39 protein-coding genes (1 of these 39 running past the window's edge) are annotated in these 57,671 nt (G+C 65.7%); 18 read left to right on the top strand and 21 right to left on the bottom strand.

Going from position 1 to position 57,671, the window contains the following annotated elements:
- The first annotated feature begins 584 nt into the window (after nucleotides 1–584).
- From ASD28_RS10285 to ASD28_RS10300, 4 genes are all read left to right on the top strand, one after another.
- Nucleotides 585–2,420 (top strand): S8 family peptidase, encoded by a 1,836-nt coding sequence (locus ASD28_RS10285; protein ID WP_056126855.1) that lies wholly within the window; start codon nucleotides 585–587, stop codon nucleotides 2,418–2,420.
- 138 nt (nucleotides 2,421–2,558) lie between these two features.
- Nucleotides 2,559–4,175 (top strand): S8 family peptidase, encoded by a 1,617-nt coding sequence (locus ASD28_RS10290; RefSeq protein WP_056126856.1) that lies wholly within the window; start codon nucleotides 2,559–2,561, stop codon nucleotides 4,173–4,175.
- Between the two features lie 117 nt (nucleotides 4,176–4,292).
- A complete protein-coding gene (gene dinB, locus ASD28_RS10295; protein WP_056126857.1) occupies nucleotides 4,293–5,369 on the top strand; it encodes a DNA polymerase IV in 1,077 nt (358 codons plus the stop codon).
- Nucleotides 5,370–5,458: 89 nt separating this feature from the next.
- Nucleotides 5,459–6,355, top strand: coding sequence for a recombination-associated protein RdgC (locus tag ASD28_RS10300; protein ID WP_056126858.1), 897 nt, complete (start codon nucleotides 5,459–5,461; stop codon nucleotides 6,353–6,355).
- 37 nt (nucleotides 6,356–6,392) lie between these two features.
- Here the strand turns inward: ASD28_RS10300 and ASD28_RS10305 are convergent, their stop codons facing one another.
- Together ASD28_RS10305 and ASD28_RS10310 are read right to left on the bottom strand one after the other, a co-directional pair.
- On the bottom strand, nucleotides 6,393–8,015 hold the full coding sequence (locus tag ASD28_RS10305) for a catalase (RefSeq protein ID WP_056126859.1): 1,623 nt from the start codon (nucleotides 8,013–8,015) through the stop codon (nucleotides 6,393–6,395).
- Between the two features lie 124 nt (nucleotides 8,016–8,139).
- Entirely contained in the window at nucleotides 8,140–8,625 is a 486-nt protein-coding gene (locus tag ASD28_RS10310; protein WP_056126860.1) for an asparaginase domain-containing protein, read from the bottom strand.
- A gap of 133 nt (nucleotides 8,626–8,758) precedes the next feature.
- Here ASD28_RS10310 and ASD28_RS10315 point away from each other — a divergent pair, with 133 nt between their 5' ends.
- Nucleotides 8,759–9,523, top strand: a complete 765-nt coding sequence (locus ASD28_RS10315; protein WP_056126861.1) for a hypothetical protein — start codon at nucleotides 8,759–8,761, stop codon at nucleotides 9,521–9,523.
- Here ASD28_RS10315 and ASD28_RS10320 read toward each other — a convergent pair.
- Entirely contained in the window at nucleotides 9,520–10,503 is a 984-nt protein-coding gene (locus ASD28_RS10320) for a D-2-hydroxyacid dehydrogenase family protein (RefSeq protein ID WP_056126862.1), read from the bottom strand. The genes ASD28_RS10315 and ASD28_RS10320 overlap by 4 nt on opposite strands.
- 443 nt (nucleotides 10,504–10,946) lie before the next feature.
- Between ASD28_RS10320 and ASD28_RS10325 the strand changes: the two genes are divergently transcribed.
- Complete coding sequence (locus tag ASD28_RS10325; RefSeq protein ID WP_056126863.1) at nucleotides 10,947–12,812, top strand: phosphoenolpyruvate carboxykinase (GTP); 1,866 nt, start codon at nucleotides 10,947–10,949, stop codon at nucleotides 12,810–12,812.
- 434 nt (nucleotides 12,813–13,246) lie between these two features.
- Nucleotides 13,247–14,815, top strand: a complete 1,569-nt coding sequence (locus tag ASD28_RS10330) for a beta-xylosidase (protein ID WP_056126864.1) — start codon at nucleotides 13,247–13,249, stop codon at nucleotides 14,813–14,815.
- A 6-nt stretch (nucleotides 14,816–14,821) separates the two neighbouring features.
- On the opposite strand, the gene ASD28_RS10335 is transcribed toward ASD28_RS10330, so the two are convergent.
- Nucleotides 14,822–16,204, bottom strand: a complete 1,383-nt coding sequence (locus tag ASD28_RS10335) for a YfcC family protein (RefSeq protein ID WP_056126865.1) — start codon at nucleotides 16,202–16,204, stop codon at nucleotides 14,822–14,824.
- 2 nt (nucleotides 16,205–16,206) lie between these two features.
- Nucleotides 16,207–17,325, bottom strand: coding sequence for a succinylglutamate desuccinylase/aspartoacylase family protein (locus ASD28_RS10340; protein WP_056126866.1), 1,119 nt, complete (start codon nucleotides 17,323–17,325; stop codon nucleotides 16,207–16,209).
- Between the two features lie 152 nt (nucleotides 17,326–17,477).
- Between ASD28_RS10340 and ASD28_RS10345 the strand changes: the two genes are divergently transcribed.
- From ASD28_RS10345 to ASD28_RS10355, 3 genes are read left to right on the top strand one after another with little or no spacing between them, the layout of a single operon-like run.
- Complete coding sequence (locus ASD28_RS10345) at nucleotides 17,478–18,407, top strand: MurR/RpiR family transcriptional regulator (RefSeq protein WP_056126867.1); 930 nt, start codon at nucleotides 17,478–17,480, stop codon at nucleotides 18,405–18,407.
- A 33-nt stretch (nucleotides 18,408–18,440) separates the two neighbouring features.
- Nucleotides 18,441–21,185: a TonB-dependent receptor gene (locus tag ASD28_RS10350; protein ID WP_056126868.1), complete on the top strand. Its 2,745-nt coding sequence runs from the start codon at nucleotides 18,441–18,443 to the stop codon at nucleotides 21,183–21,185.
- 1 nt (nucleotide 21,186) lies between these two features.
- A complete protein-coding gene (locus ASD28_RS10355) occupies nucleotides 21,187–22,398 on the top strand; it encodes a cyanophycinase (RefSeq protein WP_056126869.1) in 1,212 nt (403 codons plus the stop codon).
- A gap of 112 nt (nucleotides 22,399–22,510) precedes the next feature.
- Here ASD28_RS10355 and uvrA read toward each other — a convergent pair whose 3' ends face one another.
- Nucleotides 22,511–25,360 (bottom strand): excinuclease ABC subunit UvrA, encoded by a 2,850-nt coding sequence (gene uvrA, locus ASD28_RS10360; protein WP_056126870.1) that lies wholly within the window; start codon nucleotides 25,358–25,360, stop codon nucleotides 22,511–22,513.
- A gap of 480 nt (nucleotides 25,361–25,840) precedes the next feature.
- Between uvrA and ssb the strand changes: the two genes are divergently transcribed.
- The gene (gene ssb, locus ASD28_RS10365; RefSeq protein ID WP_056126871.1) at nucleotides 25,841–26,338 is read left to right on the top strand and encodes a single-stranded DNA-binding protein; all 498 of its coding nucleotides are present in this window, start codon (nucleotides 25,841–25,843) and stop codon (nucleotides 26,336–26,338) included.
- Nucleotides 26,339–26,517: 179 nt separating this feature from the next.
- Here ssb and ASD28_RS10370 read toward each other — a convergent pair whose 3' ends face one another.
- Genes ASD28_RS10370 through ASD28_RS10375 form a run of 3 tightly spaced genes read right to left on the bottom strand, consistent with a single transcriptional unit; the run spans nucleotide 26,518 to nucleotide 28,316 of the window.
- Nucleotides 26,518–26,970: a nucleotidyl transferase AbiEii/AbiGii toxin family protein gene (locus tag ASD28_RS10370; protein ID WP_056126872.1), complete on the bottom strand. Its 453-nt coding sequence runs from the start codon at nucleotides 26,968–26,970 to the stop codon at nucleotides 26,518–26,520.
- The gene (locus ASD28_RS31765; protein ID WP_156403943.1) at nucleotides 26,912–27,292 is read right to left on the bottom strand and encodes a nucleotidyl transferase AbiEii/AbiGii toxin family protein; all 381 of its coding nucleotides are present in this window, start codon (nucleotides 27,290–27,292) and stop codon (nucleotides 26,912–26,914) included. Before ASD28_RS31765 ends, ASD28_RS10370 begins: the two co-directional genes overlap by 59 nt.
- A complete protein-coding gene (locus ASD28_RS10375) occupies nucleotides 27,270–28,316 on the bottom strand; it encodes a type IV toxin-antitoxin system AbiEi family antitoxin (protein WP_056126873.1) in 1,047 nt (348 codons plus the stop codon). Before ASD28_RS10375 ends, ASD28_RS31765 begins: the two co-directional genes overlap by 23 nt.
- Nucleotides 28,317–28,600: 284 nt before the next feature.
- Between ASD28_RS10375 and ASD28_RS10380 the strand changes: the two genes are divergently transcribed.
- Complete coding sequence (locus ASD28_RS10380; protein ID WP_056126874.1) at nucleotides 28,601–29,278, top strand: methyl-accepting chemotaxis protein; 678 nt, start codon at nucleotides 28,601–28,603, stop codon at nucleotides 29,276–29,278.
- A 1-nt stretch (nucleotide 29,279) separates the two neighbouring features.
- On the opposite strand, the gene ASD28_RS10385 is transcribed toward ASD28_RS10380, so the two are convergent.
- The 4 genes from ASD28_RS10385 to ASD28_RS10400 form a co-directional block, all read right to left on the bottom strand.
- The gene (locus tag ASD28_RS10385; RefSeq protein ID WP_056126875.1) at nucleotides 29,280–30,815 is read right to left on the bottom strand and encodes a glycoside hydrolase family 28 protein; all 1,536 of its coding nucleotides are present in this window, start codon (nucleotides 30,813–30,815) and stop codon (nucleotides 29,280–29,282) included.
- Nucleotides 30,816–30,945: 130 nt separating this feature from the next.
- Nucleotides 30,946–32,691: a ClcB-like voltage-gated chloride channel protein gene (locus ASD28_RS10390; RefSeq protein WP_056126876.1), complete on the bottom strand. Its 1,746-nt coding sequence runs from the start codon at nucleotides 32,689–32,691 to the stop codon at nucleotides 30,946–30,948.
- A 23-nt stretch (nucleotides 32,692–32,714) separates the two neighbouring features.
- A complete protein-coding gene (locus ASD28_RS10395; RefSeq protein ID WP_200949001.1) occupies nucleotides 32,715–34,064 on the bottom strand; it encodes an ATP-binding protein in 1,350 nt (449 codons plus the stop codon).
- On the bottom strand, nucleotides 34,048–34,710 hold the full coding sequence (locus tag ASD28_RS10400) for a response regulator transcription factor (RefSeq protein WP_056126878.1): 663 nt from the start codon (nucleotides 34,708–34,710) through the stop codon (nucleotides 34,048–34,050). Before ASD28_RS10400 ends, ASD28_RS10395 begins: the two co-directional genes overlap by 17 nt.
- Nucleotides 34,711–34,824: 114 nt before the next feature.
- Here ASD28_RS10400 and ASD28_RS10405 point away from each other — a divergent pair, with 114 nt between their 5' ends.
- The 4 genes from ASD28_RS10405 (at nucleotide 34,825) to ASD28_RS10420 (ending at nucleotide 43,534) form a co-directional block, all read left to right on the top strand.
- The gene (locus tag ASD28_RS10405) at nucleotides 34,825–36,135 is read left to right on the top strand and encodes a PQQ-binding-like beta-propeller repeat protein (protein WP_056126879.1); all 1,311 of its coding nucleotides are present in this window, start codon (nucleotides 34,825–34,827) and stop codon (nucleotides 36,133–36,135) included.
- Between the two features lie 209 nt (nucleotides 36,136–36,344).
- Complete coding sequence (locus tag ASD28_RS10410; protein ID WP_056126954.1) at nucleotides 36,345–39,806, top strand: glycoside hydrolase family 2; 3,462 nt, start codon at nucleotides 36,345–36,347, stop codon at nucleotides 39,804–39,806.
- A 149-nt stretch (nucleotides 39,807–39,955) separates the two neighbouring features.
- The gene (locus ASD28_RS10415; RefSeq protein ID WP_056126956.1) at nucleotides 39,956–42,613 is read left to right on the top strand and encodes a TonB-dependent receptor; all 2,658 of its coding nucleotides are present in this window, start codon (nucleotides 39,956–39,958) and stop codon (nucleotides 42,611–42,613) included.
- Nucleotides 42,614–42,697: 84 nt separating this feature from the next.
- Complete coding sequence (locus tag ASD28_RS10420; RefSeq protein WP_056126880.1) at nucleotides 42,698–43,534, top strand: esterase family protein; 837 nt, start codon at nucleotides 42,698–42,700, stop codon at nucleotides 43,532–43,534.
- A 79-nt stretch (nucleotides 43,535–43,613) separates the two neighbouring features.
- Here ASD28_RS10420 and ASD28_RS10425 read toward each other — a convergent pair whose 3' ends face one another.
- From ASD28_RS10425 to ASD28_RS10455, 7 genes are all read right to left on the bottom strand, one after another.
- A complete protein-coding gene (locus ASD28_RS10425; RefSeq protein WP_056126881.1) occupies nucleotides 43,614–44,381 on the bottom strand; it encodes a ThuA domain-containing protein in 768 nt (255 codons plus the stop codon).
- Between the two features lie 10 nt (nucleotides 44,382–44,391).
- Nucleotides 44,392–45,285, bottom strand: coding sequence for an alpha/beta hydrolase (locus tag ASD28_RS10430; RefSeq protein ID WP_056126882.1), 894 nt, complete (start codon nucleotides 45,283–45,285; stop codon nucleotides 44,392–44,394).
- Nucleotides 45,275–48,310: a glycosyl hydrolase family 28-related protein gene (locus ASD28_RS10435; RefSeq protein ID WP_056126883.1), complete on the bottom strand. Its 3,036-nt coding sequence runs from the start codon at nucleotides 48,308–48,310 to the stop codon at nucleotides 45,275–45,277. The genes ASD28_RS10430 and ASD28_RS10435 overlap by 11 nt, the downstream gene beginning before the upstream one ends.
- A gap of 6 nt (nucleotides 48,311–48,316) precedes the next feature.
- Nucleotides 48,317–49,639: a gluconate:H+ symporter gene (locus ASD28_RS10440; RefSeq protein ID WP_056126884.1), complete on the bottom strand. Its 1,323-nt coding sequence runs from the start codon at nucleotides 49,637–49,639 to the stop codon at nucleotides 48,317–48,319.
- A 13-nt stretch (nucleotides 49,640–49,652) separates the two neighbouring features.
- Nucleotides 49,653–52,631: a TonB-dependent receptor domain-containing protein gene (locus ASD28_RS10445; protein WP_056126885.1), complete on the bottom strand. Its 2,979-nt coding sequence runs from the start codon at nucleotides 52,629–52,631 to the stop codon at nucleotides 49,653–49,655.
- Between the two features lie 73 nt (nucleotides 52,632–52,704).
- The gene (locus tag ASD28_RS10450) at nucleotides 52,705–53,241 is read right to left on the bottom strand and encodes a gluconokinase (RefSeq protein ID WP_229412262.1); all 537 of its coding nucleotides are present in this window, start codon (nucleotides 53,239–53,241) and stop codon (nucleotides 52,705–52,707) included.
- 242 nt (nucleotides 53,242–53,483) lie between these two features.
- Nucleotides 53,484–54,560, bottom strand: coding sequence for an AI-2E family transporter (locus tag ASD28_RS10455; protein WP_056126886.1), 1,077 nt, complete (start codon nucleotides 54,558–54,560; stop codon nucleotides 53,484–53,486).
- 143 nt (nucleotides 54,561–54,703) lie between these two features.
- On the opposite strand from ASD28_RS10455, the gene ASD28_RS10460 reads away from it, so the two are divergent.
- The gene (locus ASD28_RS10460; protein ID WP_056126887.1) at nucleotides 54,704–55,252 is read left to right on the top strand and encodes a putative glycolipid-binding domain-containing protein; all 549 of its coding nucleotides are present in this window, start codon (nucleotides 54,704–54,706) and stop codon (nucleotides 55,250–55,252) included.
- Here the strand turns inward: ASD28_RS10460 and ASD28_RS10465 are convergent.
- Nucleotides 55,219–56,448: a DUF418 domain-containing protein gene (locus tag ASD28_RS10465; protein ID WP_229412261.1), complete on the bottom strand. Its 1,230-nt coding sequence runs from the start codon at nucleotides 56,446–56,448 to the stop codon at nucleotides 55,219–55,221. The genes ASD28_RS10460 and ASD28_RS10465 overlap by 34 nt on opposite strands.
- Before the next feature lie 299 nt (nucleotides 56,449–56,747).
- Between ASD28_RS10465 and ASD28_RS10470 the strand changes: the two genes are divergently transcribed.
- Nucleotides 56,748–57,671, top strand: partial view of an MFS transporter gene (locus tag ASD28_RS10470; protein WP_229412260.1) — the 5' portion only. It continues 234 nt past the right edge of the window; the window shows 924 of its 1,158 coding nt (coding positions 1–924); the start codon lies at nucleotides 56,748–56,750; its stop codon lies beyond the right edge, outside the window.

Consider the following 57,671-nt stretch of genomic DNA (forward strand, 5'->3'; position numbering starts at 1 on the left):
CTTTTGCGTCCGGTAGCGTCGGGTTTAGTCTTATCCATGGGAACGTATTGTCCTCTATCTGGGATGTCCACTAAACCCGGTACGTCTCAGAGCACATTTCGGATCAATTTTCTTGCGCATCCCGAATCGTTCAAGTCCGCACGCTCCGTCGGCATATCGCTTGGGAGGCAGGCGGCGCCCCGATCGCGAATTGCTTTAAAGCTCGTGCACCAAAAAGGGCTCTGACCCCGAATTTCTTCCTTGGTGACGATTGAGATATCTCAATGTTGAGAGTGTGCATATGTGTGCAACGCCTGACAGTCACGAAACATTGTTAATTCATGGGTGCTTCCAAGGCGATATGTTCTTCTGCTGAGTTCACAGTTTTCCGAAGAATCTAGGTTTTAGCGCTATCAATAGGTGAAAGTGTTGTATAGACATCGAATCTAATTGTGAAATTTCTACACGTTTATTTCTTTCGCGCTAATCTGGCACTCCCGCTTTTCAGACGGGAAATCGACGCTTAAAAAGCGTCGAAACAACTAGATCTCAGGCAATCACGCCTGCGGAAAATCAACTTTTGTGTTTTTCTAAAAGGAATAAACATGAAGTCTCAGCAATCGAAGTATCCGGCAGTGTTGAAACTGTGCGCCGCGGCCGTCCTCGGTCTCGGCGCCGGCGTTGCGGGCGCGGGGGTGCCCGCGGACGTGCCGGCCACACACGCCGCGCAGCGTGTGGCCGTCTCGGACCAGACCGACCGCATCATCGTCAAGTACAAGGACGAGAGCGCACCGGTCGTCTCCAAGGGCGGGCAGGTATCGGTCGCACGTGCAATGCCGCTGTCCGCCTCGCGCAAGGCCGTGGTCGACCGCGCCGGCCAGCAGTTCGGCATGCTGGTGAAGGCGTCGCATTCGATCGCCACCGGCGCCCGCGTCTTCAAGCTGGACCGCAAGGTGTCGCTGGCCGATGCCGCCAAGCTGGCGGCCGAGCTGAAGTCGCGCGATGCTTCGGTCGAGTACGCCGAGCCGGACCGCATGATGCATCCGCTGTTCACGCCGAACGACTCGATGTACAGCCAGCAGTGGGATTTCTTTGAAGCGACCGGCGGCCTGAACGCGCCGGCCGCCTGGGACAAGTCGATCGGGACCGGCATCCGCGTGGCCGTGATCGATACAGGCTACCGTCCGCACGCCGACCTGTCGGGCCAGATCCTGGCCGGCTATGACTTCATTTCCGACACCGCCATCGCGAACGACGGCAACGGCCGCGACAGCGACGCCAGCGACCCGGGCGACTGGACCGCGGCGGGCGAGTGCGGGGCCGGCGAACCGGCGTCGAATTCGAGCTGGCACGGCACCCACGTGGCCGGCACCATCGCCGCGGCGACGAACAACAGCACCGGCGTCGCCGGCGTCGCGTACGGCGCCAAGGTCGTGCCCGTGCGCGTGCTCGGCAAGTGCGGCGGCTACACGTCCGACATCGCCGACGGCATCATCTGGGCATCGGGCGGTACCGTGTCCGGCGTGCCGGCCATCGCGGCGCGCGCCCAGGTGATCAACATGTCGCTGGGCGGCGGCGGCGCGTGCGACACGACGACGCAGAACGCGATCAACAGCGCCCGTTCACGCGGCACCGTGATCGTCGTGGCGGCCGGCAACGAGTCCCAGAACGCGAGCAACAGCAACCCGGCCAACTGCGCGGGCGTGATCACGGTGGCGGCGACGAACCGCTCCGGCGGCCGAGCCTCCTACTCGAACTACGGCACCATCGTCGACGTCGCGGCACCGGGCGGCGACAGCGGCGCGGCCATCCTGTCCACCCTGAACGCCGGCACCAAGTCGCCGGGCGCCGACAGCTACGCGGGCTATATGGGGACGTCGATGGCGACACCGCACGTGGCCGGTGTCGTCGCGCTGATGCTGGCCAAGAACCCGAACCTGACGCCGGACGAGGTCGAGTCGCGCCTGAAGTCGAGCACGCGTCCGTTCCCGGCCAGCTGCTCGGGCTGCGGCACCGGTATCGTGGACGCTTCGGCCGCGGTGGACGCTGCGGCGGGCACGGGCGGCGGTACGGGCACGACGATCTCGGAAACGGAGTCGAACAACACGCTCGGCACGGCCGACAGCGTGACGACGTCCGGCACGACGGTCGATGCCGCGATGGGCAGCTCGACGGACACGGATTATTTCTCCGTCCAGCTGCCGGCCGGTAAAACCCTGAGCGCGACGATGACGCCGAACGCGAGCTCGGACTACGACCTGTACATCTACAACAGCGCGGGCACCTTGCTGGCACGCAGCGAGAACGGCACGGGCACCGCGGATACCGCCACGTCGTCCAACACGGGCACGACCACGTCGGTGCGCTATGTACGCGTCGTTTACTACAGCGGCGGCACCGGTTCGACCAGCGGCAAGTACACGCTCAAGCTCACCTGGTAATGCGTTATGACAGGACTCATAACCGTTAAAATTCAATTACTTAACGAAACTTTCCTGTTGTAAAAACCCCGAAAAACGGCCCGCACAGGGCCGTTTTTCGTTACGCTGCACAGTTCGGTTTACTGAAAAGGATGCAGCATGACGCAGCGCCACACGATCTCTTCTTTGTTGAAAATTTGTGCAGCGGCCCTCGTTGCCGCCGGTTTCGCCGGCCAGGCCGTGGCGCAAACCAATCACTTCGTCGTCCAGACCGACCGCATCATCGTCAAGTACAAGGGCGATAGCGATACGTCGAAGACCGGTGTGGCCGCACGCGGCATCGACCGCGCGCGCCAGGCCCTGATCGACCGCGCCGGCCAGACCTATGGCGCCACGATGCGCGCGCTGCGCGCGACGGCGAACGGCGCGAACGTCCTGCAACTCAACCGCACGATGTCGCTCGACGAGGCGCGCCAGCTGGCCGCCGAACTGAAGTCGCGCGACGCCAACGTCGAGTACGCCGAGCCGGACCGCATCATGGTCCCGCTGGCCACCCCGACCGACCCCAGCTATACCCAGCAGTGGGACCTGTACGAAGCCACCGGCGGCATCAACGCGCCCGCCGCCTGGGACAAGTCGACCGGCGCCGGCATCAACGTGGCCGTGATCGACACGGGCTACCGTCCGCACGCCGACCTGTCGGGCCAGATCCTGCAGGGCTATGACTTCATCTCGACGACCACCATCGCCAACGACGGCAGCGGCCGCGACACCGACGCCAGCGACCCGGGCGACTGGGCCCCGGCCGGCAGCTGCGGCACCGGCATCCCGGCGGCGGACCAGAACTCGAGCTGGCACGGCACGCACGTGGCCGGCACGATCGCCGCGAAGACCAGCAACGGCCTCGGCATCGCGGGCATTGCTTATAACGCGAAGATCGTCCCGGCGCGCGTGCTGGGCCGTTGCGGCGGCTACACGTCCGACATCGCCGACGCCATCGTCTGGGCCTCGGGCGGCACCGTGACCGGCGTACCGGCCAATGCGAACAAGGCGCGCGTGCTGAACCTGTCGCTGGGCGGCACCGGCGCGTGCGACACGACGACGCAGAACGCGATCAACAGCGCCCGTTCGCGCGGCGCCGTGGTGGTGGTCGCGGCAGGCAACTCGAACACGAATGCGATCAATTCGAACCCGGCCAACTGCGCGGGCGTGATCACCGTCGCGGCGACGAACCGTGCGGGCGGCAAGGCCTCGTATTCGAACTACGGCACCAACGTCACCATTGCGGCACCGGGCGGCGACAACGGCGCCGGCATCCTGTCGACCTTGAACGCGGGCACGACCACGCCGGCATCGGACAACTACGCGTACTACATGGGCACGTCGATGGCGACGCCGCACGTGGCTGGCGTCGTCGCGCTGATGCTGTCGGCGAATCCGAACCTGACGCCGGATGACGTGGCCGCCAGGCTGAAGTCGACGGCGCGCGCCTTCCCGGCCGCGTGCTCGGGCTGCGGCGCCGGCATCGTCAACGCGGCCGCCGCCGTGAACGCGGCGCTGGGCTCGACGACCACGACGACGACCCCGACCTGGACGTATTGCGCCGCCGAGAACGGCACCTGCTCGTTCAGCGGCACGCGCGACGTGCGCTACGGCACCGCTACCAGCTATGTGACGAAGACCTTCACCGGTTCCGTGAAATGCTCGAACTCGGTGTTCGGCGACCCGGCACACGGTATCGTCAAGTCCTGCAGCTATTCCAGCGTCACCAGGTAAGTCCTCTCAACCCGCCGCCGCATCCCTGCGGCGGCGGCGTTCCCCCTTGCACTATTCCTAATTCCCAGCGATACTGTATGCAATTACAGTAGTCGCTCGGCGCGGGCGACCGTCACCGTGAACGCCCCCGTCCGCAAGATCATCCACTGCGATTGCGATTGTTTTTACGCATCCGTCGAGATGCGCGACGACCCGTCCCTGCGCGGGCGGCCGCTGGCCGTCGGTGGGCGGGCCGAGCAGCGCGGCGTGGTTGCCACCTGCAACTACGAGGCGCGCCGCTACGGCATCCATTCGGCGATGGCGACGGCGCAGGCCGTCAAGCTCTGCCCGGACCTGATCCTCATTCCACCGAACATGGAAAAGTACCGGGTCGCATCGCGCCAGATCATGGACATCTACCGCGATTACACGGACCTCGTGGAGCCGCTGTCGTTGGACGAAGCCTATCTCGACGTGACGAACTCGCCGCACTGCAAGGGCAGCGCGACCCTGATCGCCCAGGAGATCCGCCGCCGCATCTTCGAGACGGTCGGCATCACGGCGTCGGCCGGCGTGGCGCCGAACAAGTTCGTGGCCAAGATCGCCAGCGACTGGAACAAGCCGGACGGGCTGTTCCTCGTGCGGCCCGATGAGGTCGATGCGTTCGTCGCCGTGCTGCCTGTGAAGAAATTGTTCGGGGTAGGGAAGGTGACGGCCGCGAAGCTGCATCGCCTCGGCGCGCAGACGTGCGGCGACCTGCGCGACTGGAATATGGACAAGCTGCAGCAGCACTTCGGCTCGTTCGGCGCGCGGCTGTACGACTTGTGCCGCGGCATCGACGACCGCGACGTGAATCCGGTGCGCGAGCGCAAGTCGATCAGCACGGAGGAGACGTACACGCCGGACATCCCCGACCTGGACGGCTGCCTGGCGCTGCTGCCCGACCTGTACGAGCATCTGCTCGGCCGGATCAAGCGCAACAATGCCGAAAAATTCATCAATAAATTGTTCGTGAAGATCAAGTTTGCCGACTTCCAGCGTACGACCGTCGAATGCGTGGGCTACGCGCCGAACATGACGACGTTCCGTCACCTGATGGAGACGGGCTGGCTGCGTGCGAGTCGTCCCGTGCGGCTGCTGGGCGTCGGCGTGCGCCTCAGCGATACGGAAACGGTCGAGCAGCTGAGCTTGTTTGACGAACGTGCAACACAATAAAAATCCCTTGTCGACGACGTGAATTTTGCCGCCAGTCAGCGTGTAGAATGTCGTTCCTTTGAAATATCGAGATAACTGGAAGCAACGTTATGTGGTTCAAGAATCTTCAGATCTACCGCCTGCCCGCACCGTGGAATTTCTCCCCTGAACAGATGGAAGAGGCCCTGCAGTCGCAGGCGTTCACGCCCGCCAGCAGCAACGAATTGCTGCGCCAGGGCTGGGATTCGCCACGCGGCAACGGCAAACTCGTTCACGTCGTCAACAAGCAGATGCTGATGATGCTGGGCACGGAAAAGAAATTGCTGCCGAGCTCGGTCATCAACCAGGTCGCCAAGGCCAGGGCCGCCGAGCTGGAAGAGCAGCAGGGCTTCCCGCCGGGCAAGAAGGCGATGAAAGAACTCAAGGAACGCGTGGCCGACGAGCTGCTGCCGCGCGCGTTCTCGATCCGCGGCAACGTGTGGACGTGGATCGACCCGGTCAACGGCTGGCTCGTCGTCGACGCCGCCAGCCCGAGCAAGGCCGACGACGTCATCAAGCTGCTGCTGAAGGCCGTCGACAAGCTGCCGCTGGAATCGCTGCGCGTGCAACAGTCGCCGGTCGCCGTGATGACGGGCTGGCTGCAATCGGACGAGGCGCCGTACAACTTCACGATCGACCAGGACACGGAACTGCGCGCCACCGGCGAGAGCAAGGCCGCCGTGCGCTACGTGAAGCACTCGCTGGACCCAGAAGACATCCGCCGCCACATCGCCAACGGCAAGCAGTGCACGCGCCTGGCCATGACGTGGAACAGCCGCATCTCGTTCGTGCTGACCGAGCAGCTGGCCGTCAAGGGCATCAAGCCGCTGGACGTGATCAAGGAAAACGAAACGATCACCTACAGCGATGACGAGCGCTTCGATAACGACATCATGCTGATGACCGGCGAACTGGCCAAGATGCTGACCGACCTGGTCGAGGCGCTGGGCGGCGAAGCCAAGGCGTAACGAAAAACGGCCCGGACATTCATCCGGGCCGCTGGTTTTATTTTGCCGACGCCACTTCTTCCGTCGTGGCCGGCTCCTTCTTGCCGCCGCCGCTTTCCGGCTGGCCGCCCGAATAGGTCGATCCCGGGCGATTCTCGCCCGGCGCCGGCTTGCCCGGCAGCGGCTGCAAGGCTTTCGCCTTTTCCAGGTCGATGCCAGCTATCTCGGCCACGCGACGTCCGTAATCCTCGTCGCAATGCCACAGGTGCCACACCATGCGCAGCTGGATGACTTCCGGGCATTTCTTGAGGTCGTTGCCGACGTTGTTGACGAGGTCGTCGCGCTCCCAGTCCGCGAACGTGCGGTAGCGGTCGCCGGCCTGTTGGTAGTCGTCGGCCGTGCGGCTCGTCTGGTAGCGGCCCAGGTGGCCCTCGACGTGCTGGTGGTAATCCTTCTCGGGTTGCGGCGCTTCGCCCAGGCCGCCCAGCAGGCTCGGTTCGTAATTGATGTGCTTTTCCTCGCCGCCGCCGTCGACATAGAAGGTCATCTGGCCGTCGCGCTGGTTCGTGCGCGCCACCGCTTTTTCCTGCGGCGCATTGATCGGTAGTTGCAGGTAGTTCGGCCCGACGCGGTAGCGCTGCGTGTCCGAATAGGACAGGGTGCGGCCCTGCAGCATCTTGTCGTCCGAGAAGTCGATGCCGTCGACGAGCACGCCCGTGCCGAAGGCCGATTGCTCGGTTTCAGCGAAGACATTGTCCGGGTTCTTGTCGAGCACCATGCGGCCCACGGGCAGCAGCGGGAAGCGGTCTTCCGGCCAGCGTTTGGTGTCGTCCAGCGGGTCGAATTCCAGTTCCGGATGCTCGCCGTCGCTCATGACCTGCACGCAGAATTCCCACTCCGGAAACTCGCCGCGCTCGATCGCGTCGTACAGGTCGCGCGTGGCGTGGCTCGTGTCGTGCGCCTGGATTTCCGCGGCCTGCTGGCTCGTCAGGTTGCGCACGCCCTGTTTCGGCTGCCAGTGGAATTTGACGAGGTGGGCGATGCCCTGGTCGTTCACGAGTTTATACGTGTTGACGCCCGAGCCTTCCATCTCGCGGTAATTGGCGGGAATGCCCCATGGGCTCTTGACCCACGTAACCATGTGCAGCGCTTCCGGATGGCTGCAGATGAAATCATAGAAGCGCCACGGCTCCTGCTGGTTTGATACGGGATCGGGCTTGAAGGCGTGGATCATGTCCGGGAACTTGATCGCATCGCGGATGAAAAAGACTTTCAGGTTATTGCCCACGAGGTCCCAGTTGCCGTCGACCGTCTTGAGCTTGACGGCGAAGCCACGCGGATCGCGTGCCGTCTCCGGCGATTCCTTGCCGCCGATCACGGTCGAGAAGCGCACGAACACGGGCGTCTGCACGCCGGTCTCGTTGAGGACGCGGGCGCGCGTGTACTTGCTGGCGGGCTCGTCGCCGATCTTGCCGTAGGCTTCGAAATAACCGTGCGCGCCCGTGCCGCGCGCATGCACCACGCGCTCGGGGATCCGTTCGCGGTCGAAGTGGGTGATCTTTTCGATGAACTGGTAGTTCTCGAGGGTGGCCGGACCGCGTTCGCCGACGGAACGCATGGCCTGGTTGTCGCGGACGGGATGGCCCTGGCGCGTGGTCAGGGTGGGGCGCTGCTCGCTCATCGCTGATTCCTCCTGGTTCGTGGGAGAACCATTATAGGAATTGACGAAAACGCGCAGCGCCCGAAACACCGGGGTCAGAGCCCGATTTTGGGCAATTGCCCAAATCGGGGCTCTGACCCTGGTTTCACAGCGCCTGGAACACGCCCGCCGCGCGATTCTTGGTGACGTTATCCCAGGTGAACACTTTGCCGTTCATCGCCACGTAGACGCCCGGCGGCAGCATCTGCGCGGCGGCGCAGGCGAAGCCGAAGTTGAACAGCGCATCCGAGTTGGCGATTTCGTACGGGATCATGGCGCCCGTGAACACGATCGTCTTGTCCGACGTTGCCGCGCCCAGCACCTCGGCCGTTTCGCGCATCGTATCGGTACCGTGCACGATCACGATCTGCTTCTCGCTGGAGGCCTGGCACGCGGCCAGCACGTTCTGGCGATCGCTGTCCTGCATCTCCAGCGAATCGAGCAGGGACACGACCTGCAGTTCGACGGGAATGGTCATGCGGGAACGTGCGATGACCTCCGGCAAGTGGCTTTCGGCAAAGCCCAGAACGCCATTGAGTTCGTTGTAGTGTTTGTCGAAAGTGCCGCCGGTGGCGATGATCCGCAAAGTCATGATGATTTGAAAACGCTGTAAAAAAAGGTGGGTAATGATAGCCGCAAACCGTAGTGTATCCGTATGTGTCTGCGCTAGAATCGTCCGGATCGGATGAGTATCCTTTCTCCTTTTGGGCCGAGCCCGCCTTCCAATGAAACCCGTCGCACCTGGAACCGTCATCTTCCATCGCCATCGCGGCTATGGTGTCATCACCCACGTCAACCTGCTGACAGGCTGGATTTCCGCACGCTTCGGCAACGAGTCGCGCACGCTCGACCTGAACCTGTCGACCGACGAGGTGCAGCACGCCGATGGCGAAGCGATCCTGTTCCGCCGCTCGCCGCCGGACCGCATGCCGCATGCGCGCCTGATGGCGATGGTGCGCGCGCTCCACATGGCCGGCTACGAAAAGCTGTACCTGTATTCCTGGCCCAAGCCGTCCGGCCTTCACTGGCGCTGGCAATTGTTCACGGGTAAGCGCGACTGGATGCAGCGGCCATGGCGCGAAGGCTGGTACGGTTCGGGTGCCGACTACAACAACAACCCCGTGATGGGATGGGGCGATGCACCTGGCTCCACCACGGACGAGCTGATCCACGCCCTGGCGAAGTTCGACCCGGAAGGCCTCGCACGCGCGCTCGGGCGCGACGACGATCACACCGCGTGGTTCGCGAGCGTGTGCGATGCGCTGCTGCCGGGTTACATGTATTCCTTCGACATGGCACCGATGCAGCAGAACGCGAACGGCGGCCTCATCGAGATGCCGCCGGTGCCCATCGTGCCCGTGCGCGCAGGCTTGCCCGCGTATGCCGGGCCCGTGATCGAATGGCCGCCCGGCTGGGCCGGCTTGTGGACGCGCCGGCATGAGATGCCGATGCGTAAGCCCAATTTCACGGGCGAGCCCGAGTTGCGTTAAAGCGCCTCGGTATTCAGGATGTTGGTCGGAGTCCCGTTCGCAAAATTGACGACATTTTCGAACGCCGCCCGGAAATACAACTCATAACTGTCCCGCTCGACATACCCGAGGTGCGGCGTCGCCAGCACGGTCGGAATCTTCAGGATATCCGCATCGGCCGCCAGCGGCTCGCTGGTGAACACGTCCAGCGCCGCATAGCCCGGCCGTCCCTTGCGCAGCGCCGCCTCCAGCGCGCCTTCCTCCACCAATTCCGCCCGGCTCGTGTTCACGAACAAGGCGTCGCGCTTCATGCGCGCCAGGTCGTCGGCCTTGACGATGCCGCGCGTCGCATCGTTCAGCCGCAGGTGCACACTGACCACGTCGGCCTGCTCGAAGAACGCTTCGCGCGTCGGCGCGGCCGTCAAACCCTCGGCGACCGCGGCGGCCCGGCTTTTCTCGCTGCCCCACACCATCACCTGCATCCCGAACGCCTGCGCATAGCCCGCGATCAGGTGTCCGATCTTGCCGTAGCCCCAGATCCCCAGCGTACGACCCTTCAGCACGCGGCCCAGGCCGTTGAGCTCGGGATTGATCGACGCCGTCTGCCACAGCCCGTCCTTCAGGTTGTTGGCGTAAGGCACGATCTTGCGGCTGGCCGCCATGATCAGCGCCCACGTCAGTTCGGCCGGCGCGACCGGCGAGCCGACGCCTTCCGCGATCGCGACGCCGTGTTCGGTCGCGCCCGCCACGTCGATGTGTCCGGCGACCTTGCCCGTCTGGGACAGCAGCTTCAAATTGGGCAGCTTGGCCAGCAGCGCGCGCGGAAACGTGGTGCGTTCGCGGATCAGGACCAACGCGTCGAACGGCGCCAGGCGGATCGCCAGTTGGCCCAGGCCACGGGTCGAACTGTTGAACACTTTGACCTCGTGGCCGTCCAACATGCGGAAGCATTCGAGGGAGCGGACGGCGTCCTGGTAATCGTCAAGGATTGCAATTTTCATGGATGTTAGCGGATGTTATCGGCAAGAAAGTAATGAAATGACAGAATTTGAACGATAGGAAATAGCCTACTACTTTGCTCAACCAAAATTCCTACATTTTTGTTGTGCAAGCATTCTAAAGCCGTTTGCGCAGGTGTAGAATCGACCAGAAATAAGAGCCCGAGATGTCAGACTGACATCATTTGCGGCCAGCAGCACACGTTCCAACCAGCCCGCCGGCCTCCGCGCACACGCGACCCCGGGCTGGCGACATGACCGCCGTAGCACTGAACCGTGAACCGCACGGCTTTCCAGGTGCGGGCCCACGAGGCCATCCTTGACGACGATCCTGCCGGGACAAGATTAACGGGATTCCGACCGCCGCGCGCATTGCAGGCCGCCGCCTCTGCCGCATCAAGGCCATCGGAATCGCCAGGGATTCTTAATTGGCATTGGAGGTATGTATGAACCAGCCCGTGATGGGCGGCGTCGCCGCACTGAACGTCCCAGCTTACATCAAGCACAATAAACTCATCAATTGGGTGGCCGAGATCGCGGCCCTCACGAAGCCCGACGCCATCTACTGGTGCGACGGCTCCGAAGAAGAGTACGACCGCCTGTGCGCACAGATGGTCGAAGCGGGCACGATGAAGCGCCTGAACCCGGAGAAGCGCCCGAACTCGTATCTGGCGTGCTCCGACCCGAGCGACGTGGCGCGTGTCGAAGACCGCACCTTCATCTGCTCGGCCACGAAGGAGCAGGCGGGCCCGACCAATAACTGGGTCGACCCGAACGAAATGCGCCAGACCCTGAACGGCCTGTTCGACGGCTGCATGGCCGGCCGCACGATGTATGTCGTGCCGTTCTCGATGGGCCCACTGGGCTCGCCGATCGCGCATATCGGCGTGGAACTGTCCGATTCTCCGTATGTCGCCGTCAACATGCGCATCATGACCCGCATGGGCAAGGCCGTGTACGACGTGCTGGGCGCCGACGGCGATTTCGTGCCGTGCGTGCACACCGTCGGCATGCCGCTGCAGGCGGGCCAGCAGGACGTGCGTTGGCCGTGCAACTCGACCAAGTACATCGTGCACTATCCGGAAACGCGCGAGATCTGGTCGTTCGGCTCCGGCTACGGCGGCAACGCGCTGCTGGGCAAGAAATGCTTCGCGCTGCGCATCGCTTCCAACATGGGTTACCAGGAAGCCCAGCAAGGCGGCACCGGCTGGCTGGCCGAGCACATGCTGATCCTGGGCGTGGAATCGCCGCAGGGCGACAAGAAATACGTCGCGGCCGCGTTCCCGTCGGCCTGCGGCAAGACGAACTTCGCCATGCTGATCCCGCCCGCCGGTTTCGAAGGCTGGAAGGTCACGACCATCGGCGACGACATCGCGTGGATCAAACCGGGTGCCGACGGCAAGCTGTACGCCATCAACCCGGAAGCGGGCTATTTCGGCGTCGCCCCGGGCACGAACGAAAAGACCAATCCGAACTGCATGGCCTCGCTGCGCGAAAACGTCATCTTCACGAACGTGGCGCTGACCGACGACGGCGACGTATGGTGGGAAGGCATGACCAAGGAAGCCCCGGCGCACCTGATCGACTGGCAGGGCAAGGACTGGACTCCGGCGTCCGGCACCAAGGCCGCGCACCCGAACGCGCGCTTCACCGTGGCCGCCACGCAGAACCCGGTGATCGACCCGGCGTGGGACGATCCGGCCGGCGTGCCGATCTCGGCCTTCATCTTCGGCGGCCGCCGCTCGACGACGGTGCCGCTCGTGACGGAAGCCCGCAACTGGACGGAAGGCGTGTACATGGCCGCCACGATGGGCTCGGAAACGACGGCCGCCGCCGCCGGCCAGATGGGCATCGTCCGCCGCGACCCGTATGCCATGCTGCCGTTCATCGGCTACAACATGAGCGACTACTTCCAGCACTGGCTCAACCTGGGCCAGAAAGTCGCCGACAAGAACCCGCAAGCGCTGCCGAAGATCTTCTGCGTCAACTGGTTCCGCACCGATGACAACGGCAAGTTCGTGTGGCCGGGCTACGGCGACAATATGCGCGTGCTGAAGTGGATCCTGGACCGCAGCCAGGGCCAGGCCGGCGGCGTCGAGCACATGTTCGGCACCACCCCGACCTACGGCGACCTGAACTGGACCGGCATCGAGTTCACGTCCGAGCAGTTCACCACGATCACGTCGATCGACAAGGATGCATGGCGCGAAGAACTGAAGCTGCACACCGAACTGTTCGACAAGCTGGCTTACCGCCTGCCGCAGGAACTGGTCGCGACCAAGGCGCAGCTGGAGAAGCGCCTGGCCGAGTAAGGCGCACGGAGAAATACAGGCGAGGAGACGACGGCCGCGCGCACGACGATGCGGCCGCGATAAAAATGGGAAAGGACAGGCTTGGTGGCCTGTCCTTTTTTCATTACCTCATCGTGGCCTGTACAAGCAGAGCAATGCAACTAACCGACACCGGGTCGGCCGCCAAGTCCGACCGGCCGTCGAAGACGTGCGCCCGTTGCGGACTGCGTTCAGCTGGCGCAAGAAATGGAAGCGCGACTGGGAGGAGGTGACACGGTTCGGAGCGCGGTCGCCGCGTATCGCTTCCTTAACGAATTTAAATCATCACATTGTGGAAAATCATTTGGGTTTTTGATTTTACTAAATGCGGCTTATCCTCTATCCTTTCGTCAACTCGCATTGTTAGCGCAAACATCTTAGAGATAAGCGAGCTTCGACGTAAAAGGACAATAGACATGAGACACCGCCGCACCGTGCTGCGCGCCGCTCTGGCGCTGGCTTTCACCACCCCATTCGCATTGCCCGCCATGGCCGCCGACGCCGCGCGCCAGATCGTCATCGACGCGAACGCGCCGACCGTCCCGCGCGACCATGCCGCCGACCTGTCGGTGGGTTCCGATTACCCGGGCACGCTGATCCGCGACGACAGCCTGGCCCAGTTGAAGATCGCGAAGGATGAGCTGGGCTTCCGCTACATCCGCTTCCACGGCATCTTCCACGACGTGCTGGGCACGTTCAAGGTCGTCGACGGCAAACCCGTCTACAACTGGACGAAGATCGACTACCTGTACGACAAGCTGCTGGGCATGGGCATCAAGCCGTTCGTCGAGCTGGGCTTCACGCCGGAAGCGATGAAGACGTCGGACAACAGCATCTTCTACTGGAAGGGCAATACCTCGCACCCGAAACCGGAACTGTGGGCAGGCCTCGTCGACGCCTTCGTGCGTCACGTGCAGCAGCGCTACGGCAAGGACGAAGTGCGCACCTGGTTCTTCGAAGTGTGGAACGAGCCGAACCTGGACGGTTTCTGGGAAAAGGCCGACCAGAAGGCCTACTTCGACCTGTATGACGTGACCGCGAAGACCATCAAGGCGATCGACCCGACGCTGCGCGTGGGCGGTCCGGCGACGGCGGGTGCGGCCTGGGTGCCGGAATTCCTCGCGCACACGCAGAAGAGCGGTGCCGCGGTCGACTTCATCGCCACGCACACCTATGGCGTGGACGGCGGCTTCCTGGACGAGAACGGCCAGGGCGACCAGAAGCTGTCGCCGTCGCCGGACGGCATCGTCGGCGACGTGCGCAAGGTCCGCAAGGAGATCGAAGCGTCGTACCTGCCCAAGCTGCCGCTGTATTTCACGGAATGGAGCACGAGCTACAACCCGCGCGACCTGGTGCACGATTCGTACATCAGCGCCGCCTACATCCTGTCGAAGCTGAAGGCGACGGAAGGCATCGCGCAGGGCATGAGCTACTGGACCTATACGGACCTGTTCGAGGAACCGGGTCCGCCGACCGCGCCGTTCGAAGGCGGTTTCGGCCTGATGAATCCGCAGGGCATCCGCAAACCCGCCTGGTTCGCCTACAAGTACATGAACGAGCTGGGCGACCAGCAGGTGCAGACCGCCGACAAGCAAAGCTGGGTGACGAAGGACGCGAACGGCGTGCAGGTGCTGGCGTGGGACTTCCAGACGCCGGACATGGGCAAGAAGACCAACCGCCCGTTCTTCGGCGCCGTCCAGCCGACGAAGAACGGCACGCCGTTGACGCTGTCGCTGAAGGGCATGAAGCCGGGCACGTATCACGTCCAGGTGTACCGCACGGGCTTCAAGGCCAATGACGCGTACACGGCCTACATCGAGATGGGCAAGCCGAAAACCCTGGCGGCCGACCAGCTCGCGAAGCTGCAGGCGCTGACGGTCGACAAGCCCGAGACGCGCACCGTGAAGGTCGCGGCGAACGGCACCGCGAACGTGCAGGTGCCGATGCGCGCGAACGACGTGGTCCTGGTGAAGATCGCGAAGTAATGTCGCTCAGCTCCACTGCATCAGGCAGGGGGGCACGAGCAGCACGAGGGCCAGCACCAGGTAGATCAGCTGCAGCGGGATCATCCACCTGGCCCACGTGATCCATGGCACGCGCGCGAGCGCGAGCACGCCGACCGTGATGCCGGACGTCGGGATCATGGGCGTCGACAGCTCGCCGAGTTGAAAAGCGAGGATCGCGGTCTGGCGCGTGACGCCCACGAGGTCCGCGAGCGGCGCCATGATCGGCATCGTCAGCGCGGCCTGGCCCGTACCCGAGTGGATGAAGAAGTTGATCACCGACTGGATCAGGTACATCTTCTGCGCCGCGAATACGGGGTGGCTCGACTGCACGAGCGGCATCAGGCCATGCAGCATCGTGTCGATGATGTGGGCGTCGCGCGCGAGGATCATCGTGCCGCGCGCGATCGCGATCACGAGCGCCGTCGGTGCCAGGTCCTTCGCGCCCTGCATGAAGGCCGCCACCCAGTTGTCGGACCCCAGCCGGCCCACGATGCCCACGACGATCGCCATGGATAAGAACAGCGCCGCGATCTCGTCGATGTACCAGTCGAACTTCACCACGCCGATCACCATCGCCGCCAGCGCCAGCGCGAAGATCGCCAGCACTGCCTTGTGCCGGCCCGTCATGCGGTCGAGCCCCGTGGCAGCCGGCTGTTCAAGGCGCCGCGTCTGGTCCAGCACATAGGTCGGGCTCAGCGTGGGGTTCTGCTTCACGCGCGCCGCGTACCACATCAGGAACAGGATCGTGACGGACGTTGTCGCCACCCACACGATCAGGCGATAGCCGATCCCCGAAAACACGGGCACGCCCGCGATGCCCTGCGCGATGCCGACGTTGAACGGATTGAGGAAGGCGGCGCCGAAGCCGGCCTGCGAACCGAGGAACGGGATCGACACGCCGGTGATGGTGTCGTAGCCGAGCGCCAGCGCGAGCGGCACGAAGATCAGCACGAACGGAATCGCCTCCTCGTTCATGCCGAACGTGGCGCCGCCCAGTGAGAACAGGGTGACGAAGACGGGGATCAGCGCCGCGCGCACGAGCGCCGAGTGTTCGTGCATGCGGGCGATCGAACGGATGCCCGTGTCGATCGCGTCGGTCTTCTGCACGACCGCGAACGCGCCGCCGACGACCAGCACGAAGCCGATGATCTGCGCCGCCTCCACGAAGCCCTTGATGGGCGCCTTCATCAGCGCAACGAGGCCTTGCGGCGCGCTCTCGACATAGTGGAACGAGGCCGGGTCGATGAGCTGCTTGCCGTTCACGAGATGCGTGTCGTACTTCCCGCCGGGGATGAACCACGTCGCCAGCGCGATCAGCGCGAGGATCGCGAACAGCAGCACGAAGGTATTGGGAATTCGTAGTCGCATGATCACTGACTCAAAAGTGAACCCGAACGGAAGGGCGTCGTCCCCGCGATCTTACAGATGTGCATCCCGCGCAGCAGGTGGCGGTGTGCGGTGCTCGCGAACAGCAGGCCGTCGCGGCTCGCATGCACGGTCGCCGTGTCGCCGGTGACCGGGTTGACAATGTCGGCGACGGCGTCGCCCGCCTTCACCTCGTCGCCCAGCGCTTTCAGGAACACGAGCACGCCCGTCTGCGGCGCGTGCAGCGGTTCCACGGCTTCCAGCGGCGACGCCGCGCACCGCGGCGCGGGCAGCGGCGCCGGCGGGTTGTCGACGACGCCTTCGCGCGCGAGGAACTGCAGCAGCGCGTGCGCATCCTGTTCCGCGTAATCGTAGCGCACGTCCATCTCGCCGCGCAGTTCGACCGTGACGGCGGCGCAGGCGGGTGGAATTGGTATCTCTGGACCGAAGTGCGCGGCCAGGTCCCACCACAGCTTGCTGCAGGCCTCGTCGAACGGTTCGCCGCCCGAACCGGCGGACAGCAGATAGGCACGCGCGCCGAGCAGCGTCGCCAGTGGCGCCACGCGGTCCGCCAGCGCGGGACCGGTATAGACGTGCAGCAGCGCCTCGTTGTCGCAGTGCAGATCGAGCACGATGTCGGCGTCGATCGCCATCCCAAGCAGCGTTTTTTTCAGCACCTGCGTTGCGTCCTGCGGCTCCCACCGTTCGACGGCGGCGCGTGCCGCCGCACGGATCGCGGCCACGTTCGCGGCCGAATCCAGCCCGAGCCGGCCGGCCAGCGCATCTTTCAATTCGTCGGCGACGTGGCGGAAGGCGCGGTTGAAATTGGTACCGGTGCCGAGGTCGAAGCGCCCGAACGGCGCGCCGTGCACGATCTGCGACAGCCCGATCGGATTCGCGGCGGGTACCAGGATCACTTCGCCGCGGATGCGTCCCTCGCCATCGAGCCGTTCGAGTTCGCGCCGCAGGACGTGCGCGACGAGCATCGCGGGCACCTCGTCCGCGTGCAGCGATGCCTGGATATAGACCTTGCCGCCGCTGCCCGCGCTGCCGTAGTGGTACGACGTGAGCTGGTAACTGGCGACGCCCGGTTCGGTCGCGATCGGATGGGTCTTCGTATGCATGCGGACGTGTCTCCTGGCGGCGGGTCTGCGGCCGATTATGTATGAATTTTTACACAACGTAAATCGATGAAAGATTATTTTCAAAATGTTGTTGAGTTGGGCGCCGCACCTGTTTTACATTAAAAAACATTAACTCATTGACATCCGGTCACATGACGCCTGCCGCCCCGTCCAGCGCCTCTCCCGACATCGGTTTCGCCGAGTCTTCGCTCGGCCAGTCGCTGTTGCGGGTGCTGGCCGAAGGGTCGACGTCGAACCGCGCGATCGCGGATTACGTGCTGCGCAACCAGGTGCGCGTGACGGCGCTCGGCATCGAGGAACTGGCCGATGCGTGCGACGTGTCGACGGCGACCATCAGCCGCTTCGCGCGCGACCTCGGTTTCAGGAATTACGCGGCGATGCGGGGCGCGGTCGCGGAAACGCTGCAGTCCGTGTTGCAGCCCGTCGAAAAGCTGCGCAGCACGATCGCGCGCCGCGCTGCGAAAGCGTCGCCCGCGCTGGAAAGCCTGGGTTATGCGGAAGCGGCCATCACGGCCACGAGCCGCGCGCTGGCCGGCACGCAGATCGACCGCATCGGCGCCGTGCTCACCAGGGCGCGCACCGTGTACGTGCTGGGGTTCGGCCTGTCGTCGTTCCTCGCGGGCGCGCTCGCGATGCATCTGCAGCCGTTCTGCCGCCACGTCGTCGAAGCGGCGGCGAGCGGCGGTACGGAAGTCGCGGCGAGCCACCTCGCCACGATCACCGGCAAGGACGTGCTGGTCGTGATCTCGCTGCCGCGCTACACGCTGGACGCCGCGTCGCTGACCCGGTTCGCGCGCGATGCCGGCGCGACGATCGTCTCGATCACAGATTCGCCCGCGTCGCCGCTCGCCGAACTGGGGCACCACGTGCTGTATGCGCACAGCACGCACCCGGTGCTGCCCAGCAGTTCGAGCGCCGCGCTGGCCGTCATCGAGGCGCTGGCCGTGTCGCTGATGACGTCCAACAAGGCCAACGTGGCCAAGGCGGCCCGCCACACCGAGGCGATCGCCGCGTATCTCCACGGTGAACACCAGATTCGCAAGCTCGTCAAAAAAACCTGAGTCACCACAAGACACCAAGAGGGAGAGCACCGCATGACCAAGCACATTTCGAGAGCCCTGCAACCCACCATCCTCGCGGCGGCCGTCGCCGTCTTGACGTCGCAGCACGCCTATGCGCAGGCGCAGGCGGACGAACCGAAGATGCACCGCGTGGAGATCACCGGTTCGTCGATCAAACGCATCGACACGGAGACCGCGCTGCCCGTGCAGCTGATCTCGCGCGAGGACATCGAGAAGATGGGCGCGACGACGGCCGCGGAACTGGTCAAGAACATCAGCGCGAACACGGCGCCGGTGACGGACGGCCCCAGTATCACGGACGGCACGTCCGGCCAGCGCGGCCTGAACGGCGCCAACCTGCGCGGCCTCGGCGTGTCGTCCACGCTGATCCTGCTGAACGGGCGCCGTCTCGCCAACTTCGCGTCGCCCGGCGATAACTCGGGCGTCGACCTGAACAACATCCCGGCCGGGGCGATCCAGCGCGTCGAGGTGCTGAAGGATGGCGCATCCGCGATCTACGGTACCGATGCCATCGGCGGCGTGATCAACTTCATCACGCGCAAGGACTATACGGGCATCGACCTGGCCGCGTCGGCCGCGGGCACGCAGCAGGGCGGGGCAGGCAAGAAGACGCTGAGCCTCAGCGGCGGCACGGGCGACCTGAGCACCGACCGCTTCAACGTGTTCGGCGTGCTGGACATCCAGCAGCTCGACCGCCTGCGCTCGGGCCAGCGCCGCTTCATCTCCGAGCATCCGCTCGCGACGACGCTGCCGGCGCAGATGTCCAGCAATACTTTCCCGGCCAATATCGACATCTCGGCCGCGCAGCGTGCCGCCCTGATCGGCGCGGGCCTGCTGCCGGCCGGCAGCCGCGCGAGCCGCGTCAACCCGAGCGCGCCGAAGTGCAATCCGCCCGCCACCGTGTATGCCGAGAAGGGGCCGGGCGGCGTGGCCGGCTGCAGCTACGACTACATGGAAGACACGGAGATCTATCCGGACTCGCGCAAGATCGGCTTCATCGGCCGCGCGACCTTCCAGCTCGATCCGGACAACCAGTTGTTCGCGGAACTGGTGCAGACGCAGGCCAAGACCAAATACGTGCTGTCGCCGAACCCGGTGTCGACCCTGCGCAACCTGCCCGTCAGCATCCTGCCGGAGGCGTACCGCAATGCGCTGTCGGCGCCCGGCTTGCCGGCCACGGTCAACCGGATCCGCTACCGGATGGCGGAAGCGGGCAACCGTACCAACGACGTGACGAGTACCGGCCAGCGCCTGCTGCTGGGTGCCACGGGCACGATCAAAGGCTGGGACTACGACGTGGCGCTGGGCCGCGCCGAGAACAAGGCCATCGACAAGTACGTCGACGGCTACTTCCTGTACGACCAGTTCGAGGCCGGCGTGCGCTCGGGCGCGATCAATCCGTTCGGGCCGTCGTCGCAGGCCGGCCGGGACCTCGTCAACAGCATCCGGGTCAACGACGAAGCACGCAATGCGAAGGGCGTGTCGACTTCCCTCGACGGCAAGATGTCGCGCTCCCTGACGACGCTGGCCGGCGGCGACCTGGCGCTGGCGGTCGGCGGCGAACTGCGCCACGAGCACCAGACGTTCAGGCCGTCGGACCTGCTGCGCTCGAATAACATCCAGGGTGACCGCGACAGCACCATTCCGGCCGGCGAACTGGCCGACGTCGAAACGGCGGACAACACGAGAAAAGTGGCCTCCGTGTTCACCGAGGTGGTCGCGCCGTTCACCAAGGAACTCGAGATGCAGTTCGCGGTGCGCTACGACCACTACAGCGAAGTGGGCAACACGACCAATCCGAAGATCGGCCTGCGCTGGCAGCCGATGCAGTCGCTGCTGGTGCGCGCGTCAGCGGGCACGGGCTTCCGCGCGCCGTCGCTGTCGGACCTGAAGCGCCCGACGATCTTCGGCACGACGGCCGGCATCCTGACCGACCCGCAATGCGTCAAGCAGGAAGGCAGCATCGACACGTGTACCGACCAGTGGAACGTGGAACGCCGCTCGAATCCGGACCTGAAACCGGAAAAATCGCGCGAGTTCTCGCTGGGCGTCGTGTTCGAACCGGTCAAGCGTACGAGCCTCTCGATCGACTACTGGAACATCGAGAAGCGCGACGTGATCAGCACCCTGGGCGAACAGGTCATCATCGAAAACCCGGCCGCCTACAACGGCAAGTACATCCAGCGCGACGAGGACGGCTTCATCTCCAACATCCTGCTGATGAAGGAAAACCAGGGCAAGCTCAGGACGTCGGGCTTCGACATCGCCGGCGACTGGCGGTCGGAGCGCGGACCGTGGGGCCGCTTCGGCGTCAACCTGTCCGGCACGCTGATCCTGCACTACGACCGCCAGTTCGGTCCCGCCGAGCCGTTCCGCTCCAACCTGGGCGTGTTCCTGAACGACCAGGCGATCCAGAAATGGCGCCACCGCGTGAACTTCGAATGGGACAACGGCCCGGTCACGCTCACGCTGGCGAACCAGTACTCGATGGGCTACACGGACCAGAACACGACCTACGACCCGTACACGGACACGCTGCTGCCGCCGAACCACGTGAAGTACTACTCGCTGTGGGACCTGACGGGCAGCTGGACGATCAGCAAGCAGCTCAAGGTGCGCGCGGGCGTGCTGAACATGTTCAACGCGGATCCGCCGTTCTCGAACCAGGCCTGGTTCTTCCTGGCCGGGTACGACCCGAGCTACACGGACCCGCGCGGCCGCAGCGCGTTCGTGAGCGTGAACTATTCGTTCCGCTGACATGCTGAAGAAACTGGGTGTCGCGCTGGCGTTGGCGGTATGCGCCGGCGCGGTGATGGCGGCCGACGCCGGGCCGTCGAAAGGATCGCTGGTCATCATCGGCGGCGGCCTGCGCGTCAACAACGCCGAGGTGTGGGAGAAGATCGTCGCGCTCGCGGGCGGGAAGGGCGCGCGCATCGCCGTGCTCCCGACGGCCGCGCAGACGCCCGCGAAGGAAGCCCAGCTCACGGTGGATGCGCTGAACCGCTACGGCGCGCGCGCGTTCGTCGTCCCGGTCGCGCCCATGCTGGCCGGGACCGACGTGCGCAAGGCCGCGGACGATCCCGCGCTGGCCGAGGCGATCCGCAAGGCCGGCGGCGCGTTCTTCACCGGCGGAGATCAAGCCCGCATCACGGGCTCGCTGCGGCGCGCGGACGGCAGCAACACGGCCGTGCTGGACGCGTTGTGGGCGCTGTACCGGCGCGGCGGCGTCATCGCGGGCACGAGCGCGGGCGCCGCCATCATGAGCAGCACCATGTTCTACGACCCGCCGCTGGAAGTGATGCCCGTGCTGAAGAACGGCGTGGCGGATGGCAAGGACGTGGCGTCGGGACTCGGCTTCATCGGCGACGACGTATTCGTCGACCAGCACCTGCTCGCGCGCGGCCGCTTCGGCCGCATGCTGCCGGCGATGCTGGCCAAGGGTTATACGCTGGGACTGGGCATCGACGAGAACACGGCCGCCGTCGTGGGACCGGCGCGCGACGTCACGGTGATCGGCTACCGCGGCGCGCTCGTGCTCGACCTGGCCGGGGCCACGACGGACAAGACGAAGCCGGGATTCAATCTCGCCAATGCGCGCATCAGCTACCTGGACAGCGGCGACCGGTTCAACCTGGCCACGCGCGCGTACGCGCCGGGGCCGGGCAAGGAGCCCGTGGACCGGCAGTACGTCGAGCACCGTGCGCCGATCTTTTATACGGACATCCTCGGCAACACGGCGGTCGCGGACCTGCTCGAGAAACTGGTGGACAGCGATCTGCAGCGGGCCGTCGGCGTGGCGTTCGAAGGGCCGGACAGCCAGTCGCCGGACCGCGGGTTCGAGTTCACATTCACGCGCGTGCCGGACACCGCGGCATACGTGACGAACCGCGAGGACGCGTATTCGATCTACCGGATCAGGATGGACGTGCGGCCGGTGCGGGTGCACCAGCCGTTTTATACGTTGGAGTAGGAAGTACGTCATTCCCGCGCAGGCGGGAATCCATACTGAGCCTGCGTAGTGTCGGCTCGATGCCGCAGGCCCGCGCGCTCAGCATGGGCCCCCGCTTCCGCGGGGGCGACGGTCAGGCTTTCAGCAGCGGCTTGAGGTACTTGCCCGTGACGCTGGCCGGATTGTCCGCCACGTCTTCCGGCGTGCCGTGCGCGACGATCGTGCCGCCGCCCGCGCCGCCTTCCGGACCCAGGTCGACGATCCAGTCCGCCGTCTTGATGACGTCCAGGTTGTGCTCGATGATGACGAGCGTGTTGCCCTGGTCGCGCAGGCGGTGGATCACCTTCAGCAGCAGGTCGATGTCGGCGAAGTGCAGACCGGTCGTCGGCTCGTCGAGGATATAGAGTGTCCGGCCCGTGTCGCGCTTGGACAGTTCCAGCGACAGCTTCACCCGCTGCGCCTCGCCGCCCGACAGCGTGGTCGCGCTCTGGCCCAGCTTGATGTAGCCGAGACCCACGTCCAGCAGCGTGTGCAGCTTGCGCGCGATGACCGGCACGGGCTTGAAGAACTCGTGCGCATCCTCGACCGTCATGTCCAGCACTTCGGTGATGTTCTTGCCCTTGTACTGGACTTCGAGCGTCTCGCGGTTGTAGCGCTTGCCGTGGCAGACGTCGCAGGGCACGTACACGTCCGGCAGGAAGTGCATCTCGACCTTGATGACGCCATCGCCCTGGCATGCCTCGCAGCGGCCACCCTTCACGTTGAACGAGAAGCGGCCCGCGGAATAACCGCGTTCCTTCGCGGTCGGCACCGTCGCGAACAGGTCGCGGATCGGCGTGAACACGCCCGTGTACGTGGCCGGGTTCGAACGCGGCGTGCGGCCGATCGGCGCCTGGTCGACCGAGATCACCTTGTCGAAGTGCTCCAGGCCGTGGATGGCCTCGTGCGGCGCCGGTTCCGTCTGCGAACCGTACAGGTGGCGCGACAGCGCCGGGTACAGCGTATCGTTCACGAGCGTCGATTTTCCGGAACCCGACACGCCCGTCACGCACGTCAGCAGGCCCACCGGCAGCTCCAGCGACACGTTTTTCAGGTTGTTGCCGGTCGCGCCCGTGATGACGAGCTGGCGGTCCGGGTCGGCCTGCGTGCGCTTCTTCGGCACGTGGATCTTCTTCTTGCCCGACAGGTAAGCCGCCGTCAGCGACTCCTTGCTCTTCATGATGTCCTTGAGCGAGCCCTCGGCGATCACGGCGCCGCCGTGCACGCCCGCGCCCGGACCCATGTCGACGATGTAGTCCGCCGTGCGGATCGCATCCTCGTCGTGTTCCACCACGAGCACGCTGTTGCCGATGTCGCGCAGGTGCTTCAGCGTGGCGATCAGGCGGTCGTTGTCGCGCTGGTGCAGGCCGATCGACGGCTCGTCGAGCACGTACATCACGCCCGTCAGGCCGGAGCCGATCTGCGACGCGAGGCGGATGCGCTGCGCTTCGCCGCCCGACAGGGTGTCCGCGCTGCGGTCCAGCGACAGGTAATCGAGGCCGACGTCGTTCAGGAATTTCAGGCGCGCGACGATTTCCTTGATCACGCGCTCGGCGATGTCCTTCTTCGCGCCCGTCAGTTTCAGGTCGTCGAAATAGGTCAGGCAGTCGCGCAGCGGCGTCTTCGCCACTTCATAGATGGCGCGCTGCTGCTTGCCGTTGCCGATCTTGACGTAGCGCGCTTCCGTGCGCAGGCGCGCGCCGCCGCACGACGGGCACTCCTTCTCGTTGATGAACTTCGCCAGCTCTTCCTTCACGGCCATCGAATCCGTCTCGCGGTAGCGGCGCTGCAGGTTGTTGACGACGCCCTCGAACGTGTGCTCGCGCATCACCGTGCGGCCACGCTCGTTCACGTACGCGAACGGCACCGACGTCTTGCCGGAGCCGAACAGCACGACGTCCTGCGCGGGCTTCGGCAACTGCTCGAACGGCTTGTCGAGGTCGAAGCCATAGTGCGACGCGAGGCTCGTCAGCATCTGGTAGTAGAACTGGTTGCGGCGATCCCAGCCCTTCACGGCGCCGGACGCCAGCGACAGGTTCGGGAATGCGACGATGCGCTTCGGATCGAAGAACTCGATATGGCCCAGGCCATCGCATTCCTGGCACGCGCCCATCGGGTTATTGAAGGAGAACAGGCGCGGCTCCAGCTCCTGCAGCGAATAGCCGCAGACGTTGCACGCGAACTTGTTCGAGTAGATGTGCTCCTTCTCCGTGTCCATCTCGTACGCGACGGCGCGGCCGTCCGCGATGCGCAGCGCGGTTTCGAAGCTTTCGGCCAGGCGCTGCTTGATCTCGGCATTCACCTTGATGCGGTCGATGACGACGTCGATCGTGTGCTTTTCCGTCTTCTTGAGCTTCGGCAGGTCGTCCACGTCGTAGATCTTGGCCGCGTGCGTGCCGCTCTGGATGCGGAAGCGGACGAAGCCCTGCGCCTGCATCGCCTCGAACAGGTCGCTGTGCTCGCCCTTGCGGTTCGCCACGACGGGCGCCAGGATCATCAGCTTGGTCCCTTCCGGCATGGCCAGCACGGCATCGACCATCTGCGACACGGTCTGGGCGGCCAGCGGCTCGTCCGAATGGTCCGGGCAGTAAGGCGTGCCGACGCGCGCGTACAGCAGGCGCAGGTAGTCGTGGATCTCGGTGACGGTGCCGACGGTCGAACGCGGGTTGTGCGACGTCGCCTTCTGCTCGATGGAGATCGCGGGCGACAGGCCCTCGATCATGTCGACGTCCGGCTTTTCCATCAGCTGCAGGAACTGGCGCGCATAGGCCGACAGCGATTCGACGTAGCGGCGCTGGCCTTCGGCATACAGCGTGTCGAAAGCGAGCGACGACTTACCGGAACCCGACAGGCCGGTGATGACGATCAGCTTGTTGCGCGGCAGGTCGAGGTTGATGTTCTTGAGATTGTGCGTGCGGGCGCCGCGGATACGGATTTCTTCCATTGTTGTTTGAAGGCTTTCGAATGGTTGCGGGGCCGGCGCACGAATGGCACAGGTGAGCGGGCCGAACGGGAAAGCGCACTAGTTTACCTGTTTTTATTTACAGTGGTATGCCGGCGCTCGAAAAAGTCTGCGAGGCTTGGTAGCATGATATGACGACCTGTCAAGATCTGCCGTTCCGGTACAACGTGCGCGTATCGTATGTGGTCCGGGAGCGGCGCGTTTCAATGGCAGACTCACCAGAAAACGAAAATAAGCGGAAAAATTTTCGTCCGGCTGTATTGATGCGCATCTCTTCCAATTCGGGCACTTCGCCCCCATCTTCGAGGTCTGATCAGGTGCTGTAACCCGGGTGCCCGATCAGTGCGGAATCAGTTGCTTTCTCATGCGACTGACCAGCATAATAGCGGGCCGTATTCAACATGTTTCCCTAACGCTTAGACAACACGCAGAGTCAGGGACTATCCAAAGGAGCTTTACAAAATGGCATCAGTTAACAAGGTCATCATCGTCGGCAATCTCGGCCGCGATCCGGAAATTCGCTACATGCCGAGCGGCGACGCCATCGCCAACATCGCGGTGGCCACGTCCTACAAATCGAAGGACCGCAACACCGGCGAGCAGAAAGAGCTGACCGAGTGGCACCGCATCTCGTTCTTCGGCCGCCTCGCCGAAATCGTCGGCCAATACCTCAAGAAGGGTTCGTCGGTCTACGTGGAAGGCCGCCTGCAGACCCGCAAGTACACCGACAAGGACGGCATCGAGCGCTACGCCACCGACATCATCGCTGAAAACATGCAGATGCTGGGCGGCCGCCAGGGCATGGGCGGCGGCGACAGCTTCGGTGGTGGCGACGACATGGGCTACGACGCCGCGCCGAGCCGCCCGGCCCCGCGCCAGGCCCCGCCGGCCCCGGCCGCACGTCCGCAGCCGAAACCGGCACCGAACTTCTCGGACATGGATGACGATATTCCGTTCTAAGTGCGACCTCGTCGTCCGCTGATGAAAGCCCGCTCTTCGGAAGAACAGCGGGTTTTTCTTTACTTTGCCATGGCTTGAATAACAGGAGACCAGGACGGTGATCGAATAAGTCCGCTACAAGATAGCGGCCGATCAGGCCGACCAGTTCATTGCCGCCTATGCGACGGCGCGCGGAGCAATTAGTTTCGAAGCCCGAGCTCGAACTGGCTCAGCAGCTTGTCCGCCATATCGGATTCGATGCCGGCAGAGCGGGTCATGTGGACGAGAAGGCGGTCGCGTTTGCGCGGGTCGGCCAGGATGGCGAGCAGGGCGTGTAATGAGTCGTCGTGCAAGATGACACGCGTGTCATGGCCGAGCAGGGTCGCACCGGCCAGGGGCAGGTCGAATCCGGCGGCTTCGAGTAATTCAAATGCCTCCTCATACATGCGGTCGCCATTCCCTGCTTCGTGGTAGTGCTGGAGGAGGAAAAGGAGATCCTGGGCATCCTTGTTGTCTTGCAGCCCGCGGTCGTCCCATGCCAGCAGCTTGAGCGCGGCAAGCGCTGGAATCGATACGACCCGGATGACAAGGCCGTTATCTACCTCCACGTCCAGTGCTGATGCCAAGGCTTCGGCATAACCGGTGACGCGCATCCAGCGGGAACGCGTTGCCGTATTCCGTGGGCTTGTAATGCAATAGATGTATTCTGTCTGCGGCCGGGGTGAAGCTGCCGGTGGCCACGAGAGCAGCCTTCAGTGCGTTGAAACGCTCCCAGTGATCGAGTGCGATGGCGAAGTCGACGTCATGAGTCGCCCGCGGGGTGTCGAGGCCGAACACATGGGTCATCAATATGTCGCGTGCGGTTGCGCCGACGAGAAGATAATCGCAGCCGAGCTGTCCCGTTACCGACCGAACCGTGGACAGGATCTCGAGAAGTACTGGATTGAAGGGTTTATCGAGTCGTATCGTGTACATGCTGAATGATCCCGGGCACGAGCTGGCGTGCCACGGCAATGTTGCGTGAATCGTGGCTTGCCATCAGGTCCGCATAGATGAGGTGCAGTGGTACAGTCGGGAATGAGTCAGCGAAGTGATCCGGATTCCAGAACATTTCGACGATTTCGATGCGCCCTCGGGGATCCGCGCGTAGACGGAAGCTTTTGACGATGTCTTTGAGCGCGTGCGGGTCGTCCATGTCGATGTAGACCGTGCACTCCTGGGGTTTGAGGTGGCCGGTCAGGATCATGGCTGCTGGTTCGCCACCCCACGCCGAAAGCCTGAATCCAGGGCTCCAGTTGAGGAATTCGTCGAGATTATCGATTGCGAAACGGTATTTCCTAAGCTTGGGCTTGAGCCTACCAGCATAGCCACTGGCCCACTCGTTCAGAAACAGTTCCGGCGTGCGGATCATGCGCTTGCCGTCGGCCGTCGAGCCGATTAATTCACGCGATTCCAGCGTATCGAACGCCTTGCTGATGGCCCCGATCGCTATCCGTGCGTGCATCGAGATGTCCCGGTAGGGCGCATTGAGCAATGTGGGCTCGGCCAAGGCGGCAAACATCATCCGAAGCGCCCCCGGCGTCATCGTATTGTTGGCCGGGAATTGGATTTCAGCGTCACCGCGTCTGCCCGTCACGTAAATGTAAATGCCAGCACCGTCATTGATGTAGGCATTACCCGCCGTATCGATGAACTGCAGGCCGATGTCGCGGCAACGGGTTGCCATGTCAGGGCTGAGCGGGGAACTGACCAGCAAGGCGCGCTGCGCGTTGCCGAGCCTGTTCAACAGGTTGAGCGGTAGCGCATACCGATCGACTTTCTTCTTGATCTCGCAGTCGTATCGTAATTTTCGACCATTGATCGTAAGGAGGACCGCAGCAACGGTATCGTCATTCGGCATATCAAGGACTTCCCCCTGGATGCGCGTCGAGTCGTGCAGCGCTTCCAGAGCGCTTGCGATGAATGCGGTTTCACTCCCAGGGATAAACAGGTTGTTCATGGTTCTTCAGCGTTCACGTTACGTGAACATGGCCAAGATATGAACAATCATACATTATGTTCATCTTTTCAGCGTGTTCACGTTACGTGAACAAGAAAAAATCGTGAACAAACGGGCGAGCCTGCCCAAAATTTGGGCTGGCTCACGCCCCGGGTGCAAATCCTCTCCCCGGTTTGATTCAAGTTAGTGCATGTAACTACAGCAGCCACGAATCTGGCTGGCATAAAACCTGCATCAGCTACTGCATCAGCCGCCGCCGGCGGCTACCCCGATCGGAGCCCAGGATGCACGCAGACACTCTTCCCACCTCATCCAACGCCCAGCCCGACGTCAAACTGTCCGGCGACGTGTTCGGCGCCCTGATCAACCTGTCCGGCCGGCGCCGTTTCACGTCGCAGCGGGTTGTGCTGTATTCGGTGCTGGCGTCGCTCGGCCATGACGGCGCGGACAAGACGGCGCGCGACACGCTGGCGGCCTTCCGGGACGCGCACATCACGCTCGTGCAGGGCAAGCAGGGTTTGCCGGGCATCTTCTGCCAGCAATTGCGCGACGCGTATTTCGGCACGATGCGGGGCGACCAGATCATCCGCGACTTCATCGCACTGGCCGAGAGTACGCTGGACGCCATCGGCACGACGTCGCGGCGTGCGCCCGCGCTGCTCGATGAGCTGGTGCGCAGCGCGACGCCGTTGCTCACCGTGCTCAATGCGCTGACCCTCGTGTACGAGGAACAGTCCAAGCGCCATGCCCTGCTGCAGCGCCGGCAGATGCAGGAATTGATGGGGGACATCAAGACCATCGCGCGGCAGGCGCGCATGGTCGCCTTCAATGCCCAGGTCGTCGCTGCGCGCGCCGGCGACGTCGGCAGGGAGTTTGCCGTGGTCGCGAGCACCATGACCAACGTCACCGGCGAGATCGATGCGCTGGTGCAGACCGCCCTGGAGGGGTCGCTCGCCTACTGAATCAGATGCGCTTGCGCTGCACGGTGCCGGGAACGTGCTGGTCCTGGACCCTGCGCGCATCGCGCACTGTGAAGTCCGTCACCGACCGCAAGTCGAACAGCGCCGCGCCGCCGCTGCCCGGCTGGGCGTTGACCGCGCTGAAGACGGCGTCCCGCACGTTCTCCAGCACGAAGGCGGCGCGCGCGTCGGGCTGCGCATACGTCACCGTGACGTGGCCGACGTCGACGCCGGCCGCATGGCGCACGTACAGGCCATAGGCCGGGCAGGGCCCGAACATGCCCGGCTCGGGATACGCTGTCGGCTTTTCCAGCGGGACCGCGTCGCGGAGCATGGCCGTGCCGCCGCCTTCGACGTGCAAGCGCAGGTTCGACAGGTGGATGTCCTCGACCGGATGACCGGGCAGGCCGCTGATCGTGCTGGTAAAACCCGCCTGCGCGCCCGAGACGACGATGTTGCTGATGTTGACGCGCCGGATGGTCCCGACCGGCGGCGCATCCGGCCCGCGCAGGCGTGCGCCGAGGCAGATGAAGATCGGATCGTTGGCCACCTTGCGCATGGTGATGTTGGAAATCGTGAGGTCTTCGATGTGCGAACCGTCCACGCTTTCGATGGCGAGGCCGCGGCAATCGTCGAAAATGCAGTTGGTGATCGTGATGTTCCTGAAGTCGCCATTCGATTCCGTGCCCAGCTTGATCCGCCCGAAGCGGCCCGAGTGGTAGTCGGGTGTGCTGCGCTTGAATGTCCCGTCCAGCAGCGTGCCGACGTCGAAATTCCCGGCCACGTAACAATCCGAAATGGTGATGTTGTCGCAGGCCGCGATCCGGCCCAGTGCATACGACGCCTTCAGGCAGATGCCGTCGTCCCAGGGCGAATTGACGCTGCACCTGGAAATGCGCACGTTGCTGCAGCAATCGATGTCCATGCCGTCGCGATTGGTATCGATGCGTAGATTATCGACCGTCACGTTGCTGCATCCGGTCGCCAGGATACCGAAATGGCCCCCTCGCAAGATGCCGAAGTCGCGCAACAGGACGTTATTGCATTCGCGTAGCGCGATCGCCTTGTTGCCTTCGCCCGGCCCGCCGTCCGCGTCGTAGCGTATGCTCCCGTCGGGCAGCTTCCGGTAGCCCGGATTGAGTCCCTTGCCATCGATGTGGCCGGTGCCGGTGATCGCAACGCTGTCCAGGCCGATGCCCCAGATCAGGCTGTTTTTCCAGTGGCTGTGGCCGAAGTCCTGGTAGTTGCCGCCCGCGGCATTCGGTTCCGGCAGGTCGTACGGCGCGACCTTCCAGTCCACCGCTTCGATCACCGCGCCCGCCTCCAGATGCAGCGTGACGCGGCTGCGCAGCCGGATCGATGCGGACAGGTAGCGCCCGGGCGGGACATGCACGGTGCCGCCGCCGGCCCTGGCCGCCGCCTCGATGGCGGCGTTGATGGCGCCGGAATCGACCGTTTTACCGTCGCCGCGGGCGCCGTAGTCGCGCACGTCGTGGCGCGCCGCGGCTTGCGCCTGCGCGTTGCCGAAGGCGGACAGCATGGGAAGCGAGGCCGCCAGTCGGGCGGCTGAACCAAGCAAACGACGGCGGGTAAGTGTACTCATGGACCGATACGCGGAAGAGTGGGTAATCTCTCGATGTTATCGATCTCACAATATATGTGCAAGCAGTTTATGCCTCCACCTGCATCCCCAGCGGCGCCCGATTCAGCCTGACATACGCATCCAGCACATCCGTCTTGTGCACGGCCCCGAGCAGCTCGGGGTCGAGCGCGCTGCGCACGGCCGGCAGCCGCTCGCCGAAGTGGCGCATGAACTGGCGCAGCGCGTCGTCCAGGCCCATGTCGGCCGTGACGACGGGCAGGGCGTCGGGCCGGGCGATGTCGGCGCAGGTGCGGGAGGATGCCTCGTCCCGCTCGTACAGCGCGGCCACGTCGTGCAGCGCCACCACGCCGCGGTAGCGCCCGGCGGTGTCGACGAGGTAGACGTATTTCACGGGATGCTGGCGGAACAGCGCGGCGGCCTGCGCGATGGAGGCATCGAGCGGCAGGACGGTGTCGGCGGGGCGGATCAGTTCCTGCATCCGGATCGCGCGCAGGCGTTCGCGTTCCTGCTCGTCGGCCACGCGGCGGGCCGTGATCTCGTACATCGACGGCCCGTTCACGGCGCGCGCGACGCCGAAGGCGACGACGCAGGCCAGCATCAGCGGCAGCATCAACGAATAGCTGAGCGTCATCTCGAAGATCATCAGGATCGCCATCAGCGGCGCGCTCGTCGCGGCGGCCAGCAGGGCGCCCATGCCGACGGCGACGAACGCGGCCGGCGCGGCGGCCGTTTCCGGCGTCAACGCCTGCGGCACCAGCGCGAACAAATGGCCGACGGCCGCGCCGACGAACAGCGTGGGCGTGAAGATGCCGCCGATGGCGCCGGATCCGCTGGTGAGCAGCGTCGCCGCGATCTTGCAGACGAGGACGACGAGAACGGCCTGCCATAGCCAGGACTGGTGCAGCAGCGCGTTCACGACGCTGTAGCCGTTGCCCCAGACCTGCGGTACCCAAATGGAGATGGCGCCCACGCCCAGGCCGCCGAGCGCGAGGCGCAGCGGCAGCGGCAGGCCGCTGTCGGCGAACAGGCCGCGCGTGCGCTGCAGCGCGACCAGGAAGGCCGGCGCGATCAGTCCCGCGAGCACGCCCAGCGCGACGAACCACACGACCTCCAGGTTGGCGATGGGCGCGAACGCGGGCATCTCGTACGTCGGGTGATAGCCGGGCAGGCGGCGCATGGTGATGTTGGCGACGACGGCGGCGACCATGATCGGCCCGAGGCTGTTCATGGTGATGGCGCCCAGGATGATCTCGGTGACGAAGAACGCGCTGGCGATGGGCGCGTTGTAGGCCGCGGCGATGCCCGCCGCCGCGCCGCATGCCACGAGCAGGCGCAGACGCTCCGTATTGAAACGGGCGATGCGGCCGATGACGGACGCGCTCATCGCCGCCAGCTGGATCATCGAGCCTTCGCGGCCGATCGAGCCGCCGGACGCGATCGACAGCAGCGACGATACGCTGTTCACGAGCGTAAGCTGCACCGGCACCTTGCCGTCGCCGACGGCCACCACTTCCATGTAGTCCGCACGCGCACCGCCGGCATGGCGGCGCGCCAGCACCAGCACGCAGCCGGCCAGCAGGCCGCCCGCGCATGGCATCAGCAGGCGTGCCTGCCAGGGCAGTGCGGTCGCGATGTCGACGAACGAGCCGCTGCGGCCGAACAGCAGCGCCTGCAGCAGCGTGAGACCGTCGCGGAAGAGGAGCGTCGCCAGCGCGCCGGCGCAGCCGACGAGCGCCGCCCACAGCAGGATGGCATTGGCGCGCAGCAGCAGCGCGAGCCGCGTGCGCAGGCGATCGGGCGAAGAAACGTTCATGGTGAGGGAGCGGAGCCCGGCCACTATAGCATGCGCTCGGGGTGGCTCACGCCGAACGCGATGCGCACGGCCAGTCCGCGCCCATCGGGGCGGCCGTCGAGCGTGATGCGGGCGCCGTTGCGGGCCGCGGCCCGTTCCGCGATCGCGAGACCGAGGCCGCTGCCCGCCTGGTCCTGGCCGGGCACGCGGTAGAAGCGTTCGAACACCCGGGCACGCAGCGCGGGCGGGATGCCGGGACCCTGGTCCGACACCGTGATGCATGGACCGGCGTCGAGGCTCACGTCCACGCGCGCGCCGTCCGGCGAATACTTGATCGCGTTGCCGACCACGTTGTCGAGCAGGGCGGCCATGCTTTCGCGGTGCAGCGGCAGGATGACGGGGGCAGATGCGCGCAATTCGATGTCGACGCCGCGCTGCAGCGCCAGCGGCGCGGCCACGGCGATGCGTTCGCGCAGCAGCGCGGCCAGGTCCTGGTCCTGCAGCGGCGCGTCCGTCGGTTCCTGGCGCGCCCGTTCGTAGGCGAGCAGCTGGTGCACCGCGTGCGTGGCGCGCGCGACGCCTTCGCGCAGGCCGGCACCGGCTTCGGTCTTCCGGGCCGCGTCGGTCGACGCTTCCAGCAGGTGGGCATTGAGCTGCACGACCGACAGCGGCGTCTTGAGCTCGTGCGCGGCGTCTGCGAGGAACTCGTGTTCGCGCGCGAGCCGCTCGGACAGGCGCCGCATCAGGCGGTTCACCGCATCGACGACGGGTGCCAGTTCGCGGTAGGGCGATGCGGGCAGCGGCGCCAGCTCGGCCGCACCGCGTGCTTCGAGCGCCTGCGCCATCGCGCGCAGCGGGCGCAGGCCTACGCGCACGATGAACCAGGCCGGCAGCAACACGAACGGCAGGCTGTAGACGAGCGGCGAGAACAGGTACTTGGCGGCCGACGGCGTGAACACCCAGTCGACGTTGGGCTTCTCGCGCCGCTCGACCACGATGCCGCGCGCGGCGTCGCGCTCGACCCAGCGTACCCACCCGTCGTCCGGCGGCGCGTCCGGGTCCGAGTCGTACACGAGCTGCCCGTTCAGCCACACGCGGGTCTGCGCATGCGTCTCGAAGCCCGTCTCGCGGAACATGTCCAGGCGCAGCGCCTCGATGCCGCGGCCGATGCGCGCCAGCGCCGCCGGGTCGGATGGCAGCGACTGCATGTTCAGCATGATCTGGCGCGTCCACGCGCGGTTGACGATGGACGTCTGGCGCGCCTGGTCGACCTTCACCTGCCAGGCGATGTGGGCCAGCGCCGCCAGCCAGATGGCGAGCATGACGAGCATGAAGCCGATCAGGAGGCGGCGCAGCAGCGACTTCGGCGGCGACACGCTAGCGGTCGCCGTCATGGCGCACCATGTAGCCGACGCCGCGCACGGTGCGGATGTAGCCGTCGCCGATCTTCTTGCGCAGGTTCGAGATATGCACGTCCAGCGTCTGGCCCTCGCTGTAGGGCAGCACGCCCTGTTCGAGTTCCGCGCGCGTGACGATGCGGTCCGGGTTGCGCACCAGCGCGTGCAGCAGCGCGAACTCCGTCCGCGACAGGTTGACGGGCGCGCCGCGGCACGTGGCGCTCATGCTGCGCGTATCGATGGCCAGGTCGCCGACCTGCCACAGCGTGTCGGCCTGCGCGCCGCCGGCGCGGCGCACGACGGCGCGCAGGCGCGCCAGCAGCTCGGGGATGTCGAAGGGTTTGATGAGGTAATCGTCGGCGCCGCCGTCGAAGCCGTCGAGGCGGTCCTGCAGGCTGTCGCGCGCCGTGATCAGGACGGCGGGCAGCACGTGGCCGGCTGCGCGCAGGCGGCGCAGCAGCGCGACGCCGTCGCCGTCGGGCAGGCCCAGGTCCAGCAACAGCGCGTCGTGGCGGCGCTCGTCCAGCAGGCGCGCGCAGTCGCTGCCCAGGCGCACCCAGGTGACGTCATGGCCGTCGTTGTGCAGCACCGACTGCAGCGCGCGGCCCAGCGCGAGGTCGTCTTCCACGAGTAGGAGTCGCATGGAGCGCAAGTATAGCGACGCGCCGCCGGCGCGCCTATCGGCCGTGAAGCCTCCCTGAAGATTGCGCGCGCTTCCCGCCTCTAGAATGGCGGCATCCCAACGTCAGGAATCCCCATGCGCCGCCTTGCCCTGCTGCTTGCCTTCCTCGCCACCCCATCGTTCGCCGCCGACTGGCCCATGTTCATGGGCGACCCCGCGCACACCGGTCGTGCCGCCGGCGAGACGCGCGCCATCAAGGGTTTCAGGCTGGCGGGGCGGTTCGATGTCCACGCGGCGATCCACGCGTCGCCCGTGGCGGCGCAGGGGCGCGTGTTCGTCGGCGCGGAGAACGGCAACCTGTACGCGCTCGATGCGAAGACGCGTACCCTGCAGTGGCTGTATCACGCGCGCGGCGGCATTGCGTCGACGCCCGCGGTGGCCGGCGGCACCGTCTACTTCCTCGACCGCGCGGGCAGCGTGCATGCGCTCAAGGCGGACGACGGCTCGCCGCGGTGGACCTTCCGCACGCAGGGCGAGGCGGTGTTCGCCGCGCACGGCATGTTCGGCATGCCGCGCGACGGCCAGCCCGTGCCCGACCCGTGGGACCTGTACCTGTCGTCGCCGCTGGTCCATGACGGCAAGGTCTACGTGGGCAGCAGCGACGGCCACGTGTATGCCCTCGACACGAAGGACGGCAAGCTGGCCTGGGCGTGGCGCACGGGCGGCATGGTGCATTCGTCGCCCGCGCTCGCCGGCGGCAACATCGTCGTCGGCAGCTGGGACGGCGCCGTGTATGCGCTCGATGCACGGACGGGCGAGCAGCGCTGGCGCCACCAGACGGGCGTCGAGCAGAAGACCAGCATCATGTTCGGCATCCAGTCGTCGCCCGCCGTCGATGGCGACACGGTCTACGTCGGCTCGCGCGACGGCTTTTTCTACGCGCTCGATGCGGCCGGCGGCCAGCCGAAGTGGCGCTACGACGCGCAGGGCAGCTGGGTCGTCGGCACGCCGGCGGTGGACGGCGACAGCGTGTACGTCGGCACGTCCGACACCGGCCTGCTGCTGGCGCTGGACAAGCGCACCGGCCGCGAACGCTACCGCTTCGACACGAAGGTGTGGACGTTCGCGTCGCCGCTGCGCGTGGCCGACGTCGTCGTGGCGGCGTCGATGAAGGGAGAATTGCACGCGCTCGACGCGGCGACCGGGCGCGCGCGCTGGTCGTGGCGCGGCGATGCGCTTGCCGTGAACGATGGCCGCGTGATCGACACGGCCACGGGCAAGCTGGACACGAAGCACATGTACGAGGGCGGACCGCATGCGCTGTATTCGGCCGTCGAATACGTCAAGCGCCTCGGCGCCTTCGTCGGTTCGCCGGCCTGGTACGACGGCCAGCTGATTGCGGCCACCGCGACAGGCGAGGTATTGTTCTTCGAACCGCAGCGCTGACGGGCGGCTTTACTAAAACGCCGCGCGCCGCTGCCCGCGCGGCGGGCAGCATCGTTTGACCATCAAGCGCGGCCAGTTTAGTAATCACCGCTAAACAGCGTCGCAAAGCCTTTCCGGCGTTTGACCCTCCTTCCGGGCGGATGCAGAATCCGCCGCATAACGATGCCGGCCGTCCGCGCCGGTACTTCATGCCTACCCCGGAGACCATCATGCGCCACGCCAGTTCGGGCCTGCCCACGCCCGCCGCACGCCCGCCCCGCCTTTTGAACGCCTTGCTCGCCGCCGTGTTGCTGGCGGCATCCGCCGCCCACGCGGCCACATGGGGACCGTTCAACGCCGAATTCCCGGCCGCCGCCGATGGCCTGGTCAAGAAGGCACCCGCCGGCGTGACGCTGACGGCGCAGCGCGTCGCCATCGGCGGCTGGTTCAAGCCGTCGGAAGTCGCGCGCGGCACCGCGCTGCTGGCCGGCGCGGACGGCATCGGCTACCTGTGCAGCGTGGACGGCACGCTGGCGTTCTGCGGCGCGGGTGCGCCGGTGCGCAGCGGCGTACCGCTGCCCGCGGGCGCCTGGACCCATGTGGCGGCCAGCCGGGACGGCCGCCACGTCGTCCTGTACGCGAACGGCAGGGAAGTGGCGCGGCAGGAGGTGCAAGGCGGTGCAGCCGCCGCCGCCCAGATCGCGATCGCACCCCGCACGGGGACCGATGCCGCGTTCGCGGGCCGCGTGGCGGGGCTGACGCTGGGCGACGACGCACAGGCCGTCGCACGGCTCGCGGCGACGCCGCCAAACGAAGGCATGATCGTGTTCGAGAACGGCAGCCCGCACTGGCCGCTGCAGACCCGCCAGATGGCCGGCCAGCTCGCGCCGCAGGACGCATGGACGCTGCCGCACAGCGCGACGCCGCCGTCGCAGCCCGTCGCCGTGCCGGCCTATGCGGGGCCGGCGCTGGAACCGCGGGGCGCGAACGAATGGACGATCCGTGCGTGGACGCTGCAATCGGCGGACCAGGCACCGGGATCCGCGCAGCAGATCGCCAGCGGCGGCTATGACGCGTCGCGCTGGTACAAGGCCACGGTGCCGGGGACCGTGCTCACCACGCTCGTCGACCGCGGCGTCTATCCGAGCCCGGCGTATGGTCTCGACAACCTCGCGATCCCGGAAAGCCTCAGCCGCCAGGATTGGTGGTACCGCACGAGCTTCACGCTGCCGCGCGGCCATCGCCCCGGTCGTCACCTGTTCGTCACGTTCAAGGGCATCAATTACGCGTCCGAGATCTGGGTCAACGGCCGCCGCGCCGGCACCACGCGCGGCGCCTTCGTGCGCGGCAGCGTCGACCTGGGGCCGTACCTGAACCCGACAGGCGAGAACGTCATCGCCGTCAAGGTGTCGCCGCCGCCGCATCCCGGCATCGCGCACGAGGAATCCGTCGCGGCCGGCGTCGGCGAGAACGGCGGCGTGCAGGCGCAGGACGGCCCGACCTTCATCGCCACCGAGGGCTGGGACTGGATCCCGTCCGTCCGCGACCGCAACACGGGCCTGTGGCAGGACGTCGTCCTGCGCAGCACCGGCGACGTGCGCGTGGGCGATGCGCACGTGATCACGGCGCTCGCGGACGACCATCATGAGGCCGACGTCGGCATCGAGGTGCCGGTGACGAATTTGTCGAACAAGACCGTGCGCGCGACCGTGCGCGCCACCATCCGCGACCGGGCGGGATCGATGCAGCCGATTGTCGTGAGCCGCACGCTGGACGTGGCGCCCGGCACGCGCACCGTGCGCTTCGCATCGAACGACTTCGCCGCGCTGAAGGTGAAGCAGCCGCGCCTGTGGTGGCCGAACGGCTACGGCAAGCCGGAGCTGCACGACCTCGACGTCGACGTGCTGCAGGGCGCGGCGCTGTCCGACCATGCGCGCACCGCGTTCGGCATCCGCAGCGTGACCTACGAACTGTCGCTGGTCGACCGCACAGGCCACCTGCGCCGCGTGGAGGCCGATTTCACCAGGGCGCACGCGCTCGGCGTGCGTATCACCGACGCCCGCCACGAGGCGCTGCGCAAGGTCGCGGGCAACCAGTGGGCCACCGGCCTGCGTGCGGAAGCGGAGGGCACGGCCGCGATCCGCGAACTGGCCGATGCCGGCAGCCTGGCGCCGCACCTCGTCATCAAGGTCAACGGCGTACGCATCGCGGCGCGCGGCGGCAACTGGGGCATGGACGACTTCATGAAACGCGTCGACCGCGCGCGCCTGGAACCGTATTTCCGCCTGCACCGCGACGCCCACGTGAACATCATCCGCAACTGGGTCGGCCAGAACACGGAAGAGACGTTCTTCGAGCTCGCCGACGAATACGGCCTCATGGTGCTGAACGACTTCTGGGCCTCGACGCAGGACTACAACATCGAGCCGCAGGATGTCGACCTGTTCATGGCGAACGCCGTCGACGTCGTGCGCCGTTTCCGCAACCACCCCTCGATCGTCGCCTGGTTCGGCCGCAACGAGGGCGTCCCGCAGCCGGCGCTGAACGAGAAGCTGGAAGCGCTGATCTATGCGGAAGACGGTACGCGCTGGTACACGGGCAGTTCGAACCGCGTGAACCTGCAGAACAGCGGCCCGTACGACTACCAGCCGCCGGAAACGTATTTCACGACGCACGGCAAGGGCTTCGCCGTCGAGGTGGGCACGCCGTCGTTCCCCACGCGTGAAGCATTCGAAGCCGCGGTGCCGGCGTCCGAGCGCTGGCCGCTGGGCGACACCGCCGCGTACCACGACTGGCATCCCAGCGGCAACGGCCGCGTGGAACCGTTCATGAAGGCGCTCGAGCGGCAGTACGGCGCGCCGGCGTCGCTGGCCGACTTCGAGCGCAAGGCGCAGCTGATGAACTACGAATCGCACCGCGCGATCTTCGAAGGCATGAACGCGGGACTGTGGCGCGAGAACAGCGGCCGCATGCTGTGGATGACGCAGCCGGCCTGGCCGAGCACGATGTGGCAGATCCTCAGCCACGACTACGACACGCACGCCGCCTACTACGGCACGAAACACGCGTCCGAACCCGTGCACGTACAAATGAACCTGCCCGATCATGCGGTCGACGTCATCAACAACCCGACCGCGCCGCTGGACAAGGCGCGCGTCGCGTTCGAGGCCTGGACCGTCGACGGCCGCCTGGCGGGCCGAGGCGCCGCCACCGTCAGCGTGCCCGGCGTCGCCACGTCGGGGCCGATCGATCTCGGCATCGCGCCGCTGCTGGCGCGCGAAGGCCTGCTGGTCGTCAAGCTGACCTTGACCGACGGCGCGGGCCGCACGCTGTCGGACAACGTGTACTGGCCATCGACGAGCCCGGAGCGCCAGCGCGGCCTCGATACGCTCGCCGGCGTGCCCGTGACCGTGCGCGCATCCGCCCGTACGGAAGGTACGGCGCGCAAGGTGGACGTCACGTTGACCAATCCGTCCAGGGTGCCCGTGCTGAACACGAAACTGACCCTGCTCGACGCGGCCGGCGCGCGCGTGCTGCCCGTGTACTGGTCGGACAACTACGTGGCGCTGATGCCGGGCGAGAGCCGGACCGTCAGCGCCGAGTTTACCGGTGCGGCAGGCGCGCTGAAGGTCGCCGTACGCGCCTGGAACGGCCCGGAACAGGCGGTCGCGGTGGACGCCGCGCAGCCTTGAACCTGCGCGACAAGCTGATTGTTTAGTAAAGACGAAGAAACTGAAAGGTGTCCGGCGAAATTCTTTGATTTTACGAATTCCGATTGAAATACTCGTCGATACGTGACCGGTTCGCCGGCACGCAGAATTCAAAAAACCAAGGAGATATGATGCTGCATCCAATCAAACGGACGGCCATGAGCGTGGCCGTCGCCAGTGCCTGCACCTTCGCCGCCATGCCCGGCTGGGCGCAAACCGACGCCAAGCCTGCGCAGTCCGCCGACACGATTCCCGAAGTGACGGTGACCGCCACCCGCTTCAGCACCTCGCTGCTCAAGACGCCGGTCGCCGTGACGGCGTTCTCGCAGGACCAGCTGACCCGCAAGGGCGCCACCAACATCCGCGACCTCGCCAACGACATCCCCAACGTCACCATCGACTCGGGCCTGGACAACGGCGTGCAGATCACGATCCGCGGCATCACGTCGACCAACTTCACCGAGACGGGCGACCCGGCCGTGGGCTTCCACGTCGACGGCCTGTACTCGCCGCGGCCGCAGGGTGCGCAGGCGCTGATGTTCGACATCGACCAGCTCGAAGTGCTGCGCGGTCCGCAGGGCACGCTGTTCGGCCGCAACTCGACGGGCGGCAGCGTCAACGTCATCACCGCGAAGCCCGACTTCAACGGCAACTACGGCCGCGTGGAGACGGACCTGGGCAACTACAACAAGAAGCAGGTCAACTGGGTGCAGAACGTCGTCGTCAACGACAAGCTGGCGCTGCGCGGCTCCTTCATGCGCGTGCGCCGCGACGGCTACGCCGACCAGCACCAGGACCTGTCGGAAGCGAACGTGCCGTCGAAAGGCTGGGTCCCGAACGGCGTGCCGGACGTCGACATGCGCTACAACCGCCAGGTCCGCCCGTCCGACTACTACACCAACCAGAACGAGTGGGCCGCGCGCCTGCAGGCCCTGCTGCGCGTCAACAAGGACCTCACCCTGCACGCCGCCTACGAGCACTTCCAGGATTCGGGCGCGGGCTATGCGTTCTTCCGCGATTGCGGCGCCGGCGTGGGCACGCGCTATGCCTGCACCAACGACGAGTTCTACATCAACGTCAACGTGCCGGGCCAGACCGACATGAAGATCCGCACGGTGCGCGCGGGCGCGGACTGGAACGTCAACGACCGCACGTCGGTGAGCTACAACTTCGCCGTCGCCGACCAGCGCCGCAGCCAGATCTCGGACGACGACCTGGGCCTGCAGAACGCGCCGTCGTGGGCCGACATTGCCCCGTTCCCAAATACGAAGGACGGCAACTGGGGCACCTGGCCGCTGCGCGACACGTGGCACCGCACCGCGGATTCGCGCTACCTGTCGACCGTGCACGAACTGCAGCTCAAGCAGCAGCTGGGTTCCTTGAAATACGTGTCCGGCCTGTTCTGGATGCACGAGCGTAACCGCATCGACTACGAGATGACGGAAGCGATCCAGAAGCCGTTCGGCGACCCGGGCAGCGTGGTGTACGCGCAGCCGAACCGCCAGATCGATTCGAAGGCCATCTTCGGCCAGGCCGACTGGAGCTTCGCGCCGAAGTGGACGGCCACGCTGGGTGCGCGCTACAGCCGCGATTCGAAGGAAGACAAGGGCGGCAAGGTGTACGGTGCCAACTGGATCGGCAACCCGGCCTATTACCGCGGCCTGTACGACCGCGGCATCCCGGGCACGCCGGGCTTCACGATCCACGACGGCACCGACCTGACGCAGCAGATGGGCTGGGCCGGCGGCGGTCCGATCGCCTATGCCGGCTACGCCAACGCGACCAACAACGATCACAAGGAAACCTGGGGCAAGGTGACGTGGCGCGCGGGCCTGCAATTCCAGATCACGCCGCGCCAGATGATGTACGCGTCCGTGTCGACGGGCTACAAGGCGGGCGGTTTCGCGGACAAGGTCGACAGCTGCAACTACCACCTGTGCGCCGCGACCGGCAAGCCGGGCGAGGCGACCTTCCTGCCGTACGGCCCGGAGACCGTCACCAACTATGAGCTGGGCTGGAAGGGCCGCTTCCTGGACAACCGCCTGAGCCTCTCGGCCACCGCGTTCTACATGCGCTACAAGGACATGCAGCTGACGGGTAACTACTTCGTCAACCAGATCATCCCGGACAACGGCCTGCCTTGCCCGGCCGACCAGCCCAAGTGCGACGTGTACGAATCCTGGCGCACGATCAACGTGGGCGACACCCGCATCCCGGGCCTGGAACTGGAATGGGACTACAAGCCGTGGCGCGGGGCGCGCGTGGGCGGCGGCTTCGCCTTCATCGACACCAAGGTGCACGGCTTCTACAACTACAGCGACGACTACCAGTGCGGCGACGTGCGCGCGGAATTCGGCGTCCAGCCTTGCCCGGCCATCTACAACGGTCCGGACAAGGCCCTGCTGGGCCGCCGCCTGTACGACATCGACGGCAACCACCTGCCGAACACGCCGAAGTACCAGGTCTACCTGAACTTCTCGCAGGAGTTCGAGCTGCCGGGCGGCTACCGTCTCACGCCGTACGTGAAGGTGAACTGGCGCGACAAGGCCTATTTCGACCTGCGCAACTCGGACTGGGCCGGCATCGGCCGCTACCAGGCCGCGTATGCGCTGGCGGATGCGTCGGCACGCCTGGACGCCCCCGACGGCAACTGGTATGCGGAAGCGTACGTGCGCAACGTGACGGACAAGCGCGCCAAGACGAGCAGCGATTCGCTGTGGGGCGGCTTCATGAAAGCCACCTACGTCGAGCCGCGCATGTTCGGCATCCGCGCGGGCTTCAATTATTGAAGACTGCCTGAAGAAAGCCCGTTCCATTCGTGGCTAGAATGAGCTGGTGCTCATGGGAGGCCACGGATGGAACGTCGGTGTTTTTTGCTTGCCACGGCTGCCTGCCTGGCCGGTTGCGGAGGCGGCAACGCTTCGGTTCAGCAGACCGTCGCGCCGCTCCCTGCCGCACCGGCGGGCACCGTCGACACCCTCGCCGTCGCGAGCCGCGCGCTCGGGCGCACGATGAACGTCGCGCTCTACCTGCCGCCGGGCGGCGCGCGCCATCCCATCCTCTACCTGCTCCACGGCTTCGGCGGCAACGGCGCAGCGTTCTTCGACGCCGGCCTGGCCATCAACCGCGCGGCCGACCGGCTGGGCACACCGCTCGTCATCGCCGCGCCCGACTACGACAACGGCTTCGGCGTGAACACGACGCCGGCGCAAGGCACCTCGAGTGCCGGCGGCACGATCGGCCTGTACGAGGATTATCTGATGACGGAGATGCTGCCGGCCGTCGAATCGCGGCTCGGCGTGACGGCCACGCGGGCGGACCGCCGCATCGGCGGCGTGTCGATGGGCGGATTCGCCGCGCTGCATCTCGCATTGCGCCACCCGGAGATGTTCTCCCGCGTGGGCGCGCACAGTGCCGCGTTGTGGGACGACAGCAGCGCGGACCAGTTCACCGGCCAGCGCGACTGGCTGTACCCGACGCCGGCCCTGCGCGCGCAACGCGATCCGCTGCTGCTGGCGCAGCACACTGACCTGCGCGGCCTGCGCTTCTACCTCGACGTCGGCGACCGCGACCCGCTGCGCAAGCAGGACGAGGCGATGCAGGCGGTGCTGGGCGCCGCCAGCGAACTGCACGTGGGCAGCGGCGGCCACGACGCCCAGTTCTGGCGCAGCCGGCTGGAAGATTGGCTGTCCTTCTACAGTGCCGCCTGACGCCGCTGGCCCTGAAACAGCCCACCAGATAAATTCGGGGTCAGAGCACTCTGACCCCGAATTTTTTGACCCCGAATTTTCAGCGCTGCTGGCCGCGGCCCGTCGCCGCCCACCAGATCCCGCCCATCAGGTGCGCGAGATATTGCGGGTCGCGGTACATGTCGCCGTTGTGGCCCAGCAGCGTGACGAACACGCGGCCTTTTTCGACCGTGTGGTACCACGACACCGGGTGATCCTTGCCCATGCCCGTCGACACCTGGCCGGGCCAGATCTTCGTGACGTCGTAGCTGGATTCATCGATGTTCAGCACGGGGTGGATGGCGACCTTGTACGGGTTCGCCGTCTCGTACCACTCGTCGCTCCACATCCAGCGCGGCGGGATGCCGAACGTCGCGGGGAACGTTTTATCCACGACGTCGACGGCGCCCGTCTGCAGCATCGGGTGCGTCTTGAACGAGCGGCCGACGAGCTTCTCGTACCACACCCACCCGTTCGGCGGCGTGATCGCGGCGCGGTGCACGACAACGGCATTCCCGCCGTCACGCATGTAGGCCTCGAACTTCGCGCGCTGCGCCGGATTCAGTTCCTCGCCAGGCGTGTTGAGGAAGACGACGGCCGCGTACTGTTTCAGGTCGCCGTCGAACACCTCGGGCTTGTTCGTGTACGTGAAGTCGAACGCGTGCAGCTTCGCCAGCTTTTCCAGGCTCTCGCGCGCGATCGGGATGTATTCGTAGTGGTACTTGTTGGGGATGGCCAGCACGAGCAGCTTGTACTGCACGTCCGCCGCCCAGGCCGCCGGCGTGGCCACGGCAGCGGCCACCGCCAACGTCGATACGATGCGTTTCATGATGATCCTTTCAAGGTGCAGGCACGCCTTCCGGCTTGCGCCCATTGCGCGGCACGAGCCAGCCGCCGTCGGACAGCCAGTCCGCGAGGCGATCCGGCCAGTGCTGCAGCGAGATGCGTTCGCCGCGCTGGCCCACGTTGAAGGCGTGGTCCGTGTCCGCGTACAGGTGCAGCTCGGCCGACACGCCGGCCTTCACGAGCTGCTGGTACAGGGTGATGGTGGGCGGCATGCAGCACGTGTCGCGCGAGCCGGCGACGAGGAACGCGGGCGGCGCCCCGTCCACGGCTTTCGCGGGAGAGCCCAGCGGTCCGGGATACACGAGCACCTGGAAGTCCGGGCGCGCGCTCTGGCGGTCCAGCGCATCGGCTTTTCCGCGTGGCGCGGGCTCCGGATTGTCGGCGACGAGCGACACGAGTTCGCCGCCCGCCGAGAAGCCCATGATGCCCACGCGCTGCGGGTCGATGCCGTACTCGCCCGCATGCGCGCGCACCCAGCGCACGGCGCGCCGCAGGTCCGCCGCGCCATCGCCTTCGATGCTGTAGCCGGCGGAATCCGGATCGCGCGCCAGCCGGTATTTCAAGACGAAGGCCGTCACGCCCATGCGGTTCAGCAGCTTGCCCGCCACGACACCCTCGTTCTGGAACACGAGCATGCGATGCCCGCCGCCCGGCACGACGACGATCGCCGCGCCGTTCGCATGGCGCGGGTCGGCGCGCAGCACCGTCAGCGACGGGTCGTGCACGTTGCTGACGTACGCGCCGTCCGTCAGCTTCTCGGGCTCGCCGTGGCGCTTCTCGGAACCGGGCGCGCCGTCGGGCCACAGTTGCACGGCCTGCTGGGCGAGGGCGCTGCCGGCGCAGCCCAGCGCCAGCAGGGCGGAGACAACGATGCGCTTAGTCGACATGGCTTGTGTACAGGCTGTGGTGCGTCAGGATGAACAACGTGCGCTTGTCCGCACCGCCGAAGATCAGCTGCAGCGGCCGTTCCGGCACGTCGATGCGGCCGCGTTCCTTGCCGTCCGGGCCATAGATGAACACCTGGCCGTTGGCGACGTAGACGTTGCCGTCCGGGCCCAGGGTCGCGCTCTCGCCGCCGCGGTCGGCCACCTGCTTCAGGTCCGTGATGGCGCCGCCCTGGCCCACGAGGCCACTGAACGTGCGGTTCTCGGAACCGTTCGTGAAGATCACGCGCTCGCCCACGCGGGCGCTGGTAAAGCCGTGCGTGTCCAGCGTGTCGGACCAGCGGTAGCCCAAGTGGTTCGTCGGCCCCTGGCGCGTCACGCGCCATGCCGGGAGCACGAGGCTGCCGTCCGGCGACACGTATTCCTGCGCCTTCGGCTTCGCCACGTCGCGCGCGAACATCTCGCTCAAGGTGGTGAACTCGTAGGTCTTCGGATCGATCTGGTCCTGGAACTCGCCGTTCTGCCAGAAGTTGACGGGAATGGCCACACGCGCATCCGCACGCGCTGCGACGGCCGTCGGCTTGATCATCGTGTAGCCTTCCGGCGTCGGCGGCACGTCCGGCTTGAACGCATACACGCTCGCGCTCGGGCCGTAGTGCGACACGACCATCACGTTGCCGCTGCGGTCGATGGCGAGGTTGATCGGGTCGAGCGGCGCGTCGCGCACGATCTCCAGGCCGCGGTCATGGCTCCATGCGTGGACGCGCTTGAAGTGGCGGTCGATGAAGTACAGCTTGCCGTGGGAGTCCACGGCGGCGCCTGCGATGGAGTAGAAGCCGTCCGCCACCTTCTCGACCTTGCCCAGCGGTGCCGGCGCGGCCGTCTGCTTGCCCGTGTAGTCGAGGATCGCGAATTCGCGCTCGCGCACCTGGATGTTGTGCGTGATGTCGGTGATGGCGTTCTCGTACGGGTACTTCGACGCGCGCGCGTACGTCGTGCAGCCGTTTTCGTCGCAGGTGGCGAAGCCGCTCTCGCCGTTCACGTGCACGTTGCGAAAGCGGATGTCGCTGGAATTCGCGATGCGCACAGCCGTCACCGCCGGCTTGATGGAGCGGGTGACGCGGTAGCCGTGGTAGTTCGCGATCAGGATGTTTTTCGAATTCCGGATATCGAGCGACACGGAATCCATGCCGTCGCGGACTTCTTCTTCCGTCTGCGGCGCATAGAACGACCAGTTCTCCACGCCGTCCAGCACGATCTCGTTGCGGATGTGGTGCTCGGCCGAGAGTTCGTACACGCGGCCCGGCGTCTTCGTGTTCGTCACGTAGAAGCCCGCCTGCGCATAGCCGCTCGGCGACCAGATGCCGGTGAACGTGCCGCCGCCGCCGTCCGTCACCCAGACGCTCGGATACTGGCGGTCCCACCATGCCGTCGTATCCCAGCGGTCCGTCTTCTTGTACGGATCGGCGCGCGTGCCGTCATACAGGCGCGTGCCGTGGCCACCCTGGATGCGGACGTCGTCGACCAGCGATTGCTCGCCCGCGCGCCACAGCAGCGCGACGGCGCGGTTGTTGACCTCACCGGTCGCGAGGCCGATGCCGGACACGATGCCGGCGCCGCCGCGCGCGCTTTCCAGCAGCGCCTTCGGCGTGTCGACGCCCTGGAACAGCGGCGAGCCGTTCGGCAGCACGAGCTGCGTCAGGCCCGGGTGCAGGCCGACGATCACGGTGTCCGGCTTCATGCGGATCGTGTCGTTGACGATGTAGAAGCCCTGCGGCAGGTACACGACGCGGTTGCTGTCGATGGCCTTCTGGATGGCGGCCGTGTCGTCCGCGCGGCCGTCGCCCTTCGCGCCGAATTTGTGCACGTTGGCCCATTCTTTCGACGGCGGCAGCGCTTTCAGCACACGCTGCGGCGTGGCCTTGGCAGGCAAAGGCCCCGTCTTGTAGTTCGTCGTGAAGCGCCCCGGCGCGCCCAGCCGGTCCAGCTTCATGCCGTAGTTGAGTTCCGTGACCTCGTACGCGCGGCCGGCCCCCGCGAGGGTCTTGCCGCTGTCGCGGAATTGCGCAAAGGTCGGGACGTTACGAGCGCTGGCGTGGTCGAACGCGATCTGCGTGTAGACGTTGTCCTCGTTGCTGATGACGACGGCGGCCTTCGCCACGTTCTCGAAGCGGACGTTCTTCGCATACAGCCAGTCGCCGTAGCCGCGGTCGATGTCGATGCCGACCGGGGTGTCGCGGATGTCGACGTTGTCCAGCGTGAGCCCGGCTTCGTGTTCGCGGATGGCGGCGTCGCGCTGGCCGTCGAACGTCGCGTCGACGAGCGTGAACTGCCACGCGGGCGACGTCTTCTCCGCGAGGATGCCGTAGCGGCCCCCGTGGAATTTCAGGTCGTACGCGATGTTGCCGACGTGGTAGACGCCGGCCAGGCCGCTGCCGATATGGAAATCGATGTGCGACAGGTTCGAGTGCTGCGCCGTGTGCATGCGCACGCCGGTGGCGGCCGGGTTACCGTCGCCGATCTCGAAGTCGACGTTCGACAGCACGGAGTAGAAGGTGGCGGAGTTCGCGTCGCGCACGTCCTTGTCCGCGCCGACGGCGCCGGCGACGGGCATCGGCACCTTACCCACCGTGTACTGGTCGCCGCCGGTGAAGATCACCATGTTGGCGACGCCCTGCTGGAAGCCCGGCGTCTGCGGCGCCAGCACGAACACGGGACGCGTCGCGCCCACGCCGTACACGCGCACGGCGAGCGGAATCAGGATGCTCTTCGTGATGCGGTAGCGGCCCGACGGCAGGAACACGACGCCGCCTTCGCCCTTGTTGGCGGCGGCGTCGATGGCCTGCTGGATGGCGGCGGTGTCGTCCGTCTTGCCGTCACCCTTGGCATGCACGACGACGGCGCGCGGGTCCTCGGGCATGGTCTGGAAAGCCGACACGGAAGCGGCGGATGCTGGCGCTGCTAGCACGAACGCGAGCACAAGCGCCGCCGGCAGCGGACGTAAAAGCGTTGAAAGCGTAGTCTTCATTTATAGTTATCCTTGAGTGACGAACAGCGACAACAACATCACGAACAGCAGTCCGAACACGCCGACGAGGGTCTCCATCATCGTCCACGAGCGGAACGTATCCTTCAGCGACAGGCCGAAGTATTCCTTGAACATCCAGAAGCCCGAATCGTTCACGTGACTGAACATCAGGCTCCCTGCGCCGACGGCGAGGACCATCAGGTTCGGGTCCACGCCGGAGCTTTCCACGAGCGGCCCGACGACGCCGGCCGCCGTGATGCCGGCCACCGTGGCGGAGCCCAGGCACACGCGGATCAGCGTCGCCACGGCCCAGCCGAGCAGCAGCGGATGCACGGGCATGTGCGCGAGCTGCGTGCCCAGTTCCGCGCTGACGCCGGAATCGATCAGCACCTGTTTCAACCCACCGGCGCCGGCGATGATCATCAGGATCGGCGAGATCTCGCGCAGCGCGCCCGCGGCGCTGTCCGTCACTTTCGAAAACGGCTGGCCGCGGCCGATACCCAGCGTGACGACCGCGACAAAGTACGACAACAGCATCACGATGAGCGGACTGGATAGAAATGCGAGCGGCTTGGACAGGTCGGGACGGACGATCGTGACGAGCGTGAGTGCCCCCAGCACCACGACGGGCAGCAATGCGGTGAAGAAGCTGTTGAAGGTGCCCGGCAGCTCGCTGTCGGGGATCTCCTGCTGCGCAGTGCGGAACATCGGCGCGGGCTCGGCGCGGATGTGTTTCAGCGACATGGCGAAGATCGGCCCGGCGATGATCAGCGTGGGGATCGCGACGACGAGGCCATACAGCAGCGTCTTGCCCATGTCCGCGTGCACGGCGACGACGAGCGCCGTCGCGGACGGATGCGGCGGCAGGAAGCCGTGCGCGATCGACAGGCCCGCCAGCAGCGGCATGCCGAGCGCCACGGCCGGACGGCCGGACTGGTACACGAGCGAGAAGATCAGCGGGATCATCAGCACGAAGCCGACGTTGTAGTACAGCGGCATGCCGACGACGAAACCGGTGACGGTCATCGCCACCGGAATCCGCGCCATGCCGAGCCGGTCGACGAGGCTGATGGCGATGCGCCGGGCCGCGCCGCTGTCGGCGATCAGCTTGCCGAACACGGCGCCCAGGCAGATCACGACGACCAGGGACCCGAGCAGGTCACCGATCCCCTTTTCGATGGCGCCCGGGATCTTCGCGGCAGGCATCCCGAGCATCAAGGCGGCGACGATGGCTGCGACGACGAACGCGAGGAGCGGCTGAATCTTGCCCCACGCGATCATCACCGTCAGCAGCCCGACCGCCAGCAGTACGGACAGCAGGTTCCACACGGCCGGCCTCCGTTTAGAAGTTGTAGCGCAGGCCGGCGCGGTAGGTGCGTCCCACGACGTCGTACAGGGCGGGGTTGATCGCGAAGCTCGGGTTGGCCTGCGGTGCCGGTTCCGGATCGCGGTCCGCCAGGTTGTCGATCTTGAAGTAGACCATCAGCTGCTTCGACACGTTGTAGCTGCCGCCGAAGTCGACGTAGGTCGCGCCCTTCATCTTGTTGTCGTAGATGGTCGGGTGGATCAAGGTCGACACCGGGCAGTTCGTCTGGCACTCGATGTACTCGTTGCTGTACTTGCCGTCGCTGAACCAGCGCTCGGTGAGGGTCAGGCTCAACTTGTCGTTATCCCACGACTGCGTGGCGAGCAGCTTCCACTTCGGCGTGTTGCCCAGGTTGACGCCAGCCCCTTCCGACGGAATCGTGCCGACGACGCCCGAATCCGTGATGAAGTGCAGCGTGCGGGTGGCCAGCGCACGGACGGTGAAGCGGCCCGGCAGGTTGAATTTATCGAGGTTCGTGCGGTACGCCGACTCGATGTCGAAGCCCTTCAGATGCAGCGAAGCGAGATTGAAGTTCTGCACCGTGACGTAGTTGTTGCCCGGGCTGTTCAGCACCATCGCCTGGCAGATTTCCTGGTTGCCGGCCACGCACAGGTCGACTTCCTGCTGGATCGACAAGGTCGAGATCACGTCGTTGACCTTGATGTCGTAGTAGTCGAGCGACGTCGAGAAGCCCGGCGCCCAGCTCGGCTGGCTCAGTACGATGCCGAACGAGTTGTTGCGCGCGATTTCCGGACGCAGGTTCGTGTTGCCGACGGTGCGCTGCTGCACGCTGACCGTGTTGCCCTGGTACTGCACCTGGTTGTTGACGACGACCGGTGCCGCGAACAGTTCGGAGAGGTTCGGTGCGCGCACGTCCTTCGAGCTGACGGCGCGGAAGCGCAGGCCGTCGATCGGCGTCTTCCACGTGGCGCCGATCTTCCAGCTGCTGACGCTGCCGGCGGTGCTGTACTTGGTCTGGCGGTCGGCCAGGTTCAGGTTCGCCTCGCCCCAGGTGTCGGACTTCAGCACGGGCAGGTTCAGCTCGATGTACGCCTCGCGCACGTTGTACGAGCCCGCGCCGTTGTGATAGTTACCGGCATACCAGTTGTTGCCGACCGTGCTGTTGAGGGTCGGATCGAGCGGGTAGGCGGCACCGCCGATCGAATCCGGGGAGACGCCGGCGCCGTACGGGTCGCCGTGCACGTCGTATTTCTCGCGGCGCCATTCGGCACCCGTCGCCATCGACAGCGGACCGGCCCAGCCTTCCCAGATCTCGCCGTTGAAGTTGGCGCTGGCCACGTCCTGGCTCTGCGTCGTGCGCTGGATCGGGCCGGCGCCCGGCGCGATATAGCCCCACGCGGCCGGATCGACCGGGTTGTTGCCGATGATGTTCAGCGGCACGCAACCGTTGGCGGCGGCGACGGCGTTGCGGCAGACGATCTTGCCGCTGGCATCGCGCACGGCGTCGATCGCGTTGTTGTAGCGCGTGTTCAGCGTGATGTCGTAGACGTTGATGTTCGTCGTGTTCTCGCCGTGTTCCGCATACGCGTCGTACGACCAGTCCTTGCCGAACAGCGTGAACGTGCCGTCCGCGCCGACGACGAAGCGGCGCTGCGTGCGCGTCGGGTGGACGTTGATGTTTTCCGGGAAGATCGCGTTCGCCGTGCCGTACTGGAAGCTCTTGATGTTGTTGGCCGCGCAGGCCGCCGCGATCGACGCCGGCAGGAACGGGTTGTCGCACTGGATCGTCAGGTTGGCCTGCTTGGCCGCACCCGGGTTCGGCGAGAAGTGCGATTTCACCTGCGCATAGTTCGCGGTGAAATAGATCTCGTTATCCGCGTCGAGGTCCCAAGACAAGCGCGTGTAGGCGACTTGTCGCTTGAAATTCATCGCGAGGTTCGTACCGGCGCCCACGCTGCCCGAGAGGTCGCCGCCCACGCAGAATGGATTCACGCAGTTCGTGACCTGGCCGGTGCCGGTCGGCACGCCGTTCGAGCCGTAGTTGAACTGGTACGGCACGCCGCCGTCGCCGAACGCGGTGCCCTGCAGCGGGCCGTTCGTGATCAGACCGTATTTCGAATACTGGTATTGCTGGGCATGGTCGATGGCCATGTATTCCGGCTTGCCGTCGGTGGTCTGCGACAGCGGACGGCGCTGGAACACCGTGTTGCGGTACCACGTGCGGCCGCCTGCGCCCACTTCGCCGAAGCCCGGCGCATCGATGCCGTTTTCCTTGCTGAACTCGCCGCTGACGGTCGCGTGCAGGCGGTCGTCCATGAAGCCCTTGCCCCAGGCGGCCTGCAGCGTGCCGCTCTTGTCGTCGTGGTAGCGCGTCTGGCCGCCCTCGACGTTGGCTTTAAAACCCGTGAATTTTTTGTCGGTGATGAAGTTGACGACGCCACCCACCGCATCGGAACCGTACGACGCCGACGCACCGCCCGTGACGACGTCCACGCGTTTCACTAGCAGTTGCGGGAACTGGCTGACGTCCGTGACGCCGGTGACGTTCGCGCCGACGACACGCTGGCCGTCGAGCAGGGTCAGGGTCCGGATGGTGCCCAGGCCGCGCAGGCTCAGCGAGCTCAAACCCTGGATGCCGCTCGACGTGCTGTTGGTGCTCGTCGTGCGGCCCGTGCTGCCTTGCAGCGCCGGCAGTTCGGCCAGCGTGTTGAACAGGTTCGGCTTGGCGGCCTTTTCGAGGTCGGCGCTGGACAGGCTCGTCGTCGGCGTCGGCTGCGTGAAGCCGCGGGCCGCGATGCGCGAGCCGGAAATGCGCACGACGTTCGCTTCCGGGACGGCGGGCGTGGTGCCGGCGGTCTGGTCGGCCGGGGCCGCTTGTGTGTCCGTAGCGGGTTGTTGTGCCGGTTCGGCCTGCTGGGCGTGAGCGGCGCCGAGCATGCCGCACGCGCTGGCGACGGCGAGGTTGATGAGGGTGCGTTGTAGTGGTGTACGCATGGTAGTCTCCATTATTCTGATGTGGTCGGCATGCCGCCTCGGATGGGCGGCTGGGCCGGGTGCGACGACTGACTTATTGATTGATCGATGCGATGATGCTGGCCACCAGGACGTCTGGCGGCTGGGTAATGTCCAGGGTAATGCCGGCTTCGTCCGGCTGCAGCGGCTCGAGGTCGCGCAACTGGCTGTCCAGCAGGGTGATCGGCATGTAGTGGCCGATGCGCGTCTGCATGCGTGCCGCGATCGTGCCGCGCGGACCATGTAAATGGGCGAAGCGCAGGTTCGGGTCGGCCTGGCGCAACAGGTCGCGGTAGCGGCGCTTGAGTGCCGAGCACGACACGACGACGCCCGTGCCGCGTTCGCGTGCGGCGCCGATCTCGTTGGCCAGGGCTTGCAGCCAGCCGGCGCGGTCGTCGTCCGTCAGCGGGATGCCGGCCGACATCTTGACCACGTTCGGCGCCGGGTGATACGCGTCGCCCTCGAGGAAGGCGACGTCGAACGCCGCGGCGAGGGCGGCAGCGATCGTGCTCTTGCCGCAGCCGCAGACGCCCATGACGACCCAGCGGTAGCCTTCGCCCGACTGGTTGGATACATCGCTTGGTGATGCCATTCTCTCTCTCTTTCTGTCAATTCACAGCGACCGTTAGCGCTATCATTTTTGCCAAGTCTTCAATAAGGCGGCGGGTTTGTAAAGCGTTATTCATGTTGCGGAGCAAACCGGGTGGCGGGCGTCTCATGCAATTTGCATGAAATGAGGGTCATATCGCTGTTGCGTCAGAGGGAAACCGCGAAAACGGGACTGATAGCGCTATCAGTTGTGCATGGCGGCATTACATTGAGAGCGTGTGGCGTTTACAACACGTTTGCATCACCAGACGTTGGTGGAGTCGTAATCTTGGTCCGATGCAGGCGCATTTGCACGACAAACATTCGCAGTGCGGCCAGGAAGGGAACGGAGAGGAAGATGCCGGCCACGCCGGCCAGTTCCTCGCCGGCGAGCAGGCCGAACACGACGAGGATCGGCGGCACGTCGACGCCCTCGCTCATCAGCCAGGGGCTCAACATATAGTCCTGGAAGACGCGGTAGCCGCCGATGAAGAGAATGATCCAGCCCACGTGCTCGTAGCCGCTGAACAGGGCGACGCCGACGATGGCCGCCGCCGCGACGAGCGGCCCCAGCACGGGAATCACTTCCAGCACGGCCGCGACGCCGGCCAGCAGCAGCGCGAACGGCACCCTCATCAGCGACAGCACGAGACCGTAGGCGAGGAGCGTCGCCAGCGACAGCAGGGCCAGTGCCCGCACATAGCTCGACAGCAAGGCGTTCAGGCCGTGCAGCACGTCTGTCCAGAACGCGCCGTTGCGGCGGTGGCGCATCGCCACGAGCAATTCGTCGAAGACATGCGCCTGCAGGATCATCAGGAAGCTCAGGATCGGGACGACGACGACGTAGATCAGGTTGCCGGCCAGGTGCACCAAGCCGTAGCCGATGTTGCGCACGAACGGCATCGCCTCCGCCGAACCGCCCTGCAACAGGTCGCGCAGGAAAGCGGCCAGGCGCGCGCGCAAGGGTTCGAGCAGGTGGGGCAGCGGCAGGCGCCGCTCCAGCGTGGCGGGATCGAGCAGGGTCGGCAACTGTTGCGCGAGCGCCGTCGCCTGCTCGGCCACCGTGTTGCCGAACAGCCCGACGGCCAGCGCGACGAGCCCGACCACGACGAGGTAGACGAGGCACAGCAGGAGCGTGCGCGGCACGCGGCCGCCGGCGACGCGCTGGGCCAGCACGAACAACGGATAGATGAGGTAGCTGAACAGCACGGCGATCAGCATCACCAGCAGCGTCGTCCGCACGAGAAAGACGCCGTACAGACCTGCTATCACCAGCGCGGCCGTCCACACCACGCGGGCCGTACGCGCATCGATACCGAACACGGCGTCTCCCTGTCAGCAACCCGCCACGGCGGCGGGCCTTGTCATGATGATACGGCGACGCCTTCTTCGCTGGCGCGCAACTCCGCCTGGGGGTGCTACATTCGGTGCTACATCAAGCGTGCATGGAGCACAGGGAGGGCCACGTGAAACGCAGCTATCGCTGGGCAACGGAGCAGGGTGGCGGCCTGGAGCGTGTCGAACTGGAGACCGGGGAGGCCGGCGTGACGGCGGAAGGCGTCCTCATCGGTCCCGCCGGCGGGCGGCTGTTCGCCTGCAGTTATCTGCTGTGCTGCGACGAACAATGGCGCGTGCGCAGCCTCGGCGTCCATGTCGCGGGCAAGGGGCAAGTGAGCCTGCACGCCGACGGGGCCGGCAACTGGACTGACGCGGACGGTACCCCGTTGCCGGCGCTGCAGGGCTGCACGGACGTCGACCTGTCCGGCAGTCCCTTCACGAACACGTTGCCGATCCGGCGCCTCGGTGATGCGCTGCATGACCGCCAGGAAATCCGCGTCGCGTACGTCGACCTGCCCAAGCTCGACGTCCAGCCCGTCGCGCAGGCGTACACGCGCGTGGCGCCCGACCGGGTGCGGTTCGAAAGCCTGTCCCGGCCGTTCGCCGCCGACCTCGACGTCGACGGCGACGGCGTCGTGCTGCGCTACGAGGGGTTGTTTACGCGCGTCGCGGGCTGAGGGCTTTGCGTTGACGCCGCGCCGATCCACGTCAGGCGGTGCCATACGGTTTCAAGCGGGCCCTGCTTGTGGCTCTTGAGCCACCAGGCGCTGAAGGTGCCCTGCAGTACGGCCAGCACGATGCCGATGGACAATGCCATCACGGTACCCGCGACCGCGTACAGGCCGAAGCCGAAGCCATAGTACAAGGTCGTGCCGACGATCGATTGCATCATGTAGCTCGTCAGGCTCATCCGTCCCATCCAGCGCAGCTTCCCCAGCACGCTCGCGCCCGCGGCACGGCGGAACAACAGCGCGAAACCCGTCACGAGCAGCAGCATGACGTCCAGGTTGAGCAGCGGGTTGCAGATGGATGCCACCGGCCGGCGCAGGGCCTCGGCGGCAATCCATGTTTCCAGCTGGCTATGAATGAAGAACAGAGGACCGAGCAGCAATAGCGCACCGAAAAAGATGCGCCGCCAGATGCCGATGTTCCGGTCGTTGACGGCGAACAGGCCGAGGCGCCCGGCCAGCATGCCGAACATGAACAGCCCGGGAATCTGCAGGACGCGGCCCATTTCCCAGCTCCACAGCACCACGGCGTGCTTGCCGTTCGTGAGGTTGCCGATCCAGACATCGAGTACCGAACCGTGCATCAGGTATTGGTTTGCGCGGCCGAACATCGACCAGGATTCCGGATCGGGCAGCTTGCCCGGCGCGCTGTCCAGCGCCGCCAGCGCATCGATCCACGCGAACGGCTGCAGGCTCAGGAAGCAGGCCAGCAGGAAGACGGTGCGCGTACCCAGGCGCGCCACAGGGATCAGCACGAGGCCGAGCACGGCATAGATCGACAGGATGTCGCCATGGTAGAACGCGGAATTCACCAGGCCGAACCCGAGCAGGAGCAGCATCCGCCACGCGAAGCGCGGCCGGAAATCCTCCCCGCGCCGGGCCCGGGCGTCGTACTGCAGGTGGAACGTCAGGCCGAACAGCAGGGCGAAGATGGCATATGACTTGCCGCCGAACAGGGCGAACATGGCGTCCCAGATGTGTTGTCCCAGTCCCTTCAGCCAGGCGGGCTCGCCCGGCGGCGAAAAATAGAGATCGAAGTGCTCGATGTTATGCAGCAGCATGATCGAGACGATGGCAAAGCCGCGCAGAGCGTCGACGAGGTCGAGGCGGGAGTCGGTACGGGGCATGTCGGAGGAGGGCGTCATGGTATTCCTGTCCGTTTTTTGGGCCCGGCCATTCTAGTTTGGAATCGTTTTCATCTCCACTATATTTTTTACAACGCCCGCGCTTATTTCTCGTTATAAGTTCACATCTGGTTACAAACTGCCGGTCTTTGTCGGCATCCCGCAACGCTGAAAATTTTTTCCGAGTGGCAAAGCAAAGTTCTCGCAAACCGTTTAGAATTGCCTCCCATCAGCTTTCCACGCGCCAACCGCTCGGTTGGCGTTTGCTTTTTGATTCAGACATTTTTTTAAAAAAAGTCATCTACTAAATGCAAAATCATTTGCCCGTTACTACTGCCGCCCGCTCCCGCAGCCTCCCGCTCGCGCAATCGCAGTCGTTCGCCCTGCCGCTCCTGTTTACGGTATTCGGCGTGATCATGGGTTCTTGGGCCGGCCGTATTCCGGCCATGGCCGAACGCGTGCACGTGTCGCACTCGGCGTTGTCGATGGTGCTGCTGTGCGGCGGCCTCGGTGCCGTTCTGTCGTACCCGATTTCATCGCGCATGATGAGCTCGCTTGGCGCCCGCAAGACCATGCTGTTTTCCGGTCTGGCCCTGCTGGCCGTGCTGGTCGCCATCGGCGGCGCACCGACCGTGCCGCTGCTGATGATGGCCGTCCTGGGCCTGGGCATCACGGCCAGCACGTTCGACGTCGCCGTCAACTCGGCCGCCACCCGCCGCGAAAAGCAGTCGGGCAAGTCGGAACTGTCGAAACTGCACGGCCTCGGCTGCGCCGGCGGCCTGGCGGGTGCGACCCTGGGCAGCCTGATGGCCGGCCTGCACATCGCGCCGCTCACGCATTTCGTGATGCTGGGCGGTCCGCTGGCCCTGGCGCTCTATTACGGTCATGCGTCGCTGGATGCGGACGACGCCGGTGAAGTCGTCGAGAAAAAATCGTTCTCGCTGCCGCGCGGTCCGCTGCTGTTCCTGGGCGCACTCGGCTTTTTCGGTTCGATGGCCGAAGGCAGCATCGCCGACTGGAGCGGCGTGTTCCTGAAAGAGCACTTCGGTGCGTCGGACGGCCTGGCGCCGCTGGCCCTGTCGTCGTTCTCCGTGATGATGTTGCTGGCCCGCCTCGTCGGTGACAAGCTCAAGGTGCGCTACGGTGCCCGTTCGCTCGTCACCAGCGGCTCGATGCTGGGCGCCGCCGGCCTGTTCTTCGCCGTGCTGTCGCCGAATGCCTGGTTCGCCCTGTTCGGCTTCGCC

The sequence above is a fragment of the Massilia sp. Root133 genome (assembly GCF_001426525.1).
GTDB classification, from domain to species: Bacteria; Pseudomonadota; Gammaproteobacteria; order Burkholderiales; family Burkholderiaceae_D; genus Telluria; species Telluria orientalis.

What these genes read in the sequence shown, in the direction of transcription:
- ASD28_RS10320 (WP_056126862.1), bottom strand. Translation starts at nt 10,503, where the DNA reads ATGAAAATTGCAATCCTTGACGATTACCAGGACGCCGTCCGCTCCCTC.
- ASD28_RS10385 (WP_056126875.1), bottom strand. Translation starts at nt 30,815, where the DNA reads ATGCTGTCCGCCTTCGGCAACGCGCAGGCGCAAGCCGCGGCGCGCCAC.
- ASD28_RS10300 (WP_056126858.1), top strand. Translation starts at nt 5,459, where the DNA reads ATGTGGTTCAAGAATCTTCAGATCTACCGCCTGCCCGCACCGTGGAAT.
- ASD28_RS10350 (WP_056126868.1), top strand. Translation starts at nt 18,441, where the DNA reads ATGACCAAGCACATTTCGAGAGCCCTGCAACCCACCATCCTCGCGGCG.
- ASD28_RS10445 (WP_056126885.1), bottom strand. Translation starts at nt 52,631, where the DNA reads ATGCGTACACCACTACAACGCACCCTCATCAACCTCGCCGTCGCCAGC.
- ASD28_RS10355 (WP_056126869.1), top strand. Translation starts at nt 21,187, where the DNA reads ATGCTGAAGAAACTGGGTGTCGCGCTGGCGTTGGCGGTATGCGCCGGC.
- ASD28_RS10450 (WP_229412262.1), bottom strand. Translation starts at nt 53,241, where the DNA reads ATGGCATCACCAAGCGATGTATCCAACCAGTCGGGCGAAGGCTACCGC.
- ASD28_RS10375 (WP_056126873.1), bottom strand. Translation starts at nt 28,316, where the DNA reads ATGAACAACCTGTTTATCCCTGGGAGTGAAACCGCATTCATCGCAAGC.
- ASD28_RS10425 (WP_056126881.1), bottom strand. Translation starts at nt 44,381, where the DNA reads ATGAAACGCATCGTATCGACGTTGGCGGTGGCCGCTGCCGTGGCCACG.
- ASD28_RS10370 (WP_056126872.1), bottom strand. Translation starts at nt 26,970, where the DNA reads ATGCGCGTCACCGGTTATGCCGAAGCCTTGGCATCAGCACTGGACGTG.
- ASD28_RS10395 (WP_200949001.1), bottom strand. Translation starts at nt 34,064, where the DNA reads ATGACGGCGACCGCTAGCGTGTCGCCGCCGAAGTCGCTGCTGCGCCGC.
- ASD28_RS10345 (WP_056126867.1), top strand. Translation starts at nt 17,478, where the DNA reads ATGACGCCTGCCGCCCCGTCCAGCGCCTCTCCCGACATCGGTTTCGCC.
- ASD28_RS10390 (WP_056126876.1), bottom strand. Translation starts at nt 32,691, where the DNA reads ATGAACGTTTCTTCGCCCGATCGCCTGCGCACGCGGCTCGCGCTGCTG.
- ASD28_RS10330 (WP_056126864.1), top strand. Translation starts at nt 13,247, where the DNA reads ATGAGACACCGCCGCACCGTGCTGCGCGCCGCTCTGGCGCTGGCTTTC.
- ASD28_RS10285 (WP_056126855.1), top strand. Translation starts at nt 585, where the DNA reads ATGAAGTCTCAGCAATCGAAGTATCCGGCAGTGTTGAAACTGTGCGCC.
- ASD28_RS10405 (WP_056126879.1), top strand. Translation starts at nt 34,825, where the DNA reads ATGCGCCGCCTTGCCCTGCTGCTTGCCTTCCTCGCCACCCCATCGTTC.
- ASD28_RS10310 (WP_056126860.1), bottom strand. Translation starts at nt 8,625, where the DNA reads ATGACTTTGCGGATCATCGCCACCGGCGGCACTTTCGACAAACACTAC.
- uvrA (WP_056126870.1), bottom strand. Translation starts at nt 25,360, where the DNA reads ATGGAAGAAATCCGTATCCGCGGCGCCCGCACGCACAATCTCAAGAAC.
- ASD28_RS10325 (WP_056126863.1), top strand. Translation starts at nt 10,947, where the DNA reads ATGAACCAGCCCGTGATGGGCGGCGTCGCCGCACTGAACGTCCCAGCT.
- ASD28_RS10340 (WP_056126866.1), bottom strand. Translation starts at nt 17,325, where the DNA reads ATGCATACGAAGACCCATCCGATCGCGACCGAACCGGGCGTCGCCAGT.
- ASD28_RS10335 (WP_056126865.1), bottom strand. Translation starts at nt 16,204, where the DNA reads ATGCGACTACGAATTCCCAATACCTTCGTGCTGCTGTTCGCGATCCTC.
- ASD28_RS10400 (WP_056126878.1), bottom strand. Translation starts at nt 34,710, where the DNA reads ATGCGACTCCTACTCGTGGAAGACGACCTCGCGCTGGGCCGCGCGCTG.
- ASD28_RS10380 (WP_056126874.1), top strand. Translation starts at nt 28,601, where the DNA reads ATGCACGCAGACACTCTTCCCACCTCATCCAACGCCCAGCCCGACGTC.
- ASD28_RS10305 (WP_056126859.1), bottom strand. Translation starts at nt 8,015, where the DNA reads ATGAGCGAGCAGCGCCCCACCCTGACCACGCGCCAGGGCCATCCCGTC.
- ASD28_RS31765 (WP_156403943.1), bottom strand. Translation starts at nt 27,292, where the DNA reads ATGTACACGATACGACTCGATAAACCCTTCAATCCAGTACTTCTCGAG.
- ASD28_RS10465 (WP_229412261.1), bottom strand. Translation starts at nt 56,448, where the DNA reads ATGACGCCCTCCTCCGACATGCCCCGTACCGACTCCCGCCTCGACCTC.
- ASD28_RS10430 (WP_056126882.1), bottom strand. Translation starts at nt 45,285, where the DNA reads ATGTCGACTAAGCGCATCGTTGTCTCCGCCCTGCTGGCGCTGGGCTGC.
- ASD28_RS10315 (WP_056126861.1), top strand. Translation starts at nt 8,759, where the DNA reads ATGAAACCCGTCGCACCTGGAACCGTCATCTTCCATCGCCATCGCGGC.
- ASD28_RS10415 (WP_056126956.1), top strand. Translation starts at nt 39,956, where the DNA reads ATGCTGCATCCAATCAAACGGACGGCCATGAGCGTGGCCGTCGCCAGT.
- ssb (WP_056126871.1), top strand. Translation starts at nt 25,841, where the DNA reads ATGGCATCAGTTAACAAGGTCATCATCGTCGGCAATCTCGGCCGCGAT.
- ASD28_RS10290 (WP_056126856.1), top strand. Translation starts at nt 2,559, where the DNA reads ATGACGCAGCGCCACACGATCTCTTCTTTGTTGAAAATTTGTGCAGCG.
- ASD28_RS10410 (WP_056126954.1), top strand. Translation starts at nt 36,345, where the DNA reads ATGCGCCACGCCAGTTCGGGCCTGCCCACGCCCGCCGCACGCCCGCCC.
- ASD28_RS10435 (WP_056126883.1), bottom strand. Translation starts at nt 48,310, where the DNA reads ATGAAGACTACGCTTTCAACGCTTTTACGTCCGCTGCCGGCGGCGCTT.